Annotated in this window: 46 protein-coding genes; 28 read left to right on the forward strand and 18 right to left on the reverse strand. The window is 63.9% G+C overall.

What is annotated here, in order from left to right:
- On the reverse strand, positions 1-3,393 hold a 3,393-nt coding region (locus CAG22_RS09150), incomplete at its 3' end, for a DUF5801 repeats-in-toxin domain-containing protein (protein ID WP_371916850.1).
- Between the two features lie 285 nt (positions 3,394-3,678).
- Here CAG22_RS09150 and CAG22_RS09155 point away from each other — a divergent pair.
- Both CAG22_RS09155 and CAG22_RS09160 read left to right on the forward strand, forming a co-directional pair.
- The gene (locus CAG22_RS09155) at positions 3,679-4,779 is read left to right on the forward strand and encodes an efflux RND transporter periplasmic adaptor subunit (RefSeq protein WP_085692894.1); all 1,101 of its coding nucleotides are present in this window, start codon (positions 3,679-3,681) and stop codon (positions 4,777-4,779) included.
- A gap of 6 nt (positions 4,780-4,785) precedes the next feature.
- The gene (locus tag CAG22_RS09160; RefSeq protein WP_085705328.1) at positions 4,786-7,851 is read left to right on the forward strand and encodes an efflux RND transporter permease subunit; all 3,066 of its coding nucleotides are present in this window, start codon (positions 4,786-4,788) and stop codon (positions 7,849-7,851) included.
- A gap of 129 nt (positions 7,852-7,980) precedes the next feature.
- Here CAG22_RS09160 and CAG22_RS09165 read toward each other — a convergent pair whose 3' ends face one another.
- The 5 genes from CAG22_RS09165 to plsB all read right to left on the reverse strand — a co-directional run bounded on the left by CAG22_RS09165 (position 7,981) and on the right by plsB (position 12,921).
- Positions 7,981-8,670 carry a DUF4197 domain-containing protein gene (locus CAG22_RS09165; RefSeq protein WP_085705330.1) on the reverse strand — a complete coding sequence of 230 codons (690 nt, stop codon included), beginning with the start codon at positions 8,668-8,670 and terminating at the stop codon, positions 7,981-7,983.
- A 33-nt stretch (positions 8,671-8,703) separates the two neighbouring features.
- On the reverse strand, positions 8,704-9,102 hold the full coding sequence (locus CAG22_RS09170) for a YbaY family lipoprotein (RefSeq protein ID WP_046616128.1): 399 nt from the start codon (positions 9,100-9,102) through the stop codon (positions 8,704-8,706).
- A gap of 122 nt (positions 9,103-9,224) precedes the next feature.
- Positions 9,225-9,938, reverse strand: a complete 714-nt coding sequence (locus tag CAG22_RS09175; protein WP_085705332.1) for a hypothetical protein — start codon at positions 9,936-9,938, stop codon at positions 9,225-9,227.
- A gap of 40 nt (positions 9,939-9,978) precedes the next feature.
- Entirely contained in the window at positions 9,979-10,353 is a 375-nt protein-coding gene (locus CAG22_RS09180) for a YbaY family lipoprotein (RefSeq protein ID WP_085587661.1), read from the reverse strand.
- Positions 10,354-10,434: 81 nt separating this feature from the next.
- Positions 10,435-12,921 carry a glycerol-3-phosphate 1-O-acyltransferase PlsB gene (gene plsB, locus CAG22_RS09185; RefSeq protein ID WP_085705334.1) on the reverse strand — a complete coding sequence of 829 codons (2,487 nt, stop codon included), beginning with the start codon at positions 12,919-12,921 and terminating at the stop codon, positions 10,435-10,437.
- Positions 12,922-13,152: 231 nt separating this feature from the next.
- Here plsB and CAG22_RS09190 point away from each other — a divergent pair, with 231 nt between their 5' ends.
- The gene (locus CAG22_RS09190) at positions 13,153-13,362 is read left to right on the forward strand and encodes a cold-shock protein (protein ID WP_003252255.1); all 210 of its coding nucleotides are present in this window, start codon (positions 13,153-13,155) and stop codon (positions 13,360-13,362) included.
- Between the two features lie 122 nt (positions 13,363-13,484).
- On the opposite strand, the gene CAG22_RS09195 is transcribed toward CAG22_RS09190, so the two are convergent.
- The 4 genes from CAG22_RS09195 to CAG22_RS09210 all read right to left on the reverse strand — a co-directional run bounded on the left by CAG22_RS09195 (position 13,485) and on the right by CAG22_RS09210 (position 18,620).
- On the reverse strand, positions 13,485-13,859 hold the full coding sequence (locus CAG22_RS09195; protein WP_003257701.1) for a hypothetical protein: 375 nt from the start codon (positions 13,857-13,859) through the stop codon (positions 13,485-13,487).
- A 17-nt stretch (positions 13,860-13,876) separates the two neighbouring features.
- Entirely contained in the window at positions 13,877-14,689 is an 813-nt protein-coding gene (locus CAG22_RS09200; protein ID WP_085705336.1) for a putative RNA methyltransferase, read from the reverse strand.
- Positions 14,689-15,840, reverse strand: coding sequence for a succinyl-diaminopimelate desuccinylase (dapE, locus tag CAG22_RS09205; protein ID WP_085587666.1), 1,152 nt, complete (start codon positions 15,838-15,840; stop codon positions 14,689-14,691). The genes CAG22_RS09200 and dapE overlap by 1 nt, the downstream gene beginning before the upstream one ends.
- 188 nt (positions 15,841-16,028) lie before the next feature.
- The gene (locus tag CAG22_RS09210) at positions 16,029-18,620 is read right to left on the reverse strand and encodes a glycosyltransferase (protein WP_013971241.1); all 2,592 of its coding nucleotides are present in this window, start codon (positions 18,618-18,620) and stop codon (positions 16,029-16,031) included.
- A 119-nt stretch (positions 18,621-18,739) separates the two neighbouring features.
- Here CAG22_RS09210 and tcdA point away from each other — a divergent pair, with 119 nt between their 5' ends.
- Positions 18,740-19,549, forward strand: coding sequence for a tRNA cyclic N6-threonylcarbamoyladenosine(37) synthase TcdA (gene tcdA / locus CAG22_RS09215; RefSeq protein ID WP_167506581.1), 810 nt, complete (start codon positions 18,740-18,742; stop codon positions 19,547-19,549).
- Between the two features lie 211 nt (positions 19,550-19,760).
- Here the strand turns inward: tcdA and CAG22_RS09220 are convergent, their stop codons facing one another.
- The 4 genes from CAG22_RS09220 to CAG22_RS09235 form a co-directional block, all read right to left on the reverse strand.
- Positions 19,761-20,171 carry a SufE family protein gene (locus CAG22_RS09220; protein ID WP_085587668.1) on the reverse strand — a complete coding sequence of 137 codons (411 nt, stop codon included), beginning with the start codon at positions 20,169-20,171 and terminating at the stop codon, positions 19,761-19,763.
- A complete protein-coding gene (locus tag CAG22_RS09225) occupies positions 20,168-21,373 on the reverse strand; it encodes a cysteine desulfurase (protein WP_085587670.1) in 1,206 nt (401 codons plus the stop codon). Before CAG22_RS09225 ends, CAG22_RS09220 begins: the two co-directional genes overlap by 4 nt.
- Positions 21,374-21,493: 120 nt before the next feature.
- Entirely contained in the window at positions 21,494-22,528 is a 1,035-nt protein-coding gene (gene dapD, locus CAG22_RS09230; protein WP_025337969.1) for a 2,3,4,5-tetrahydropyridine-2,6-dicarboxylate N-succinyltransferase, read from the reverse strand.
- 31 nt (positions 22,529-22,559) lie between these two features.
- A complete protein-coding gene (locus CAG22_RS09235; protein WP_170929287.1) occupies positions 22,560-22,907 on the reverse strand; it encodes an ArsC family reductase in 348 nt (115 codons plus the stop codon).
- Positions 22,908-23,498: 591 nt separating this feature from the next.
- Here CAG22_RS09235 and CAG22_RS09240 point away from each other — a divergent pair.
- Complete coding sequence (locus CAG22_RS09240; protein WP_085705338.1) at positions 23,499-25,145, forward strand: Na+/H+ antiporter; 1,647 nt, start codon at positions 23,499-23,501, stop codon at positions 25,143-25,145.
- A gap of 115 nt (positions 25,146-25,260) precedes the next feature.
- Here CAG22_RS09240 and dapC read toward each other — a convergent pair whose 3' ends face one another.
- Genes dapC through map form a run of 3 tightly spaced genes read right to left on the reverse strand, consistent with a single transcriptional unit; the run spans position 25,261 to position 30,015 of the window.
- On the reverse strand, positions 25,261-26,457 hold the full coding sequence (gene dapC / locus CAG22_RS09245) for a succinyldiaminopimelate transaminase (protein WP_085705340.1): 1,197 nt from the start codon (positions 26,455-26,457) through the stop codon (positions 25,261-25,263).
- A gap of 30 nt (positions 26,458-26,487) precedes the next feature.
- A complete protein-coding gene (locus CAG22_RS09250; RefSeq protein WP_085587676.1) occupies positions 26,488-29,190 on the reverse strand; it encodes a [protein-PII] uridylyltransferase in 2,703 nt (900 codons plus the stop codon).
- A 42-nt stretch (positions 29,191-29,232) separates the two neighbouring features.
- The gene (map, locus tag CAG22_RS09255) at positions 29,233-30,015 is read right to left on the reverse strand and encodes a type I methionyl aminopeptidase (protein ID WP_025337973.1); all 783 of its coding nucleotides are present in this window, start codon (positions 30,013-30,015) and stop codon (positions 29,233-29,235) included.
- Positions 30,016-30,477: 462 nt separating this feature from the next.
- Here map and rpsB point away from each other — a divergent pair, with 462 nt between their 5' ends.
- The 23 genes from rpsB (at position 30,478) to ispD (ending at position 56,608) form a co-directional block, all read left to right on the forward strand.
- Positions 30,478-31,215 (forward strand): 30S ribosomal protein S2, encoded by a 738-nt coding sequence (gene rpsB / locus CAG22_RS09260; protein WP_003252287.1) that lies wholly within the window; start codon positions 30,478-30,480, stop codon positions 31,213-31,215.
- Between the two features lie 186 nt (positions 31,216-31,401).
- Positions 31,402-32,265 carry a translation elongation factor Ts gene (gene tsf, locus CAG22_RS09265; RefSeq protein ID WP_013971250.1) on the forward strand — a complete coding sequence of 288 codons (864 nt, stop codon included), beginning with the start codon at positions 31,402-31,404 and terminating at the stop codon, positions 32,263-32,265.
- 180 nt (positions 32,266-32,445) lie between these two features.
- On the forward strand, positions 32,446-33,189 hold the full coding sequence (pyrH, locus tag CAG22_RS09270; RefSeq protein WP_003252294.1) for a UMP kinase: 744 nt from the start codon (positions 32,446-32,448) through the stop codon (positions 33,187-33,189).
- A complete protein-coding gene (gene frr / locus CAG22_RS09275) occupies positions 33,186-33,743 on the forward strand; it encodes a ribosome recycling factor (RefSeq protein ID WP_025337974.1) in 558 nt (185 codons plus the stop codon). The genes pyrH and frr overlap by 4 nt, the downstream gene beginning before the upstream one ends.
- Positions 33,744-33,758: 15 nt before the next feature.
- The gene (uppS, locus tag CAG22_RS09280) at positions 33,759-34,514 is read left to right on the forward strand and encodes a polyprenyl diphosphate synthase (RefSeq protein WP_015269194.1); all 756 of its coding nucleotides are present in this window, start codon (positions 33,759-33,761) and stop codon (positions 34,512-34,514) included.
- The gene (locus CAG22_RS09285; protein WP_013971253.1) at positions 34,514-35,329 is read left to right on the forward strand and encodes a phosphatidate cytidylyltransferase; all 816 of its coding nucleotides are present in this window, start codon (positions 34,514-34,516) and stop codon (positions 35,327-35,329) included. Before uppS ends, CAG22_RS09285 begins: the two co-directional genes overlap by 1 nt.
- A complete protein-coding gene (gene ispC / locus CAG22_RS09290; protein ID WP_085587678.1) occupies positions 35,326-36,516 on the forward strand; it encodes a 1-deoxy-D-xylulose-5-phosphate reductoisomerase in 1,191 nt (396 codons plus the stop codon). Before CAG22_RS09285 ends, ispC begins: the two co-directional genes overlap by 4 nt.
- Before the next feature lie 71 nt (positions 36,517-36,587).
- Positions 36,588-37,940, forward strand: coding sequence for an RIP metalloprotease RseP (rseP, locus tag CAG22_RS09295; protein ID WP_085587702.1), 1,353 nt, complete (start codon positions 36,588-36,590; stop codon positions 37,938-37,940).
- A gap of 74 nt (positions 37,941-38,014) precedes the next feature.
- Positions 38,015-40,375, forward strand: a complete 2,361-nt coding sequence (gene bamA / locus CAG22_RS09300) for an outer membrane protein assembly factor BamA (RefSeq protein ID WP_085705342.1) — start codon at positions 38,015-38,017, stop codon at positions 40,373-40,375.
- 44 nt (positions 40,376-40,419) lie between these two features.
- A complete protein-coding gene (locus CAG22_RS09305) occupies positions 40,420-40,923 on the forward strand; it encodes an OmpH family outer membrane protein (RefSeq protein ID WP_015269197.1) in 504 nt (167 codons plus the stop codon).
- A gap of 1 nt (position 40,924) precedes the next feature.
- Complete coding sequence (gene lpxD / locus CAG22_RS09310) at positions 40,925-41,980, forward strand: UDP-3-O-(3-hydroxymyristoyl)glucosamine N-acyltransferase (protein WP_013971258.1); 1,056 nt, start codon at positions 40,925-40,927, stop codon at positions 41,978-41,980.
- A gap of 114 nt (positions 41,981-42,094) precedes the next feature.
- Positions 42,095-42,535, forward strand: coding sequence for a 3-hydroxyacyl-ACP dehydratase FabZ (fabZ, locus tag CAG22_RS09315; RefSeq protein WP_004375427.1), 441 nt, complete (start codon positions 42,095-42,097; stop codon positions 42,533-42,535).
- On the forward strand, positions 42,532-43,308 hold the full coding sequence (lpxA, locus tag CAG22_RS09320; protein WP_025337980.1) for an acyl-ACP--UDP-N-acetylglucosamine O-acyltransferase: 777 nt from the start codon (positions 42,532-42,534) through the stop codon (positions 43,306-43,308). The genes fabZ and lpxA overlap by 4 nt, the downstream gene beginning before the upstream one ends.
- A gap of 1 nt (position 43,309) precedes the next feature.
- On the forward strand, positions 43,310-44,437 hold the full coding sequence (gene lpxB / locus CAG22_RS09325; RefSeq protein ID WP_085705344.1) for a lipid-A-disaccharide synthase: 1,128 nt from the start codon (positions 43,310-43,312) through the stop codon (positions 44,435-44,437).
- 1 nt (position 44,438) lies between these two features.
- Positions 44,439-45,062: a ribonuclease HII gene (gene rnhB, locus CAG22_RS09330; RefSeq protein WP_085593290.1), complete on the forward strand. Its 624-nt coding sequence runs from the start codon at positions 44,439-44,441 to the stop codon at positions 45,060-45,062.
- A gap of 188 nt (positions 45,063-45,250) precedes the next feature.
- Positions 45,251-48,775, forward strand: a complete 3,525-nt coding sequence (gene dnaE / locus CAG22_RS09335) for a DNA polymerase III subunit alpha (protein ID WP_085705346.1) — start codon at positions 45,251-45,253, stop codon at positions 48,773-48,775.
- Between the two features lie 106 nt (positions 48,776-48,881).
- Entirely contained in the window at positions 48,882-49,829 is a 948-nt protein-coding gene (gene accA, locus CAG22_RS09340; RefSeq protein ID WP_015269200.1) for an acetyl-CoA carboxylase carboxyl transferase subunit alpha, read from the forward strand.
- 152 nt (positions 49,830-49,981) lie between these two features.
- Positions 49,982-51,265 (forward strand): tRNA lysidine(34) synthetase TilS, encoded by a 1,284-nt coding sequence (gene tilS / locus CAG22_RS09345; RefSeq protein ID WP_085705348.1) that lies wholly within the window; start codon positions 49,982-49,984, stop codon positions 51,263-51,265.
- Between the two features lie 269 nt (positions 51,266-51,534).
- The gene (locus tag CAG22_RS09350) at positions 51,535-53,163 is read left to right on the forward strand and encodes a CTP synthase (RefSeq protein ID WP_025337984.1); all 1,629 of its coding nucleotides are present in this window, start codon (positions 51,535-51,537) and stop codon (positions 53,161-53,163) included.
- Positions 53,164-53,166: 3 nt separating this feature from the next.
- Positions 53,167-54,012: a 3-deoxy-8-phosphooctulonate synthase gene (gene kdsA / locus CAG22_RS09355; protein ID WP_085705350.1), complete on the forward strand. Its 846-nt coding sequence runs from the start codon at positions 53,167-53,169 to the stop codon at positions 54,010-54,012.
- Between the two features lie 153 nt (positions 54,013-54,165).
- Positions 54,166-55,455: a phosphopyruvate hydratase gene (eno, locus tag CAG22_RS09360; RefSeq protein ID WP_015269203.1), complete on the forward strand. Its 1,290-nt coding sequence runs from the start codon at positions 54,166-54,168 to the stop codon at positions 55,453-55,455.
- Positions 55,456-55,622: 167 nt separating this feature from the next.
- Positions 55,623-55,904: a cell division protein FtsB gene (gene ftsB, locus CAG22_RS09365; protein WP_004375443.1), complete on the forward strand. Its 282-nt coding sequence runs from the start codon at positions 55,623-55,625 to the stop codon at positions 55,902-55,904.
- Positions 55,901-56,608 (forward strand): 2-C-methyl-D-erythritol 4-phosphate cytidylyltransferase, encoded by a 708-nt coding sequence (gene ispD, locus CAG22_RS09370; protein ID WP_085705352.1) that lies wholly within the window; start codon positions 55,901-55,903, stop codon positions 56,606-56,608. Before ftsB ends, ispD begins: the two co-directional genes overlap by 4 nt.
- A 130-nt stretch (positions 56,609-56,738) precedes the next feature.
- Here ispD and CAG22_RS09375 read toward each other — a convergent pair whose 3' ends face one another.
- Positions 56,739-57,635, reverse strand: coding sequence for a LysR substrate-binding domain-containing protein (locus CAG22_RS09375; RefSeq protein WP_025337988.1), 897 nt, complete (start codon positions 57,633-57,635; stop codon positions 56,739-56,741).
- Between the last annotated feature and the right edge of the window lie 36 nt (positions 57,636-57,671).

Below are 57,671 nucleotides of genomic sequence, written 5' to 3' on the forward strand. Positions count from 1 at the left end.
GGCCGTGTCGGTCAGGCCGGAAGCGCCTGCCACCACGCCCAGGGCGTAGGTGAGCGTACCGGCGCCATCGGCGCCGAAGGCCGAGGTGAAGTTGGCGGCTAAGCTCTGGGTGGCGTCCGTCGTCAGGTCCGTTTCATCGACGGTCAGGACTGGTTCCGTGCCGGTGGTGCTGATGCTCGGGCCGTCATCCTTGAACACCAGGTTCTGGCCGATGTTGAGGGTGGCCTGGGCGCTGTCGCCATCCCCGTCGGTTTTGGTCGCGGTCAAGGTCACCAGGTTGTCGGCGGTCAGGGTCTTCGAGTCATCGGGGTTGTTGGTGTCGGGGTGCACGACGGCGCGAAGCTGGTCGAGGGTGACCTCGCCGTTGCTGGCGACGCTGACGGTGAACACCAGATGGTTACCGACGGCCGAACGGCCTTCCACTATGGTGCCATTGAGCGACAGGTTGACTGCCGAGCCGGTGGCCGTGTCGGTCAGGCCGGAAGCGCCTGCCACCACGCCAAGGGCGTAGGTGAGCGTACCGGCACCATCGGCGCCGAAGGCCGAGGTGAAGTTGGCGGCGAAGCTCTGGGTGGCGTCCGTCGTCAGGTCCGTTTCATCGACGGTCAGGACTGGTTCCGTGCCGGTGGTGCTGATGCTCGGGCCGTCATCCTTGAACACCAGGTTCTGGCCGATGTTGAGGGTGGCCTGGGCGCTGTCGCCGTCCTTGTCGGTCTTGGTCGCGGTCAAGGTCACCAGATTGTCGGCGGTCAGGGTCTTCGAGTCATCGGGGTTGTTGGTGTCGGGGTGCACGATGGCGCGAAGCTGGTCGAGGGTGACTTCGCCGTTGCTGGCGACGCTGACGGTGAACACCAGGAGGTTGGTGGTGGCCGTGCGGCCTTCAACCACGGTGCCGTTGAGCGACAGGTTGACCGCCTCGCCGGTGGCCGTGTCGGTCAGGCCGGAGGCGCCTGCCACCACGCCCAGGGCGTAGGTGAGCGTACCGGCACCATCGGCGCCGAAGGCCGAGGTGAAGTTGGCGGCGAAGCTTTGCGTGGCATTGGTCGTCAGGTCCGTTTCATCGACGGTCAGGACCGGTTCAGTGCCGGTGGTACTGATGCTCGGGCCGTCATCCTTGAATACCAGGTTCTGGCCGATGTTGAGGGTAGCCTGGGCGCTGTCGCCGTCCTTGTCGGTCTTGGTCGCGGTCAAGGTCACCAGGTTGTCGGAGGTCAGGGTCTTCGAGTCATCGGGGTTGTTGGTGTCGGGATGCACGATGGCGCGGAGCTGGTCGAGGGTAACGGAACCGTTGCTGGCGACGCTGACGGTGAACACCAGAAGGTTGGTGGTGGCCGTGCGGCCTTCCACCACGGTGCCATTGAGCGACAGGTTGACCGCCTCGCCGGTGGCCGTGTCGGTCAGGCCGGAGGCACCCGCCACCACGCCCAGGGCGTAGGTGAGCGTACCGGCACCATCGGCGCCGAAGGCCGAGGTGAAGTTGGCGGCGAAGCTCTGCGTGGCGTCGGTCGCCAGGATTGTTTCATCGACAGTCAGGACCGGTTCCGTGCCGGTGGTGCTGATACTGGGGCCGTCGTCCTCGAAGCTCATCTTGGAGCCGATTTCGGCGGTTGCGGTAGAAACCTGGCGTAGCATGAAACCGCCGATATCGAAGTCGGCATGTTCATTGCCTTTGGCGTCGACGGCGGCCCCATTCTCGACGAGTACACGGTTGTGATCCTGTGTGGTGGTGTACTCGATCTTCTGGCCGGCTTTGATGCCGGTGAGGGTGGCGACGCCGGAAGCAAAGCTGATGACGATGCTCGGGTCATTCACCGACCCGTTTGAGTTCTCGATCACCTGGCCAGTGGCGATATTGATGACGCGAACGTTGGTGATCGCCACCGTGGCATCGTTGGCGTAGCCATTGACGAAATTCACGCCAGGTTCAGCGGCGGTGCTGAAGGCGCTGAGCCTGACCACGGCGCTCTTGCCGCTTTGCAACTGCACGACATCGAACGTGGCCGACCTTGCATTGAACACGGCGGTGAAGTCGACGTTAGCTTCGATATCCGCTTCGTTCTGGTCCAGGTTGGGAATGGTCACATTCTGCCGGGCGCCGGTGACGAAGCTAAAACGGACACCTTCCTGTTCCACGATCATCTGGTTGTTGGTGCCGAAGGTGGTCGGGCCGCCCGCCTGGCTGGTATTGATCGTATCGCCCGTGGTGATGTTGGCACCGCTCGACTGGTCGGCCGGGTCCTTGCCGGTGGCGATGATCGTCGGGTCGGTGATGCGCAGGATGCCGCCATCATTGACGACGGTCGGGTTCGCGGTGGTGAACATCAGGAACAGGTTCTGACCAGAGGGAGCGTTGGCCAGGCTGAATGCCAGGTCCTGGCTGGTGCCGATGAACACCTTGTTCAGCAGATTGACGGCATCGTCAGGGTTGCCCGTGTTCGGGTGCTTCAGCGGCTGGTATTCCACCGTCCAGATCTTGCCGCCGCTGACGGGCGATCCGGTTTCTTCGATATAGCCCGCGAAGATGATCGCGCCTGTCGGCCCGCCAGCGCGGCCCAGCACGATGTTGTTGTTGGTATCGGTGTAGAGCAGGATGTCGACGCCATTGAGGGTATCCAGCCCGCTGTCCAAGCCATTGAGAGGCGCGCCAGCGCTGTCGGTGAAGCTGATGTCGGTGATGCTGCCTCCCGATACCGGGGTGATGCTGAACGCATTGCTCCCGGTGTTGCCGACGGCGCCGGTATAGCCGCTCAAGGCGGCACCTGCCGGGGTACCGGCCCCCAGTGTGGTCAAGCGGGTCGAAAAGGCGGAGGGCAGGGACGCCACCAGGATGTCGTTGTCGTCGGCATCCGAGGCCGGGGTTGTTGTGGCTGTGCCGTTCTGCAACGCGGCCGTTTCGTCCAGCGTCACGCTCACACCGGTCGCGGTGATGATCGGCGCGCTGTCTGTGAACGAGGCCGTGGCCATCACGTCGTCAGCACTGCCTAACACTTGGTCGGCACCCGCGGCCGTCGCGCTGAGCAGGAAGGTGGCGCCCGCCGAGTCGTCGGGGTTGACGTACCACGAGGTGGTGATGCTGCCGTTGACCTGGCCGTCGAGATCGTCAGCGCCGCCGTCGGTCACGTACCAGGGGGTGTGACCTTCGCCGGAGCTGGTGGCGAGTACATCGTCGGGGGTGCCCCACAGCTTGTCCGCACCGGCGTCCGTGACATGGTCCACCTCGAATGCGACCGTGCTTCCCGCCGCAAAGCCGCTGGCCGTGATGGTGGCAGTGCTGCCAGGGCTATAGTCGCTCAGGTCGGTGGTAACGGTTGGTGAGGAGATGGGGGGTAGGTCGTCGCCGGAGGGGCTGCTGTGTTTGTCCGTTGGCGAGGCGTTCTTCTTGCGAATAGTCATGGCTCTCTCCCAGGCACTGCCGGTTGTCGAGGCCAGATCGCAGGCCCCAGTTACAGGCTTCAACTATGGCGAAGCGCCATGAGCCGCGCATCGGCTGATACTCCCAGGCGGGGTGGGAGTATCGGACTACATGGCACTGGCGCCGGGAGGCCGAAGACGCACGGTCCCCTGCCGTTCAGCGCGCGCCTGTCGTATTCGGCTGCAGCCTCTTCCCGGCATCCGTTGCCTGACTTAATATACTCTCCAGTACAAATATTGAATGTGCCCTCCGCGAAAGGATTCATCATGTTGCGCCATGCCTTGTCCATCGCTCTGTCCGCCGCTGCCGTGCTGTTGCTGGCGGCGTGCGGCCAGGAAGCCGCCCCACCTGCTGTGCCGCGCCCGGCGCTGGTGGTGCAGCCGCAGCCGGCCGAAGCCGCTGCCGACAGTTACCCCGGCGAAGTGCGGGCGCGCTTCGAGCCGGAACTGGCTTTCCGCATTGGCGGCAAGGTCAACAAGCGCCTGGTCGAGGAAGGGCAGCGGGTCAAGGCCGACCAGCCGCTGGCCGAGCTGGACCCGCAGGATGTGCGCCTGCAACTGGAAGCCAACCGTGCCCAGCTGGCGGCCGCCGAGGCCAACCTGTCGCTGGTGCGCGCCGAGCGCGATCGCTACCAGAAGCTGCTGGACCGGCAGATGGTCAGCCATTCCCAGTTCGATAACGCCGAAAACCTCTACCGCGCCGGCCTGGCCCGGCTGAAACAGGCCAAGGCCGAGTTCGACGTGGCTGGCAACCAGGCTGAATACGCTGTGCTGCGCGCACCCCAGGCCGGGGTGATCGCCAAGCGCCAGGTGGAAGTGGGCCAGGTGGTCGCCGCAGGGCAGACCGTGTTCACCCTGGCCGCCGATGGCGAGCGGGAAGTGGCCATCGGCCTGCCGGAGCAGCAGTTCGCCCGCTTCGCCGTGGGCCAGCCGGTGAGCGTGGAGCTGTGGTCGCACCCGCAAGAGCGCTTCCAGGGGCGTATCCGCGAGTTGTCACCGGCCGCCGACCCGCGTTCGCGCACCTTCGCTGCCCGCATCGCCTTTACCACGGCCGCCACGCCGGCGGAGCTGGGCCAGAGCGCCCGGGTGTTCATCGCCCACGAAGGGCTGATCCCGCTGGCGGTACCGCTGTCGGCAGTCACTGCGGAAAACGGCCAGGCCTACGTCTGGCGGGTCAACAAGGACAGCCGCCTGGAGCGGGCAGTGGTGCGCCTGGGGCCCTACGGCGCCGACAGCGTACCCGTGCTCGAAGGCCTCGCCCCCGGCGACTGGGTCGTCGCCGCGGGTGGCCATGTATTGCGCGAGGGCCAGGAAATACGCCCCGTGGACCGTACCAACCGCGTAGTGAACCTGACGGCCAAGGAGTAAGTCCCGATGGGTTTCAACCTTTCTGCCTGGGCGCTGCGCAACCGCCAGATCGTCCTGTTCCTGATGATCCTGCTGGCGGCCATTGGCGCCATGTCCTACACCAAGCTCGGCCAGAGCGAGGACCCGCCGTTCACTTTCAAGGCCATGGTCATCCGTACCCTGTGGCCCGGTGCCACTGCCGAGGAAGTGTCGCGCCAGGTCACCGAGCGCATCGAGAAGAAGCTGATGGAAACCGGCGAGTACGAGCGGATCGTGTCGTTCTCCCGCCCGGGCGAATCGCAGGTCACCTTCATGGCCCGCGACTCGCTGCATTCCAAGGACATCCCCGAGCTGTGGTACCAGATCCGCAAGAAGGTCGCGGACATCCGCCACACCTTGCCGCCGGAAATCCAGGGCCCGTTCTTCAATGACGAGTTCGGCACCACCTTCGGCAATATCTATGCGCTGACGGGTGAGGGCTTCGATTACGCGGTGCTCAAGGACTATGCCGACCGTATCCAGATCCAGTTGCAGCGGGTCAAGGACGTCGGCAAGGTCGAGCTGATCGGCCTGCAGGACGAGAAAATCTGGATCGAGCTGTCCAACCTCAAGCTGGCCACCCTCGGCGTGCCGCTGGAGGCCGTGCAGCAGGCCCTGCAGGAGCAGAATGCGGTCAGCACCGCCGGCTTCTTCGAAACGCCCAGCGAGCGCCTGCAACTGCGGGTGAGCGGGCGCTTCGACAGCGTCGAGCAGATTCGCCAGTTCCCCATCCGCGTGGGGGACCGCACCTTCCGTATCGGCGATGTGGCCGAGGTGCACCGCGGCTTCAACGACCCGCCCGCACCGCGCATGCGCTTCATGGGCGAGGATGCCATTGGCCTGGCGGTTTCGATGAAGGACGGCGGCGACATTCTGGTGCTGGGCAAGGCATTGGAAAGCGAGTTCGAGCGCCTGGCGCGCAGCCTGCCGGCCGGCATGGAGCTGCGCAAGGTCTCGGACCAGCCAGCGGCGGTCAAGGCTGGCGTGGGCGAGTTTGTCCAGGTGCTGGTCGAGGCGCTGGTCATCGTGCTGCTGGTGAGCTTCTTCTCGCTGGGCCTGCGCACGGGGCTGGTGGTGGCACTGGCCATCCCGTTGGTGCTGGCCATGACCTTCGCCGCCATGCACTACTTCGGCATCGGCCTGCACAAGATATCCCTTGGCGCGCTGGTGCTGGCCCTGGGCTTGCTGGTCGATGACGCGATCATTGCCGTGGAGATGATGGCGATCAAGATGGAGCAGGGCTACGACCGCCTCAAGGCGGCCAGCTACGCCTGGAGCAGCACCGCCTTCCCGATGCTCACCGGCACCCTGATCACGGCGGCGGGCTTCCTGCCCATTGCCACGGCAGCCTCCAGTACGGGCGAATACACCCGTTCGATCTTCCAGGTGGTGACCATCGCCTTGCTGACCTCCTGGGTGGCCGCCGTGGTATTCGTGCCATACCTGGGCGAGCGCCTGCTGCCGGACCTGGCCAGGCTGCATGCCGCGCGCCATGGCAAGGACGGCCACGCGCCAGACCCTTACGCCACACCGTTCTACCAGCGTGTGCGGCGTGTGGTGGAGTGGTGCGTGCGGCGGCGAAAGACGGTGATCCTGCTGACCATTGCCGCCTTTGTCGGCAGTATCCTGCTGTTCCGCTTCGTGCCCCAGCAGTTCTTCCCGGCCTCCGGGCGCCCGGAGTTGATGGTCGACCTGAAACTGGCCGAGGGTGCCTCGCTGGCCAACACCGCCGAGCGGGTCAAGCAACTGGAGGCGTTGCTCAAGCAGCAGGAGGGTATCGACAACTACGTGGCCTACGTGGGCACCGGTTCGCCGCGTTTCTACCTGCCGCTGGACCAGCAGCTGCCGGCGGCCAGCTTCGCCCAGTTCGTGGTACTGGCCAAGTCGATGGAGGACCGCGAGCGCCTGCGCAGCTGGCTGATCAGCACCATGGACCAGCAGTTCCCCGACCTGCGTGCCCGGGTCACCCGCCTGGAAAACGGTCCGCCCGTGGGTTACCCGGTGCAGTTCCGGGTGACTGGCGAGCACATCGAGAAGGCCCGTGCGCTGGCCCGCGAGGTGGCCGACAAGGTGCGCCAGAACCCGCATGTGGTCAACGTTCACCTGGACTGGGAGGAGCCGAGCAAGGCGGTGTTCCTCGAGATCGACCAGGACCGCGCCCGCGCCCTGGGCGTGAGCACCGCGCACCTGTCGAGCTTCCTGCAAAGCTCGCTGACCGGCACCACGGTCAGCCAGTACCGCGAGGACAACGAGCTGATCGAGATCCTGCTGCGCGGCACCCGGCAGGAACGCAACGAGCTGGGCAACCTCGGCAGCCTGGCATTGCCGACCGACAATGGCCAGAGCGTGGCGCTGTCGCAGGTTGCGACCCTGGAGTACGGCTTCGAGGAAGGCATCATCTGGCACCGTAACCGCTTGCCGACGGTGACCGTGCGCGCCGATATCTACGACAAGGAGCAGCCGGCGACGCTGGTGAAGCAGATCGAGCCGTCCCTGCATGACATCCGCGCCAAGCTGCCGGATGGCTATTTGCTGGAAGTGGGCGGCACGGTCGAGGACTCCGAGCGCGGGCAGAAGTCGGTGAATGCCGGCATGCCGCTGTTCGTGGTGGTGGTACTGAGCTTGCTGATGATCCAGCTGCGCAGCTTCTCGCGCACGGTGATGGTGTTCCTCACTGCGCCGCTGGGGCTGATTGGCGTGACCTTGTTCCTGCTGGTGTTCCGCCAGCCGTTCGGCTTTGTCGCCATGCTCGGCACCATTGCCCTGGCGGGGATGATCATGCGCAACTCGGTGATCCTGGTGGACCAGATCGAGCAGGACATCGCGGCGGGGCTGGAGCGCTGGCAGGCGATCATCGAAGCCACGGTGCGGCGCTTCCGCCCGATCGTGCTGACCGCACTGGCAGCGGTGCTGGCGATGATTCCGTTGTCGCGCAGTGTGTTCTACGGGCCGATGGCGGTGGCGATCATGGGCGGGTTGATCGTGGCCACGGTGCTGACCCTGCTGTTCTTGCCGGCGTTGTATGCGGCTTGGTTCAGGGTGAAGAAGAGCTGAAGGCCGCAGGGGAGGGCTTTGCCCTCCTATCGCGACACAAGGCCGCTCCCACAAAGGTCCTGCATTCGCCGATCTATGTAGGAGCGGCCTTGTGTCGCGATGGGCTGCAAAGCAACCCCCAGGGGGCCCTCAGAGGGCGCCGAAGACCTTCTTGGCCAGGCTGGTAGCCGCTTCAGCCGGGTTCTGGCGAATGCTCTGCTCCTGCTTTCCGATCATCTCGAACAGGCCATCCAGTGCCTTTTCAGTCACGTAGTTCTCGATGCTGGCGCTCTTGGCATCGACCACACCCAACGCCACGGCCTGCCCGGCAAAGTTGTTGTACTGCTGAGCCAGGCCAACCTTGTCGGTAGCCTGCTTGACGATCGGCAGGAACTTGGCGCGGATCTGCTCGCGGCTGCTCTTGTTCAGGTACTGGGTGGCCGAGTCGTCACCGCCGCTGAGGATGCCCTTGGCATCGGTCACGCTCATGTTCTTCACGGCATCTACCAGAATCGCCTGGGCCTGCGGCACGGCAGCCTCGGCGGCCTTGTTCATGCTGGTTTCCAGGGCTTCGACCTGTTCACCCTTGCCGAACATCTTCATCGCCTTGGCGGCCTTGCCCAGGTTGCCTGGCAGTTCGATGCGCACGTCCGGGTTGTTGCTGAAGCCGCCCGGGGTGCTCAGCTGCTTGACGGCCAGTTGTGCGCCTTGGGTCAGGGCATCCTTCAGGCCGCCGGTGGCGTCTTTCTGGGTCAGGTCGCCCAGCGACAGGGCCAGGGCACTGGCCGACAGCAGCAGGCCGGCGCACAGGGTGGTGAAACGCAGGGGGGTGCGGATCATGAAGCTTTCCTTGTAGACAGATGAATACGGGTATCAGCGGACTGGATCGACCTTGATCCGCACGGGCTGTGGGTCACTGCCGTCGAGCATGACGCCGTGGTGTTCGGTGTTGATGAACAGCAGCTTGCCGTCCAGCTCGATGCGCGCGCTTACCGCATAGCGGTGGCCGGGCTTGACCTGGGCCGGGTCGTAGGTGAGGTGGAACGGCAGCGGTACGTTGCCTTTGACCGGGCCGGCCTGACGGGCCAGGGTCACCGCCGGGGCGTCCATCAGCGAGACGTCCTGCAGTTCCACGCTGAGGGTGGCGGCAGGTGGCAGGGCGCTGCGCTGCAGGTAGAAGACTTCGCCATCCAGGCTGGCCTGGTTGGACGGGGTGTGGCTGGAACAGGCTGCGAGCAAGGATGCGCAACACAGCATAAAGAGCTTTTTCATGGTATCTCCGAAGTCCTTGGCGTTGGCTTGTGGCCAACCCCAGGGACTTTAGCGGATTTCTTCTGGTGGGTCCTTGATGAAGATGCGACAAAGAGGGGGGAGAGCAAGGCGAAGCGCAATATTCAACTACGACGCGGCGGCCGCAGGCTGATTGGCTCCAGTTCGGTAACGCTTGGAAGGGTCAGGCCGCGCAGCGTTCTCCCGGCGTACGGGGTCATGGTGTGTGGGTCGTAGTAGGCCACGCGCAGAAGCAAGGGTTCGTCGTCATTGACTGTGTTGCCATCCAGGTATGTGGTAAGCGTCAGGGGGGCCTGCGTCGGCCACAGGGTGGCACCGGCAATGTAGCTGGAGCTTCTGTTGCTGTAACCGTCTTCCTGGGGCCGATACAGGCCGAGTGTCATGAGCGCCTGCCGCTTTAGCAACTCTTCGGGAATCTCAATGATGTTCTTCATCTCGATGATCGCGGGCGACAGGGGTGGCTGACCTTGCTCGCCAGGCTGGGCGGGGATCCTCAGGACCATGGGAGGGTTTGGCTCAGGCTGGTCGATTTCAAGTGGCATCGACAGGTTCAAGTCATTTGGCTCTTGATTGACGCCAACGCCATAACTGGCCACCAGCGTTGGTTTGGCACCTTCCGGCAGGCTATTGCGGTCCAGCAGCAAGCTGAATGGCATTGTGGCGCCAAGTGTCTGGCATCCCCAGGTGGCCAGGATGATCTTGTTCTCATCCGTGCCCAGCTGTACGCGTACGCCAACGTGTGGTGCGCCTTCAGCTGTATGGATGCACGACGGGACCACCACGGTCCCGCAAATCTCGATGAAGTTGGCGGGGAGCATGTTGATTTTCCTCGGTTCAGTCTTGGGTACAGGTGGCCAGTCAATCAGCGAGGTCGTCGCTGAGCAGGGGACCGTTTTCGGTGGCAACCAGATCGACAGTTACCCGTTGTGTACCCGATACCGTGGCTGGTTCTATCGAGTGACGGCTGGTGTTGATGTAGCGCAGCTGGCCGTTTATCTCGATGCGCGCGGCGAGGGCATAGCTGCGGCGTGGGTCGATAAGGCTGGTATCAAAAGTCAGCGGCAGATTGATCGGCATCAGGCCGCCACAGCGCAGACGCAACTCGGCAAGGCTGATGGAGCGCGCATCTGCCTTCGAGATATCGATCAGCCTCAATTCAACCAGGCCGGATGGCGCAAGCGTGTTATCGCCTGAGGAAACGATTTCAACGTCCAGCGTCTTCATTTGAGTCATGTTGGAGCTCCTTGAGAGGGATGGGCTTGAAGTAGCGCCGTGATCCTGATCCCTCCCAAGGGCCGAGAGCAGCCTGAAAAACTACCTTTGCATAACCTCCGCAGGCTCATCTCGGTGTAATGCCACCTGGCGGATCGACAGGCGCAGTTCCGCCGACAGCACGCGCTTGGCCACGCCTTCGGCCAGCTCGCCGAGCTTGTCGTGATAACCCAGCTTGCCCTGGGCATCTGCATGCAGCACGCCTTGCCCGAGCAGGGTCTGGATGAAGTGGCGGAACAGGGTCTTGTCGAAGAACTCCGGGGCGTTCAGGCCGTGCAGGATCGACAGGCGCTGGGCCATCATCACGCACAGGTCTTCCAGTTCTTCGGCGCTGAGGCTGTTCTGGCCGCTGTTCAGCAGCAGCGAGGTGGCCATGTAGAAACGCTGCAGGGTCTGGGTGATGGTGCGGGCGAGCAGGGTCAGCAACACGAACTGCCGCGAGCTGGGTGCCGGGCGAATGTAGGTGTCGTTGTCCTGGCGCAGCAGCCCTTGCTCGACCAGTGCGGTCAGCCACTGGTCGATCACCGCATCCAGTTGCTCCGGCGTCCAGCGCAGGAACAGTTCGGCCTGCAGGTAGGGGTACAGCGCGTGCACATACTGGCCAAGCAGTTCGCGGCTCATGCGCGAACTGCTGAGGAAGAAGCTGGCCAGCAGCGCCGGCAGGGCGAAGATGTGCAGCACGTTGTTGCGGTAATAGGTCATCAGTACCGCGTTGCCTTCATCCAGATACAGGATGCGGCCCATGGCGTCCTTCTGCTCGGCCACCAGGTTCATCCCGCGCACGTGTTCGATCAGCGCCAGGCCGTCGCCGTCGGGCAGGGTGGTGTGCGGTGAGTAGGGCACCTGGCGCAGCAAGGCCAGGTACAGGTCGAGCACGCGGGTCAGGGCGCGCTCGTCCAGGGCCAGGCGGCTGGTGGACAGCAGCGCCAGGGCCACCAGGTTGACCGGGTTGATCGCGGCCGCCTCGTTGAGGTGGCGGGCCACGGTTTCGCCCAGGCGGGTGGTGGCGGCATTGAGCCAGGCCGGGCGGTACTGCGGGCCGTGGTCCTGTTCACGCCAGCCGGGTTGTTGCTGGTCGAGGAAGCCGGCCAGGCGGATCGGCTCGCCGAAGTTCACGTATACCTGGCCAAAGCGCTGCTTGAGGGCGCCGAACACCTTGAAGATATCGAAGATCGACTCTTTCTTCTTGCTGGCACCGCGCAGCTCGCCCAGGTAGGTGCGGCCTTCGAGCACGCGCTCGTAGCCGATGTACACCGGCACGAACACGATCGGCGTGCGCGACGAACGCAGGAAGCTGCGCAGGGTGATGGCCAGCATCCCGGTGCGCGGCTGCAGCATGCGCCCGGTGCGCGAGCGGCCGCCTTCGACGAAGTACTCGACCGGGAAGCCCTTGGTGTACAGGGTGTGCAGGTACTCATTGAACACCGCGGTGTACAGCGGGTTGCCCTTGAACGTGCGGCGCATGAAGAAGGCACCGCCACGGCGCAGCAGGTTACCCACCAGCGGCATGTTGAGGTTGATGCCCGCGGCCACGTGCGGCGGTGTCAGGCCGTTGCGGAACAGCAGGTACGACAGCAGCAGGTAGTCGATATGGCTGCGGTGGCACGGCACATAGATCACTTCGTGGCCGGGGGCGATGCCTTGTACCTGCTCGATGTGGTTGACCTTGATGCCGTCGTAGATCTTGTTCCAGAACCAGCTCAGCACCACTTCGAGGAAGCGGATGGCGGTGTAGGTGTAGTCCGAGGCGATTTCGTTGCCATAGCGCAGAGCCTGGGCTTCGGCCTTGGCCAGCGGCAGGTTTTCACGCTGCGCCTCATCGACGATGGCCTGGCGCACCTGGGGCGCGTGGATCAGGCCCTTGACCAGGTTGCGCCGGTGCGAGATGTCCGGGCCGATGACGGCGGTCTTGAGGTTGCGAAAGTGCACGCGCATCAGGCGCTGGGCCATGCGCACGGTGCGCTCGTGGCCTTTGTTGTGCTGTACCAGTTCGCGCAGGTGGATGGGTGCGGAGAACTGCACCCGGGTCTTGCGCCCGAGGATCAGCACGGTCAGCAGCCGGCGCAGGCGCCCGGTAACCGCCCAGCTGTCGGCGAACAGCAACTTCCACGGGCTGGATTCACTCGCCGGGGTCTGGCCCCAGAACACACTGACCGGAATGATCTGCGCATCCTCTTCGGCGTGCTGGCTGACGGCGGCGACCAGGCGCTCCAGGGTAGGCGGGGCGCCGCGCTTGTCATGGCGGCCAAGCCAGTCCGGGTCCGGGGTCAGGTAGAAGAACGCCGCCGGTTCCTGCAGCGGGCCGACCGCCACCGGCAGCACCGGGCGCGGCAGGCCTGCCTTGGTGCATTCATGGTCGAGCACGGCCAGGTCGGTGAGCGCGGGCGAGGGCAGGGCATAGAAAACCGGGCGGCTGCGGTCGAGCTTGAGGGTGAGGGAGGACTGGTTGATGGTTTCGGAGCGCACCCACAGGTACAACAGGCGACGCAGGGCGCCGAAGATCAGGCGGCGCAGGGGGGAACGGGTCATGGGGTGTGTGCCCTGGGTGTGATTTTCAGGTGGGTATCCAGCCAATTAGTCTGCCGTATCCGCGCAAGTTCAGCAAAAATCGCCGAACGGCGCGACGGTCATCAAATTTTTTTGTTCTGTGTCATATACTCGGCCTGCCACTTGCAAGATATTTGCGCAAGCGGCGTCGACACAGGGAGGGACTCTGTGTCTGCAAGGCGATCTTCACAATAAAAATCCGGAGTAGTTCAGATGTCGTCTCGTGAGACTGGGAATGTAAAGTGGTTCAACGATGCCAAGGGTTATGGCTTCATTCAGCGCGAAGGTGGTGCGGATGTATTCGTTCACTATCGGGCGATCCGCGGTGAGGGGCATCGTACCCTGGTCGAAGGACAGCGGGTGGAATACGCCTGCGTGCAGGGCCAGAAAGGCCTGCAAGCCGAGGACGTGGTAGGCCTCTGAGCCTCATGCTGTAAGGCTTGTTGTGGGAGCTGGCTTGCCGGCGATCACCGGCGAAGCCGGTGCCAGGCACCGTGTTGCCTGCATCGCCGGCAAGCCGGGCTCCCACAAAGAATGCAGTGCATTCAGGTACGCCAGGTGATTTCCTCTTCACCGTCGGCGCTGATGCGGACCCAGCGGTCGGCATCTTCTTCCCCATCTTCCTCCACCCAGCCACCTGGCGCGCAGCGCACTTCCACGCCCAGTGCGGCGAATGCGGCGCGGGCGCAGGCAACGTCATCGGCCCACGGCGTCTGGTCGCTTTCCAGGTACAGGCTGTTCCATTTCCCTACAGCCTTGGGTAACCAGGTGACCGGAATGTTACCGGCCTGGCATTTGAAGGTATGGCCTTTCTGCTTCCATTCGCTGCATGGGCCGATTGCCTGGGCGAGCCACTCGGCAATCTGCTTGTGGTCGACGTCGGCGTCCTTCAGGTAGATCTCGATATCAGGTTGGCGCATAAGGGCTCCGGGTGTGCTCAGTCTTGGCGCACGAAATAGTCATAACGCATGGAAACCGTGACCTCGAACGGCTCGGGCTGGTCGATCACCCGGGCACGCTTTTCGGCACTGGCGCGCCAGCCGTGCGGGGTCATGGCCAGCAGGTCGGCGCGGGCCTTGGGCACGGCCAGGCTCAGGCGGAACTCCAGGGTTTCGCTGTGGGCATGGGCCATGCCTTCGGGGACCAGTGCCAGGTGTTTGTCGTCGGCGTAAGGGCGTACTTCATCGTAGAGCACTTCGCGCAGCTCCATCAGGTGGCCGCTGGTAGGGCCGACCCGCATCAGGCCGCCGCCGGGGCTGAGCAGGCGCTTGGCCTCGGCCCAGTCCAGCGGGCTGAACACGCTGGCGATGAACTGGCAGCTGGCGTCGGCCAGCGGCACGCGAGCCATGCTGGCGACCATCCAGGTAACCTCGGGCGCGCGGCGACAGGCACGCTTGACCGCCTCACGGGAGATGTCCAGGGCGTAGCCGTCGGCAGCCGGCAGGGCCTGGGCGATCTGCGCGGTGTAGTAACCCTCGCCACAGCCGATGTCCAGCCAGGCACCGGGCTGGCGCTCGGCGGCCAGCTCGGCCAGGCGGCGCGCCACCGGCGCGTAGTGGCCGGCGTCGAGGAAATCGCGGCGGGCTTCGACCATGGCCTGGTTGTCACCCGGGTCACGGCTGTTCTTGTGCTGCACCGGCAGCAGGTTCAGGTAACCCTGGCGGGCGCGGTCGAAGCGGTGGCCGGCCGGGCACACCACACCGTTGTCGAGCCGGCTCAGCGGTGCCTGGCAAAGAGGGCAGGCGAGCATCAGGCGAGCAACCGGACCAGGGTCTGGTAATAGATTTCGGTCAGCAAATCGAGGTCGCTGGCCAGGATCCGCTCGTCCACCTGGTGGATGGTGGCGTTGACCGGGCCGAGCTCGACCACCTGGGTGCCCATGGTGGCGATGAAGCGGCCATCGGAAGTACCACCGCTGGTGGACGGCTGGGTGTCGCGGCCGGTGACGCCTTTGATGCTGGCCGAGACGGCGTCCAGCAGTTCGCCCGGTTCGGTGAGGAACGGCAGACCCGACAGCGCCCAGTCGATCGACCAGTCCAGTTCATGCTTGTCGAGGATCGCCGACACCCGCGCCTGCAGGCCTTCGACGGTGGACTCGGTGGAGAAGCGGAAGTTGAACAGTGCGGTCAGCTCGCCCGGGACCACGTTGGTGGCGCCGGTGCCGGAGTTGAGATTGGAGATCTGGAAGCTGGTCGGCGGGAAGAACGCATTGCCTTCGTCCCAGTGCTCGGCCGCCAGCTCCGCCAGGGCCGGCGCGGCCAGGTGGATTGGGTTGCGCGCGAGGTGCGGGTAGGCCACATGGCCCTGCTTGCCGCGCACGGTCAGCTTGGCGCCCAGCGAGCCACGGCGGCCGTTCTTGACCACGTCACCCAGCAGGGTGGTGCTGGAGGGTTCGCCGACGATGCACCAGTCCAGGCGCTCGTTGCGTGCTTTCAGGCGCTCGACCACGGCCTTGGTGCCATGGTGGGCCGGGCCTTCCTCGTCGCTGGTGATCAGGAACGCGACCTTGCCGCGGTGGTCCGGGTAGTCCTGCACGAAGCGCTCGCTGGCAATCACCATGGAGGCCAGGCTGCCTTTCATGTCGGCGGCGCCACGGCCGCAGAGCATGCCGTCGGCGTCGATCAGCGCTTCGAACGGCTCATGCTGCCATTGCTGCACCGGGCCGGTGGGTACCACATCGGTGTGGCCGGCAAAGCACAGCACCGGGCCATCCTGGCTGCCGTGGGTGGCCCAGAAATTGTCGACGTCCTCGAAGCGCATCGGCTCGAGCTGGAAGCCCACGGCGCCCAGGCGGTTCATCATCTGCGCCTGGCAGTCGGCGTCGACGGGGGTGACCGAGGGGCGGCGGATCAGGTCGCAGGCCAGTTGAAGGGTAGGCGAGAGCTCGGCAGGGGCCGTCATGGGGGACTCCGGGGCAAGGCAAGGCGGGGAAATCTGAGGGGCGTTATCTTATATCAAATGGTTTCAGGCGGCACGGCCCATTCGCGGGCACGCCCGCTCCCACAGGTACTGCACAGCTCTGAATGTCGGTGACAGACCTGTGGGAGCGGGCGTGCCCGCGAATGGGCTGCAAAGCAGCCCCGGCAATCTCAGGCTTGCTGCGCCTCGGCGGCTTTTTCCCCGGGCTTGGGCAGCGAAGACAGGAACGCCATCACCAGCGCCGCCACATAAGGCAACGACTGCACCAGCAACATTGCCACCCAGAAGCGCATGTCCGAGCTCGGCAGCCCCTGTACCAGGTAGATGCCCAGCGCTGCGCCCCACAGCAGCAACATGATGAACAGCTCTTCCCGCGCTTCGGAAATCGCCACCAGCAGCCCGTGGCTGTCGGCGTTCTTCGGTGTGCGGAAGAACGGCATGCTGCTGGTGAAGAACCCGTACAGCACCGCCTTGGCAATGGTATGCGAGAGCGCCAGCCCGGCCAGCGCCGCAGCAAAGGCATCCTTCAGGTTCACCCCTACCGCGCGACGGTAGAGGAAGATGATCTTGCCGACCTTGAAGAAGAACAGTGCCAGCGGCGGAATGGCAAAGATCATCAGCGGCGGGTCGACCCGGTGCGGCACGATGATCATCGCCGCCGACCACAGCAGCGCTCCGATGGTGAAGAAGATGTTCATGCCATCGGCGATCCACGGCAACCAGCCGGCCAGGAAGTGGTAGCGCTGGCCGCGGGTCAGCTCGCTGCCCTTGCCGCGCAGCAGGGCGCTGGCGTGGTGCTTGATGATCTGGATGGCGCCATAGGCCCAGCGGAAGCGTTGCTTCTTGAAGTCGATGAAGGTGTCGGGCATCAGGCCTTTACCGTAGCTGTTGTGGGCATAGGCGGCCGACAGGCCCTTCTCGAATACCCGCAAGCCCAGTTCGGCGTCCTCGCAGATGCACCACTCGGCCCAGCCCAGCTCTTCCAGCACGCTGCGCCGGGTCATGGTCATGGTGCCGTGCTGGATGATCGCGTCACGGTCGTTGCGGGTGACCATGCCGATGTGGAAGAAGCCCTTGTACTCGCTGTAGCAAAGCTTCTTGAAGGCGCTTTCGTGCTGGTCGCGGTAGTCCTGCGGCGACTGCACCACGGCAATCTTCGGGTCGGCGAAGTGCGGCACCATGTGCTTGAGCCAGTTGCGGTCGACGCAGTAGTCCGAGTCGATCACCGCGATCACTTCGGCGTCCTTGGCGGTGTGCGGGATCAGGTAGTTCAGTGCGCCGCCCTTGAAACCGGCCAGGGGCGCGACGTGGAAGAACCTGAAGCGCTCGCCGAGCTTCTCGCAATGGGCCTTGAGCGGCTCCCACACGGCCGGGTCCTTGGTGTTGTTGTCGATCACCAGCACTTCGTAGTCGGGGTAGTCCAGCGCGGCCAGGGCATCGAGGGTCTGTTTGACCATTTCCGGCGGCTCGTTGTAGCACGGCACATGCACCGATACCTTGGGCCGGTAGGCGCTGTCGGCCTGCACCGGCAGGAATTCGCGCCGGCGCTTGTGTATCCATACCGCCTCGGCCAGTTCGTGGGCCTCGGTCAGCAGCACGATGAACACGCCCAGCGCGCCGAGGGCCAGCAGCACGCCCACGGTCAGGCTGAACCAGGTGCTGTATTGCTGGCTGTAGTCGTAGGCGATCCATACCAGCACCGACCCGCACAGGAAGGTGATGAAGGTCAGGAAGGTGCGGCCGCGCTGGCGCAGGGCCGAACCGTCGATGAACAGCACCATCAGGGCAATCATCGCCAGCACCACCGAGGCAACCGCCAGGGCGCGCCATTGCGGGATCGCCACCACCGGGCCGTCAAAGTTGAATTTTTGCTGGCGTTCGGCGTTGTACACGCCCCAGTAGGCGCCGACCGAGCCTTCGTCACTGGCCTTCCACGGCTGGTCGTAGGCCTCGATGACGAAGTAATTGTAACCACGGCGGTTGAGGGTGTTGACCAGGGTACGCAGGTAGATGGCCTGGTCGGCCTGGGTGGCATCGGCGCCGCCGCGCATGCGGCCGTTGCTCGGCCAGCCGACTTCCGACAGCAGCAGGGGTTTGCGCGGGAACTGGTGCTTCAGTTCGCGGGCGCGGTCGAGCACGAACTCGACCGAATCCTTCATCGGCACGAACTCCCAGTACGGCAGGATGTGCGCGGCAATCAGGTCGACGTGCTTGGCCAGCTGCGGGTTTTCCTTCCAGATGTGCCACTGCTCACTGGTGGTCACCGGCACCTTGACCGCTGCGCGTACCCGGTCCAGGTACTTGATCAGGTTTTCCGGGGTGACTTCTTCGCGGAACAGTGCCTCGTTACCGACCACAACCCGCACCACGCTGCGCGAGGTGTTGGCCAGCTGGATGGCCGTGGCGATTTCGCGTTCGTTGCGCTCCAAGTCCGGGCTGATCCAGATGCCCAGCGTCACCCGCAGGCCGAATTCCTCGGCCAGGCGCGGGATATCCGCCTGGGTGCCCTCCACGGTGTAGATCCGGATGCTGTCGGTCAGTTTGCTCAACTGCTCCAGGTCCTGGCGCATCTCGTCGTCACTGGGGTACTGGCCCTTCTGCGGGCTTTCGCCCAGACGGAACGGTGAATACGAGAAACCAGAGATCTGTTCTGGCCAGGCGGGGGCGGAGACCGGGCGGTTGATCAGCGCCCAGAACCCGGTAAACAACGCGGCGATGGCCAGGACCACGACCAGGTTCAGGCCGAATTTACGTGAAGACATTGTCGTCCATATGTGTCGAAGTGATAGGACATTAAAGCAGGGTTGATAGTCTCTTTCCTAACGATGCAGGTCATGGGCCCGCTGGCATATAATGCGCGCCGGTTTTTTGGGGTATGAACATGAGCACAGAAGATCCACGCTTCGCCGGCGTTGCCCGGCTGTATGGCGACCAGGGGTTGCACCGTCTGGGCCAGGCCCATGTGGCCGTGGTCGGTATTGGCGGAGTAGGCTCGTGGGCGGCGGAAGCGCTGGCCCGCAGTGGCGTGGGCGAGATCACCCTGTTCGACCTCGACGACGTGTGCGTCAGCAACACCAACCGCCAGGCCCATGCGCTGGATGGGCAGGTGGGGCGGCCCAAGGTCGAGGTCATGGCCGAGCGCCTGCGGGCGATCAACCCGGCGTGCACGGTGCATGCAGTGGCCGACTTCGTCACCCGCGACACCATGGTCGAGTACATTACCGAGAACCTCGACTGCGTGATCGACTGCATCGACAGCGTCATGGCCAAGGCGGCGCTGATTGCCTGGTGCCGGCGGCGCAAGATCGCCATCGTCACCACGGGTGGCGCCGGTGGGCAGATCGACCCGACACAGATCCAGATCGCCGACCTGAACAAGACCTTCAACGACCCGCTGGCCTCGCGGGTGCGTTCCACCCTGCGTCGCGACTACAACTTCTCGCGCAATGTCAGCCGCAACTATGGCGTGCCATGCGTGTTCTCCAGCGAACAGCTGCGCTACCCCAAGGGCGATGGCAGCGTTTGCCTGCAGAAAAGCTTCGTGGGTGAGGGCGTGCGGTTGGACTGCGCGGGAGGCTTTGGCGCGGTGATGATGGTGACCGCGACCTTTGGCATGGTGGCGGCGAGCAAGGCGGTGGAAAAACTGGTAGCGGGGGCGCGGCGGCCTTCGGAGCGGGTCAAGCCTGAATAACTGCTTCTGGCCCACTCGGTCCTTGTAGGAGCGGCCTTGTGTCGCGAAAGGGGCGCGTAGCGGCCCCAGGTTCCCAGTTTCACCACAGAGATTGACGGGGCCGCTTTGCGGCCCTTTCGCGACACAAGGCCGCTCCTACAGGTAAACGCCAGCCAAAACGCCACGCGATACCTGTGGGAGCGGGCGAGCCCGCGAAGAGGCCAGCACCGATTCAACGGTTGGACGCCAGCTCCGCCATCCGCTGCAACACCGCATGCAGCCCATTGCTGCGCGACGGCGAAAGCTGGCGCTCCAGGCCCAGCTGAGTGAACCACTCACGCAGATCGAGCCCGGCGAGTTCTTCACTGGCCAATCCCTGCACCCGCACCAGCAACAACGCCAGCAGCCCACGCAACAGGCGTGCATCGCTGCTGGCCTTGAACCGCCACAAGCCCTCGACCTGCTCGGCCACCAGCCATACCAGGCTTTCGCAGCCATGCACCCGGTTGGCCTCGGTCTTTTCAGTGTCAGCCAGCGGTTCCAGCCGGTCGCCCCACTGCATCAACAGCCGCGCACGCTGTTCCCAGCCCTTGCCCTGCTCGAAAGCTTCCAGCGCCTGGCGCGCCTGATCCGGCAGGGTCATCGCAACAGCTCCAGGCCTTGATCCAGCGCCGCGAAGAAACGCTGCAAGTCATCGCTGTCGTTATACAGCCCCAATGACACGCGGATCGCGCCCTCCAGGCCCAGGCCCTGCAGCAGCGGCATGGCGCAGTGGTGCCCGGCACGCACGGCAATGCCTTGCTCGGTCAGCAGGTGGGCGATGTCGGCGTTATGCACGCCGTCGATGACAAAACTGGCAAGGGCCGCCTGTGGCGTGCCCAGGATGCGCACGCCATCGCGGTCCGCCAGGCCACGCAGCAGGTACTGGTGCAGGCTGGTTTCATGGGCTTCGAGCGCCTGGGCATCGAGGCTGGCCAGGTAGTCCAGGGTTGCACCCAGGCCGATCACCCCGGCGATCGGCGGCGTGCCTGCCTCGAACCCCAGCGGCGCCGGGCGGAAGCTGGCGCTGTGGTATTCGGCCAGTTGCACCATCTCGCCACCGAACTGCCAGTGGTGCAGCAGTTCCAGCGCCTGGCTGCGGCCGTACAGCACACCGACGCCTTCCGGGCCGTATAGCTTGTGGCTGGAGAACACATAGAAGTCGCAGCCAAGCTGCTGCACATCATGGCGGCCATGCACCACGCCCTGGGCACCGTCGACCACGGTCAGCGCGCCTTGGGCGCGGGCATGGGCCAGCAGCGCCGGCAACGGCTGCCAGGTACCCAGCACGTTGGACAGCTGGCTCACCGCCAGCACCCGGGTGCGCGGGCCGATCAGTTGCAGCGCCTGGTCCAGGTCGATGCGGCCATGGGCATCCAGCGGCAGCACCACCAGGCGCAGGTTGCGCCGGCGCGCCAGCTGTTGCCAGGGCAGCAGGTTGGCATGGTGCTCCAGGGCACTGACGGCAATTTCGTCACCGGCCTCGAAGCGGTGTTCCAGGCCATAGGCCAGCAGGTTCAGCGCCGAAGTGGCACCGTGGGTGAAGATGATCTGCCGCGAGTCTGCCGCATTGAGCCAGGCGGCAACCTTGTCGCGGCTGGTTTCGAAGGCCTGAGTCGCCAGTGCGCCGGGCAAGTGCTGGGCACGGTGCACGTTGGCTGCGCCATGGCCGTAGTAATGGCTCAGGGCATCGAGCAGGGCTTGCGGCTTCTGGGTGGTGGCGGCGTTGTCCAGGTAGGTCTGGTGCTGCCGTTGCAGGGCGGCGATGGCGGGAAAATCGGCACGCCAGGGGGAGGGCTGAAACATGGTCGCGGGGCCTGGAATGAAAATCGGGTCTGGCGTGGTGCCAGACCCGATCTTAACATTTCAAACGCTGAGAATCCGCTGTTCGCGAGCAAGCTAGCTCCGGCAGCGGTTGAAGGGCTCTCAGTTGTGCGCGTGCAGCGCCTCGTTCAGCTCGATGGCCGACTTGTGGGTCTTGCACTCCACCGCGCCGTTCAGCGAGTTGCGACGGAACAGCAGGTCGGTCTGGCCGGCCAGGTCGCGGGCCTTGACCACTTTGACCAGCTGGTTGTTCTCGTCCAGCAGGTTCACCTTGGTACCGGCGGTGATGTACAGGCCGGCTTCGACGGTGTTGCGGTCGCCCAGCGGAATGCCGATACCGGCGTTGGCGCCGATCAGGCAGCCTTCGCCAACCTTGATGACGATGTTGCCGCCACCGGACAGGGTGCCCATGGTCGAGCAGCCGCCGCCCAGGTCCGAGCCCTTGCCGACGAATACGCCAGCGGAAACGCGGCCTTCGATCATGCCCGGGCCTTCGGTGCCAGCGTTAAAGTTGACGAAGCCTTCGTGCATGATGGTGGTGCCTTCGCCGATGTAGGCGCCCAGGCGCACGCGGGCGGTGTCGGCGATACGCACGCCGGCCGGGACCACGTAGTCGGTCATTTTCGGGAACTTGTCCACCGAGAACACTTCCAGCAGCTCGCCCTTCAGGCGTGCTTCCAGTTGCAGTTCGGCGAGTTCGGCCAGGTCGACCGCGCCCTGGTTGGTCCAGGCCACGTTCGGCAGCAGCGGGAAGATGCCGGCCAGGCTCACGCCGTGCGGCTTGACCAGGCGGTGCGACAGCAGGTGCAGCTTGAGGTAGGCCTCTGGGGTCGAGGTCAGCGCGGCGTCTTCGGCCAGCAGGGTGGCGACCAGCGGCTTGTGGCTTTCGGCCAGGCGGGTCAGCAGGGCGGCCTGGGCGGCATCAACGCCTTTCACGGCTTCGGCCAGTTGCGCGGCCTGGGCGTTGCTGAAGGCGATGGCCTGGTTGCCACCTTGGTAACCGAGAACAGGGGCTACTGCAGCGACCAGTTCGGCGCTCGGGTTGAGCAGCGGTTGTGCGTAGAACACTTCCAGCCAGGCGCCCTGGCGGTTCTGGGAGCCGACACCGAAGGCCAGGCTGAACAGGGTATTGGACATGTGATTACCTCGTGCGAAATAGGGTAGGGGCTCAGGCCAGGGCAGCGGCGTACAGGTCGGGCTTGAAGCCGACCAGGGTACGCGCGCCAAGGTCGAGCACCGGGCGCTTGATCATCGACGGCTGGGCCAGCATCAGCTCGACGGCCTTGGCCTGGTCGAGGTCGGCCTTGCTGGCGTCGTCCAGCTTGCGGAAGGTGGTGCCGGCACGGTTGAGGATGACTTCCCAGCCGTGTTCGTCGCACCAGCGGTTCAGGCTGTCGCGGTCGATGCCTTGGGCCTTGTAGTCGTGGAATTCGTAGGTGATGGCCTGGTCTTCGAGCCAGGTACGTGCCTTTTTCATGGTGTCACAGGCTTTGATGCCGTAGAGCGTGTAGGTCATTGTGTGCATTGGGGATCACAGGCTGCCCCAATCTCTCCGTTTTCCGATTTCAGTCGCGGGATTATGCGGGAACGATCCTGTGAGCGCCACGGGTGTGCATGTCTTGGGTCTTGCAGTGTGTCGGAGACCGAGCGCCGCCCGCGCGGCGCATCGCCGGCAAGCCGGCTCCCACATCTGTTTCGGGCCAGTTATTCCTGCACCTCAGCCGCGCGAACCCTTAGTGCATGACTGAATTTTGGTGAGAAGCAGAAGCGATACCTTCAGTATCGAAGGGAACAAACAGGGCGGGCAGCGGTAATTTCACAGAAGAGACTGGCCCGAAACAGATGTGGGAGCCGGCTTGCCGGCGATGCGCCGCGCGGGCGGCGCTCGATCTCAGCAGCCCCATAGCACTCAAGGCATGCGCCTCCAAGCCGATACGACCTCGACCCTACGCCGCCATCAGCCCCAAGTATCATCATGTTACATATTCATCCGCCCCCTGCGACTATCGTGCAGCGGCCCCGAATCCCACATCGCCGCTAACATATTGTTTCAATGGCGATGTTTCGCCCTGTTGTCGTTTCTGGTTCACAAAGGAAGCTTTCCCGGATGCAGTCCGCCTACACCGTCCTCATCCTGCTGACGCTGGTCAGCGTGTCGAAGCTGGTCGGCCGCATGATTCCGCTGCCCTTGCCGCTGGTACAGATCGCCGCCGGCGCCTTGCTTGCGTGGCCGACACTGGGCCTGCATGTGGCACTGGACCCCGAGCTGTTCCTGTTCCTGTTCCTGCCGCCGTTGCTGTTCGCCGACGGCTGGCGCATTCCCAAGCGTGAGTTGTGGCGCATTCGTGGGCCGGTGGTGGCGCTGGCCGTGGGGCTGGTGCTGTTTACCGTGGTCGGGGCCGGTTACTTCATTCACTGGCTGCTGCCGAGCATCCCGCTGCCCGTGGCCTTCGCCCTGGCCGCAGTGTTGTCGCCGACCGACGCCGTGGCGGTTTCGGCCATTACCCAGGACCGCCTGCCCACCCCGCTGATGCACATGCTCCAGGGCGAGGCCCTGATGAACGATGCCTCGGGCCTGGTGACCTTCAAGTTCGCCCTGGCGGCGGCGATCACCGGGGTGTTCTCGCTGACCGACGCAAGCTTCAGCTTCGTGCTGGTCGCCCTGGGCGGCTTGGCGGTGGGCGTGGCCCTGAGCTGGCTGATCGGCCGCCTGCGTGCCTGGATGATCGCCCGCGGCTGGGACGACCCGGCCACCCACGTGGTGTTCATGTTGCTGCTGCCGTTCGCTGCCTACGTGCTGGCCGAGCGCCTGGGCGTGTCGGGCATCCTTTCGGCGGTAGCGGCCGGCATGATGCAGAGCTGGCTGGACCTGCTGCCACGGCAGACCAGCACGCGCCTGCTCAACCGCAGCGTGTGGTCGCTGCTGGAGTTCGCTTTCAACGGCCTGATCTTCCTGCTGCTGGGCCTGCAGTTACCGGACATCATCAAGGCCGTGGTCAGCCATGAACCCACCGTCTGGCCGACCCTGGCCTGGCGCTGCCTGGACGTGGTGGCGATCTTTGTGGCGCTGATCTTGCTGCGGTTCATCTGGGTCCAGAGCATCTGGCGCTCTATCGGTGTGGTACGCCGCTGGCGCGGCAAGCCGGCGCTGGTGCTGATGCCCACGGCGCGCTCCTGCTGGTTGCTGACTCTGGGTGGTGTGCGCGGTGCGGTCACCCTGGCCGGCGTGATGTCGATTCCGTTGCTGATGGGAGCAGGCAAGGCCTTCCCGGAGCGTGACCTGCTGATCTTCATTGCGGCCGGGGTGATCCTGCTGTCGTTGATCAGTGCCTGTATCGCGTTGCCGCTGTTGCTGCGCGGGGTGACCAAGAGCCCGGACGAGCGCTTGCACCAGGAGGTGCAGGAGGCCTGGCGACGCACGGCCGAGGCGGCGATCCATGCACTGGAGGCAGAGGAAGTGATCGACAGCAATGCGCCGCAGGATGCCGCGCAGGCGACCCTGGCGACCGAGTTGAAGGCGCGCTTGATGGCGGAATACCGCGATGAGCTGGACAGCTACAACGACAGTGCCGAAGCCAAGGCGCTGGCCGAGCAGATGGACCTGCTGGAGCGGCGTTTGCGCTTGCGGGCGCTGCGGGCGCAGCGGCTGGAGCTGTATGAACTGCATCGCCAGCATCAGGTGGGGGATGAAGTGGTGCGGCAGGTGTTGGGTGAGCTGGATATGAGTGAAGCGAACCTGGGGTCAGTCAGGTAGACCGCAGGGGGCCGCTTTGCGGCCCTTCGCGGGCTTGCCCGCTCCTACAGGTACTGCACCGCTTTCTCGGCTTGTGCTGTACGTGTGGGAGCGGGCATGCCCGCGAATTGGGCGGTCAGCGGTTCTGCAGAAATGCGCGAATCCGCTCCGCCGCCTCGATGCACTCGGCCAGCGGTGCAACCAGTGCCATGCGCACACGCCCGGCGCCCGGGTTCACGCCATCCACTTCGCGCGACAGGTACGACCCCGGCACCACCGTCACATGCTGGGCCTCGAACAGGTCGCGAGTGAACTCGGCATCGCCGCCGGATACCTTGGCCCACAGGTAGAAGCTGCCATCCGGGCGCTGCACGTCCAGCACCGGCTGCAGGATATCCAGCACGGCATCGTACTTGGCGCGGTACTGGTCGCGGTTCTCGCGCACATGCGCCTCGTCCTGCCAGGCAGCGATGCTTGCCAGCTGGGTTTGTACCGGCATGGCGCAGCCGTGGTAGGTACGGTACAGCAGGAACGGCTTGATGATCTCGGCGTCACCGGCGACGAAGCCCGAGCGCAGGCCCGGCAGGTTGGAGCGCTTGGACAGGCTGTGGAATACCACGCAGCGCTTGAAGTCGCTGCGGCCCAGTTCCGCACAGGCAGTCAGCAGGCCTGGTGGCGGGGCATCCTCGTCGAAGTACAGCTCGCTGTAGCACTCGTCGGCGGCAATCACGAAGTCGTGCTCGTCGGCCAGGGCAATCAGCTTCTTCAGGGTGTCCATCGGCACCAGTGCGCCGGTGGGGTTGCCCGGCGAGCACAGGAACAGGATCTGGCAACGCTTCCACACTTCAGCCGGCACGGCGTCGAAGTCGGGGTTGAAACCGTTGCTTTCCAGGCACGGCAGGTAGTGCGGGGTGGCACCGGCCAGCAGCGCTGCGCCTTCGTAGATCTGGTAGAACGGGTTGGGGCTGACCACCAGGCCGTCATCGGCGCGGTTGACCACGGCCTGGGTGAAGGCGAACAGCGCTTCACGGGTGCCGTTGACCGGCAGGATGTGGCGGTCGGCATCCAGCCAGCCGGCCGGTACGCCGAAGCGCCGCTCGCACCACTGGCCGATGGCCTGGCGCAGGGCGGGCAGGCCGATGGTGCTCGGGTACACCGCCAGCTTGTCGAGGTTGTCGGCCATGGCCTGGGCGACGAACGCCGGCGATTCGTGCTTCGGCTCACCGATCGACAGGGCGATGGCGCGCTTGTCCGCCGCAGGTGCAACGCTGCCCAGCAGGGCGCGGAGTTTCTCGAACGGGTAGGGCTGAAGCTGGGTCAAGGCATGGTTCATCGGCGCAAGGTCTCGTCAATCGTCTAGTCGTTAAAAGGTCACGCGGGTGGGGCTGGCATCGCTGGCCTGGCCGGCCTGCAGCTGCTGGACGATGGCCTCCTGCAGTCGGCTGCACAGCTGTGGGTCGGACAGCGGCTGGTTGTCGGCATCGGTGATGAAGAACACGTCTTCCACCCGCTCGCCAAGGGTGGCGATCTTGGCGTTCTGCAGCGACAGGTCGAACTCCAGGAAGATCCGCCCCAGCCGGGCCAGCAGGCCTGGGCGGTCGGGCGCGGTGATTTCGAGGATGGTCACCGGCCGCTGGGCATCGTTGAGGATGGTCACCTGTGGCGGGAAGTCGAAGTGCTTGAGCTGGCGCGGTACCCGGCGCTGGATGATGGTCGGGTAGTCCTCGGGGTTGCGCAGCGCTTCGGTCAGGCCGTCGCGAATCTGCTTGACCCGCTGCGGGTTGTCGCCGATCGAGCCGCCGTCGTTGTCCAGCACGATGTAGGTGTCGAGGGTGAACTGGCTGCTCGAGGTGATGATTCGCGCGTCATGAATGTTCAGGTTCAGCTGCGACATGGCCGCCACCGTCACGGCGAAGAAGTCGTGCTGGTCGGGGGCATAGATGAAGATCTGCGTGCCACCCTCGAACTCGCGCTGGGTGGTTTCCTTGATCAGCACCAGCGGCCCGCCATCGGCCGGCTGCTGGAGGATCGCGTCACTGTGCCAGGCCACGTCGGCAGCGGTGTGCTTGAGGAAGTAGTCATCGCCCAGCTGCGACCACAGCTGCTCGACGTCGTCCGGGTCGGTGCCTTCGCGCACCAGGATATCCAGCGCCGCCGATTGGGTCTGGCGAATCTGCTCCTCGCGGTCCAGCGGGTTTTCCAGGCCACGGCGCAGGGCGCGCTTGGTCTCGGTGTACAGCTGGCGCAGCAGGCTGGCGCGCCACGAGTTCCACAGGCTGGGGTTGGTGGCGTTGATATCGGCCACGGTCAGCACGTACAGGTAGTCCAGGCGCGTCTCGTCGCCCACGTGCAGGGCAAAATCGTTGATCACCTGTGGGTCGGACAGGTCCTTGCGCTGGGCGGTGGTCGACATCACCAGGTGGTTCTGCACCAGCCAGACAATCAGCCGGCTGTCCCAGGCCGGCAACTGGTGGCGCTCGCAGAACTTCTGCGCATCCACGGCGCCCAGCTCGGAATGGTCGCCCTGGCGGCCCTTGCCGATGTCGTGATACAGGCCAGCCAGGTAGATCAGCTCGGGCTTGGGCAGGCGGCCCATGAGCTTGCTGGCCAGCGGGAATTTCTCGGACACCGGCGTGTATTGCAGCTTGCGCAGGTGCTTGATGAGGTTGAGGGTGTGCGCATCGACCGTATAGATGTGGAACAGGTCGTGCTGCATCTGCCCGACGATCAGGCCGAACTCCGGCAGGTAGCGGCCGAGGATGCCGTAGCGGTTCATCCGCCGCAGGTTGCGGTGGATGCCGATTTCGCACTTGAACAGCTCGATGAACAGGCTGGTGTTGCGAATATCGGTGCGGAAGGTATCGTCGATCAGGTGCCGGTGCTCGCGCAGCAGCCGCACGGTATCGGCGCGTACGCCCTTGATCTCGGGGTGCTGGGCCATCAGCACGAAGATTTCCAGCATGGCGAACGGCGTGCGCTTGAACACGTTCGGCCTGGCCGCTTCTATGTAGCCGTCATGCAGGCGGAAGCGCGCGTTCAGCGGCTGGGTGGTGCCGCTGTCGTCATCTGCGAGGATGACCTCCTCGAAGTGCTGGATGATCAGGTCGCACAGCTGGCTGATGCTCATTACCACCCGGTAGTACTGCTGCATGAACTGCTCGATCGCCCGCTTGGGGTTGTCGTCGCTGTAGCCCAGCAGCGCGGCGATGCTGCGCTGGTGGTCGAACAGCAGGCGGTCCTCGGCGCGCCCGGCCAGCATGTGCAAGGCGTAGCGCACCCTCCACAGGAAGTCCTGGGACGAGGCCAGCAGCTCGTTCTCGCTTTCCAGCAGGAAACCTTCGCCGGCCAGTGCGTGCAGGTTGAGGGTGCCGTACTGGCGGCGGGCCACCCACAGCACTGTCTGGATGTCGCGCAGGCCGCCGGGTGAACCTTTCACATTGGGTTCGAGGTTGTACTCGGTGTCGTTGTACTTGTGGTGGCGGGCCTTGAGTTCGGCTCGCTTGGCCAGGAAGAAGTCCTTGCTCGGCCACATGTGCGCAGTGCTGGTCACCTCCAGCATGCGCTGGCGCAGGGCCTCGGGGCCGGCAACGGTGCGGCTTTCCATCAGGTTGGTGATGACCGTCAGGTCGGCACGGGCCTGCTCGGCGCACTCGTCGACGGTGCGCACGCTCTGGCCCACTTCCAGGCCGATGTCCCACAGCAGGGTGAGAAACCGCTCGATGGCATCGCGATACTGCTCGTGTTCGGCAGCACCCAGCAGGATCAGCAGGTCGATGTCCGAATGCGGGTGCAGCTCACCGCGCCCGTAACCACCCACCGCGACCAGGGCGATGCCGCTCTGGTCGCCCCAGTCGAACTGGTTCCAGGCCTGTTGCAGGATGTTGTCGACGAGCCAGGCGCGGGCCTCGATCAGCGGGCGGATTTCGCTGCCACTGCGGAAACGCTTGTCGAGCACCTCGCCGGCCTGGCGGATGGCTTTCTTGAAGGCGGCGATGGGGCTCGCCTTGAGGGCCAGTTCCGCCTGGAACTGGCCGCGGTCGAACAACTCGGGGTCCACCTGGGGCATCGCGTCACGTTCCTGTCGTGGGGGTGGCCTGTGGGAGTGCGGTCAGGCCGAGGTGCGCGGGATGGTGTCGTCCTTGCGCAGGGTGAAGATCTCGTAGCCGGTCGCGGTCACCACCAGGGTGTGTTCCCACTGGGCCGAGAGCTTGCGGTCCTTGGTGATGGCGGTCCAGCCGTCGCCCAGCACCTTGGTGTCGGCCTTGCCCTGGTTGATCATCGGCTCGATGGTGAAGGTCATGCCTTCCTTCAGCTCCATGCCGGTGCCGGCGCGGCCGTAGTGCAGGATCTGCGGCTCTTCGTGGAACACCTTGCCGATGCCGTGGCCGCAGAACTCGCGCACCACCGAGAAGCCGTTCTTTTCAGCGTGCTTCTGGATCACTTCGCCGATGTCGCCCAGGCGGCAGCCCGGCTTGACCAGTTCGATGGCCTTGTACATGCACTCCTGGGTGACCTTGGACAGGCGCTCGGCCCATACCGGCACGGTGCCGACGTGGAACATGCGGCTGGTGTCGCCGTGGTAGCCGTCCTTGATCACGGTGACGTCGATGTTCAGCGTGTCACCGTCCTTGAGCGGCTTGTCGTTGGGGATGCCGTGGCAGACCACATGGTTGATCGAGGTGCAGATCGACTTCGGGTAGCCCTTGTAGTTGAGCGGTGCCGGGATGGCCTGCTGGACGTTGACGATGTAGTCGTGGCACAGGCGGTCCAGCTCTTCGGTGGTGACACCGGGCTTGACGTGTTCCTCGATCATTTCCAGCACGTCGGCGGCCAGGCGGCCAGCGATGCGCATCTTCTCGATGTCTTCTGCGGTCTTGATGGTGACGGTCATTACAGGCTCTCTACAGCGCCGCATGCGGCGCGAACAAACGGGAAAGGCCGGATTCTAGCAGAGCAGGGCGCCGATCGGTCGGCATACGGATGGAGAATTGGGACTGCTGCGCAGTCCATCGCCGGCAAGCCAGCTCCCACAGGAATCGTATTACGCTTGTGGGAGCTGGCTTGCCGGCGATGGGGCGCGCAGCGGCCCCAACTGCCCTGAAAGCTGCCATCCATGAACTGGCATTCTGGCGCGAAAGCCGGGGTGCTGCAAAAACCGCTGACGGACGCAACAGTATCCGGGTTCCGTTCGGCCGCGGTCTGTGGTATAAAATGCGCCGCTTTCGGGGACGACCCCGTCAGCACTTAACCCACACACGTGTCGACACGATGACCTGGGTGCCCCGAGTTGCAGAATTCGCGGGTTGGTCATTGGGATACGTGGAGGCCCAACCCGACTTATCAAGGAACTATCATGTCCCAAGTCAACATGCGCGATATGCTGAAGGCCGGTGTGCACTTCGGCCACCAGACCCGTTACTGGAACCCGAAAATGGGCAAGTACATTTTCGGCGCGCGTAACAAGATCCACATCGTCAACCTGGAAAAAACCCTGCCAATGTTCAACGACGCTCTGTCGTTCGTAGAGCGCCTGGCCCAGGGCAAGAACAAGATCCTGTTCGTCGGCACCAAGCGTTCCGCCGGCAAGATCGTCGCCGAGCAAGCTGCTCGTTGCGGTTCGCCGTACGTTGACCACCGTTGGTTGGGCGGCATGCTGACCAACTACAAGACCATCCGCGCTTCGATCAAGCGTCTGCGCGACCTGGAAACCCAGGCCGAAGACGGCACTTTCGCCAAGCTGACCAAGAAAGAAGCCCTGATGCGCTCCCGCGACCTGGAAAAACTGGATCGCAGCCTGGGCGGCATCAAGGACATGGGCGGTCTGCCAGACGCTCTGTTCGTTATCGACGTTGATCACGAGCGCATCGCGATCACCGAAGCCAACAAGCTGGGCATCCCGGTTATCGGCGTTGTCGATACCAACAGCAGCCCGGAAGGTGTTGACTACATCATCCCAGGTAACGATGACGCCATCCGCGCTATCGAGCTGTACATGACTTCGATGGCTGACGCAGTCATCCGCGGCCGTAACAACGTTGCCGGCGGCACCGAAGTTTACGCTGAAGAAGCGGCTGCACCTGCTGCCGAGTAATTAGACGCTAGCGTCGACTTGGCACGCAAAAAGGGGGCTCTGCCCCCTTTTTGCCACCTTGAAATCCTGCTGTCAGCATCGGCCCCGCATCATGGGCTCGCTGAGATAAACACAGCGGATTTGCAGAATTGAACGCCCGTGACGAACGGGTGGAATGGTTGAAAAACTTTCCAAGAGGATTTTGAAATGGCAGCAATTACTGCAGCGCTGGTCAAAGAACTGCGCGAGCGTACCGGCGAAGGCATGATGGATTGCAAGAAGGCCCTGGAAAAGGCCGGCGGCGACATCGAAAAAGCCATTGACGACATGCGTGCCTCGGGCGCCATCAAGGCCGCCAAAAAGGCTGGCAACGTCGCTGCTGAAGGCGCTATCGCCGTCAAGACCGACGGTAAATCCGCCGTCCTGCTGGAAGTGAACTCGCAGACCGACTTCCTGGCCCTGCAAGACGACTTCAAGAACTTCGTTGCCGACAGCATCGAAGAAGCCTTCGCCCAGAAGCTGACCGACGCTGCTCCGCTGATCGCCTCGCGTGAAGCTGCTCGTGAAGCCCTGGTTGCCAAGTGCGGCGAGAACGTCAACATCCGTCGCCTGGTGCGCGTTGAAGGTGACGTTGTCGGTGCCTACCTGCACGGCAACAAGATCGGCGCTGCCGTTGTCCTGAAAGGCGGCGACGTCGATCTGGCCAAGAACATCGCCATGCACGTTGCAGCTTCGAACCCTGAGTTCCTGCTGCCGTCGGAAGTATCGGCCGAAGCCATCGAGCGCGAGAAGGGCGTCTTCCTGCAGCTGAACGCTGACAAGATCGCCGGCAAGCCGGAAAACATCGTCGAGAACATGATCAAAGGTCGTATCTCGAAGTTCCTGGCCGAAGCCTCGCTGGTCGAGCAAGCCTTCGTCATGAACCCGGAAGTCAAGGTTGGCGAGCTGGCCAAGAAAGCCGGTGCTGAAATCGTTTCCTTCACCTACTTCAAGGTAGGCGAAGGCATCGAGAAGCCAGTCGACGACTTCGCTGCTGAAGTTGCCGCTCAGGTAGCTGCTGCCAAGCAGTAAGACAGCCCCGTCTGTCGCCCCGAAGAGGCTGCCCGCTCACGCGCGCAGCCTCTTTGTCAAAACGGCGAAGGGTTTATAAAACCTGCCGCCGCTGGCACCAAAACGGTGCCACGCTACAGTTAGCAGGCTGCAAACAGCCCGCACGAATTTTCTAAAAGTACGCCGCAGGAGAGACTCGCAATGGCTCAGCAGGTGAGTGGTCGCCAACCTCGCTATAAACGCATTTTGCTCAAACTTAGCGGCGAGGCCCTGATGGGCTCGGAAGACTTCGGGATCGACCCGAAAGTGCTGGATCGCATGGCCCTCGAAGTTGGCCAGCTGGTAGGGATCGGTGTCCAGGTCGGCCTGGTGATCGGTGGTGGCAACCTGTTCCGCGGCGCCGCGCTCAGCGCAGCCGGCATGGACCGCGTCACCGGTGACCACATGGGCATGCTGGCCACCGTGATGAACGGCCTGGCCATGCGCGACGCGCTGGAGCGCTCGAACATCCCGGCCCTGGTCATGTCGGCCATTTCCATGGTCGGTGTCACCGATCATTACGATCGTCGCAAAGCTATTCGCCACCTCAACTCCGGGGATGTGGTAATTTTCTCCGCCGGTACCGGCAACCCGTTCTTCACCACCGACTCCGCGGCCTGCCTGCGCGCCATCGAAATCGATGCCGACGTGGTGCTGAAGGCGACCAAGGTCGATGGTGTGTACACTGCCGATCCATTCAAGGACCCGCATGCCGAGAAGTTCGATCACCTGACCTACGACGAGGTCCTGGATCGCAAGCTGGGTGTGATGGACCTGACCGCAATCTGCCTGTGCCGTGACCACAAGATGCCATTGCGGGTATTCAACATGAACAAGCCTGGCGCCCTGCTGAACATCGTGGTGGGTGGCGCTGAAGGTACTCTGATCGAGGAAGGCCAAGCATGATCAACGACATCAAGAAAGACGCGCAGGAGCGCATGACCAAGTCCCTCGAGGCCCTGGCCCGCAACCTGGCGGCAATCCGCACCGGTCGCGCCCACCCGAGCATCCTGGACAGCGTCAAGGTCCCGGCCTGGGGTAGCGAGATGCCGCTGAACCAGGTGGCCGCGATCACCGTCGAAGATGCCCGCACCCTGAAGATCGTCGCCCACGACAAGAACCTCAGCGCCGCCATCGAGAAGGCCATCCTCACCTCCGACCTGGGCCTGAACCCGTCCAGCGCCGGCACCACCATCCGCGTGCCGATGCCGGCCCTGACCGAGGAAACCCGCAAGGGCTACACCAAGCAGGCCAGCGGCGTTGCCGAGGATGCCAAGGTAGCCGTGCGCAACGTGCGCCGTGACGCCCTGGCCGACCTGAAGAAGCTGACCAAGGACAAGGAAATCAGCGAAGACGAAGAGCGTCGTGCCGCTGACGAAATCCAGAAACTGACCGACAAGTACGTTGCCGAAGTCGATGCCGCCTTCAAAGCCAAGGAAAAGGACCTGATGGCCGTCTAAGGCCGGGGTTTTTTAATGGAAAAGACCAAGCCAGCGGCGCCGTCCTCGGTGCCGCGTCATGTCGCGATCATCATGGATGGCAACAACCGCTGGGCGAAAAAGCGCCTGTTGCCCGGCGTTGCCGGGCACAAGGCGGGTGTCGACGCCGTTCGCGCGGTCATCGAAGTCTGTGCCGAGTCCGGGGTCGAGGTGCTGACCCTGTTCGCCTTCTCCAGTGAGAACTGGCAGCGTCCCGCCGAAGAGGTCGGTGCGCTGATGGAGCTGTTCTTCTCGGCCCTGCGCCGCGAGGCCAAGCGCCTCAACGAGAACAACATCAGCCTGCGTATCATCGGTGACCGTTCGCGTTTCCATCCCGAGCTGCAAGCCGCCATGCGCGAGGCCGAGGCGCTGACCGCCGGCAACAACCGCTTCATCCTGCAGATCGCGGCCAACTACGGTGGCCAGTGGGACATCGCCCAGGCCGCCCAGCGGCTGGCGCGGGAAGTGCAAGCCGGGCACCTGCGCCCGGAAGACATCACCCCGGGCCTGCTGCAGACCTGCCTGGCAACCGGCGAGCTGCCGCTGCCGGACCTGTGCATCCGCACTGGTGGCGAGCATCGCATCAGCAACTTCCTGTTGTGGCAGCTGGCCTACGCCGAGCTGTATTTCTCCGACCTGTACTGGCCGGACTTCAAACACGAGGCCATGCGCAACGCCCTGGCCGATTTCGCTTCGCGCCAGCGCCGCTTCGGTAAGACCAGCGAGCAGGTCGAGGCTGGAGCTCGTGCTTAATGCTTAAACAACGCATCATTACCGCGCTGATCCTGCTGCCGATCGCGCTGGGTGGCTTCTTCCTGCTCAACGGTGGGGATTTCGCCCTGTTCATCGGCTTCGTGGTGACCCTCGGCGCCTGGGAGTGGGCGCGCCTGGCCGGGCTCATGGCCCAGCCACTGCGCATTGCCTATGCCGTGGTCGTCGCCGGAGCGCTGATGTTGCTGTATATCCTTCCGGAGCTGGCGCCTTGGGTGCTGGGCGCTGCGGTGATCTGGTGGGGGTTGGCCACCTGGCTGGTGCTTACCTACCCGCGCAGCAGCGAGCTGTGGGCCAGTGCCGCCTGCCGGTTGCTGATCGGCCTGCTGGTATTGCTGCCGGCCTGGCAGGGGTTGGTGCTGCTCAAGCACTGGCCGCTGGGTAACTGGCTGATCCTGTCGGTCATGGTGTTGGTGTGGGCTGCCGATATTGGCGCGTACTTCTCCGGCCGTGCCTTCGGCAAGCGCAAGCTGGCGCCTCAGGTCAGCCCTGGCAAGAGCTGGGAAGGCGTGTATGGCGGTCTGGCGGTCAGCCTGGTGATCACCCTGGTGGTCGGTATCAGCCGCGACTGGGGCTTCGGCCAGATCCTGCTGGGCCTTCTGAGTGCCGCGCTGGTGGTCATGTCTTCGGTGGTCGGTGACCTGACCGAAAGCATGTTCAAGCGCCGTTCCGGCATCAAGGACAGCAGCAACCTGTTGCCTGGCCATGGTGGGGTGCTCGACCGCATCGACAGCCTGACTGCGGCGATCCCGATTTTCGCCGTGCTGCTGTGGGCTGCCGAATGGGGTGTTATGTGAGCCGCCCGCAGCGTATTACCGTGCTCGGGGCCACCGGCTCCATCGGCCTGAGCACGCTGGATGTCATCGCGCGCCATCCCGACCGCTACCAGGTGTTCGCCCTGAGTGGTTATTCGCGTATCGACGAATTGCAGGCCCTGTGCGTGCGCCATCGCCCGGCATTCGCCGTGGTGCCGAGCGCCGAGGCGGCCGCGCGACTGCGCGAAAGCCTGGTAGCGGCGGGCTGCGCCACCGAGGTGCTGGAAGGCGAGGCCGGGCTGTGCCAGGTGGCTTCTGCGTCGGAAGTGGACGCAGTGATGGCGGCCATCGTCGGCGCCGCCGGCCTGCGCCCCACCCTGGCGGCGGTCGAGGCGGGCAAGAAGGTGTTGCTGGCCAACAAGGAGGCGCTGGTGATGTCCGGCGCGCTGTTCATGGAGGCGGTGCGGCGCAGTGGCGCCGTGCTGCTGCCGATCGACAGCGAGCACAATGCGATCTTCCAGTGCATGCCCGGCGACTACGCGCGCGGCCTCAGTGCCGTCGGCGTACGCCGGATCCTGCTTACCGCCTCCGGTGGCCCGTTCCGCGAGACCCCCGTCGAGGCGCTGCTGGATGTCACCCCGGAACAGGCCTGCGCGCACCCCAACTGGTCCATGGGGCGCAAGATTTCCGTGGATTCGGCCAGCATGATGAACAAGGGCCTTGAACTGATCGAGGCCTGCTGGTTGTTCGATGCCGCACCGGCCAAGGTCGAGGTGGTGGTGCACCCGCAGAGCGTGATCCACTCACTTGTGGATTATGTCGACGGTTCGGTGCTGGCGCAGCTGGGTAACCCGGACATGCGTACGCCCATCGCCAACGCCCTGGCCTGGCCCGAGCGGATCGATTCCGGGGTGGCACCGCTGGACCTGTTCGCCATCGCCCGTCTGGATTTCCAGGCGCCCGACGAACAGCGCTTCCCTTGCCTGCGCCTGGCGCGGCAGGCTGCCGAGGCCGGCAACAGCGCACCGGCCGTGCTCAATGCGGCCAACGAGGTTGCGGTCGAGGCATTTCTCCAGCGGCGTATCCGCTTCCCGGAGATCGCGGGTATGATCGAACAGGTGCTCGATCAGGAGCCCGTCGTACCGCTGCCGTCGCTGGACGCGGTGTTCGCCGCCGACCAGCGTGCCCGGGAGCTTTCCCGTGAGTGGCTGAGGCGTCACGGTCGCTGATGCAGGCCCGCCACGGTTCACGAGGGGGCTGGGCATGATGCCAGCCCGCTGAACATCATTCGGAGATGGATATGACAGCGCTCTACATGATTATCGGCACCCTCGTAGCCTTGGGTGTACTGGTCACTTTCCATGAATTCGGCCACTTCTGGGTGGCACGCCGCTGCGGTGTCAAGGTGCTGCGCTTCTCGGTGGGCTTCGGCACGCCGCTGCTGCGCTGGCATGACCGCCATGGCACCGAGTTCGTGGTCGCTGCGATCCCGCTGGGTGGTTACGTCAAGATGCTCGACGAGCGCGAGGGTGACGTGCCGCCGGCGCTGATCGAGCAGTCGTTCAACCGCAAGTCCGTGCGCCAGCGCATCGCGATCGTCGCGGCGGGCCCGGTTGCCAACTTCCTGCTGGCCATCCTGTTCTTCTGGGTGCTGGCGATGCTGGGTACCCAGCAGATCCGCCCGGTGATCGGTGCGGTCGATGCCGGCAGCCTGGCAGCATCGGCAGGCCTGACCGCAGGTCAGGAAATCGTCTCCATCGACGGCAAGCCGACCAATGGTTGGTCTGCAGTCAACCTGCAACTGGTTCGCCGCCTGGGCGAGAGCGGCACCCTGCAGGTTGGCGTGCGTGAAGAGGGCGCCAGCGCCGAACGCCAGCTGCAGGTGAAGCTGGACAGCTGGCTCAAGGGCGCCGACGAGCCGGACCCGATCCAGTCCCTTGGGCTGCACCCTTGGCGCCCGGCGATCGTGCCGGTGTTGGCCGAGATCGATCCGAAGGGGCCGGCTGCCGCTGCGGGCCTTAAAACCGGTGACAAGCTGCTGGCCCTCGATGGCGTGGCAGTGAGCGAATGGCAGCAGGTGGTCGATGCCGTGCGGGCCCGCCCGCAAGCCAAGGTTGTGGTGCGTGTCGAGCGCGATGGTGCTGCGCTGGACGTCCCGGTCACCCTGGCGCGCAAGGGCGAGGGCAAGGCGGCCGGCGGCTATCTTGGCGCCGGGGTAAAAGGTGGCGAATGGCCTGCCAACATGCTCCGCGAAGTCAGCTACGGCCCGCTGGATGCGGTGGGTGAGGGCTTGTCACGCACCTGGAACATGAGCGTCCTGACCCTTGAATCGCTGAAGAAAATGCTGTTCGGGGAGCTCTCGGTAAAAAACTTGAGCGGACCGATAACCATTGCTAAAGTGGCGGGCGCTTCAGCCCAGTCCGGCGTGGGGGATTTCCTGAATTTCCTGGCCTACCTGAGCATAAGCCTGGGGGTTCTTAACCTGCTGCCCATCCCGGTTCTGGATGGGGGGCATTTGCTGTTTTACCTGGTCGAGTGGGCGCGCGGTCGTCCGCTGTCGGATCGGGTGCAAGGTTGGGGGGTCCAGATCGGTATCAGTTTGGTCATAGGGGTGATGTTGCTCGCCCTGATCAACGATCTGGGTCGACTATAAAGCTTCGCTCAATTGCGAAACCTGCCGTCTTGTTGCGGCGGGCTGTTTATTGCCAGTTGGAATAAAAGGACTTCATGAAACGTCTGCTGCTAACTGCGGTCATGTCCGCACTGATGATCGCTGAAGTTCACGCCGAGTCCTTCACCATCTCCGATATCCGCGTCAACGGCCTGCAGCGGGTTTCCGCCGGCAGTGTCTTCGGTGCCTTGCCGCTGAACGTCGGCGACCAGGCCGATGACCGCCGACTGGTGGAGTCGACCCGTTCCCTGTTCAAGACCGGCTTCTTCCAGGACATCCAGCTGAACCGCGATGGCAATGTCCTGATCATCAACGTGGTCGAGCGCCCGTCGGTGTCGAGCATCGAGATCGAAGGCAACAAGGCCATCAGCACCGAAGACCTGATGAAGGGCCTGAAGCAATCCGGCCTGGCCGAAGGCGAGATCTTCCAGCGTGCCACCCTCGAAGGTGTGCGTAACGAACTGCAGCGCCAGTACGTGGCCCAGGGCCGCTACTCGGCCGAGGTCGACGCCGAGGTGGTGCCGCAGCCGCGCAACCGTGTGGCGCTGAAGATCAAGATCAACGAAGGCACCGTCGCCGCCATCCAGCACATCAACATCGTTGGTAACAACGTGTTCGACGACGAGACCCTGGCGCAGCTGTTCGAGCTGAAGACCACCAACTGGCTGTCGTTCTTCAAGAACGACGACAAGTACGCCCGCGAAAAGCTCTCCGGTGACCTGGAGCGCCTGCGTTCCTACTACCTGGACCGCGGCTACATCAACATGGACATCGCCTCCACCCAGGTGTCCATCACGCCCGACAAGAAACACGTCTACATCACCGTCAACATCAACGAAGGCGAGAAGTACACCGTCCGTGACGTGAAGCTGTCCGGTGACCTGAAGGTGCCGGAAGACCAGGTCAAGTCGCTGCTGCTGGTGCAGCCTGGCCAGGTGTTCTCGCGCAAGGTGATGACCAGCACTTCCGAGCTGATCACCCGCCGCCTGGGTAACGAAGGCTACACCTTCGCCAACGTCAACGGCGTGCCGCAGCCGAACGATGAAGACCACACCGTCGACATCATGTTCGTGGTCGACCCGGGCAAGCGTGCCTACGTCAACCGCATCAACTACCGCGGCAACACCAAGACCGAAGACGAAGTGCTGCGTCGCGAAATGCGCCAGATGGAAGGCGGCTGGGCCTCGACCTACCTGATCGACCAGTCCAAGACCCGCCTGGAACGCCTGGGCTTCTTCAAGGAAGTTAACGTCGAGACCCCGCCGGTGCCGGGCACCGACGACCAGGTCGACGTCAACTACAGCGTCGAGGAGCAGGCTTCCGGCTCGATCACCGCCAGCGTCGGTTTCGCCCAGAGCGCCGGCCTGATCCTCGGTGGTTCGATCAGCCAGAGCAACTTCCTCGGTACCGGTAACAAGGTCTCGATCGGCCTGACCCGTTCGGAATACCAGACCCGCTACAACTTCGGCTTCGTTGACCCCTACTTCACTGCCGATGGCGTGAGCCTGGGCTACAACGCCTTCTACCGCAGCACCGACTACGACGACCTCGATGTCGACGTGGCCAGCTACGCGGTGGACAGCTACGGTGCGGGCGTCAGCCTCGGTTACCCGATCAGCGAGACCTCGCGCCTGACCTATGGCCTGAGCGTGCAGCAGGACAAGATCAAGACCGGCCGTTATACAGTTGATGAGATCTTCGACTTCCTGGAGCAGGAAGGCGATAACTTCCTGAACTTCAAGGCCTCGATCGGCTGGTCCGAGTCGACCCTGAACAAAGGTGTGCTGGCAACCCGTGGTCACTCCCAGAGCCTGACCCTGGAATCCACCATTCCGGGCAGCGACCTGTCGTTCTTCAAGCTCGACTACCGCGGCCAGCTGTTCAAGCCGATTAGCAACGACTACACCCTGCGCCTGCACACCGAGCTGGGTTATGGTGACGGTTACGGCAGCACCTCCGGCCTGCCGTTCTACGAGAACTACTTCGCGGGTGGCTTCAACTCCGTCCGTGGCTTCAAGGACAGCAGCCTGGGCCCACGCAGCACGCCGAGCCGTGGTGCAGCAGTGACTGGCAACGAAGGCACCCTCGCCGACCCGGACCAGGATCCGTTGCCGTTCGGTGGCAACGTGCTGGTGCAAGGCGGTGTCGAACTGCTGTTCCCGCTGCCGTTCGTCAAGGACCAGCGTTCGCTGCGCACCTCCGTGTTCTGGGACGTGGGTAACGTGTTCGACACCAATTGCGGCAACCAGCCGGATTGCGAGAAGGTCGGTTTCTCGGGCATGGCCAGTTCGGTCGGCCTGGGCGTGACCTGGATCACCGCACTGGGCCCGCTGAGCTTCAGCCTGGCAATGCCGGTCAAGAAGCCGGACGATGCCGACACCCAGGTGTTCCAATTCTCTCTGGGCCAGACCTTCTGAGGTCGGCCCTCGCTTAATGACAACGGTTTATCCAGGAGTGCATCGTGCGTAAGTTGACCCAACTGGCCGTAGTGGCCGCGGCGCTGGTCGCCACCCCGGCTTTCGCCGAAATGAAGGTTGCCGTCCTGAACTATCAGATGGCCCTGCTGGAGTCGGATGCCGCCAAGAAATACGCGGTGGATGCCGAGAAGAAGTTCGGCCCGCAACTGACCAAGCTGAAAAGCCTGGAAAGCAGCGCCAAGGGCATCCAGGACCGTCTGATCAAGGGCGGCGACAAGATGCAGCAGCAGGAGCGCGAGCGCCTGGAGCTCGAGTTCAAGCAGAAGGCCCGTGACTTCCAGTTCCAGTCCAAGGAACTGAACGAAGCCAAGGCCGTTGCTGACCGCGACATGCTCAAGCAGCTGAAGCCGAAGCTGGATGGCGCTGTCGAGGAAGTGATCAAGAAAGGCGGTTACGACCTGGTCCTCGAGCGTGGCGCGGTCATCGATGTCAAGCCTCAGTACGACATCACCCGCCAGGTCATCGAGCGCATGAACCAAGCCCGTTGATATGACCGTGACCATGACGCTAGGCCAGTTGGCCGAGGCCCTCGGCGCCACCCTCAAGGGGCCCGAGGCGCTGCAGATTACCGGGCTGGCCACCTTGCAGGAGGCTGGCCCAGGTCAGTTGAGCTTCCTCGCCAACCCGCAGTACCGCAAATTCCTGGATAGCAGCCAGGCGGCCGCGGTGCTGCTGAAGGCGGCGGACGCCGAAGGCTTTGCCGGCAATGCGCTGATCGTCGCCGATCCGTACCTGGCCTATGCGCGCATTTCCCATCTGTTCGACCCCAAACCCAAGGCTGTGGCGGGTATTCATCCCAGCGCCGTGGTGGCCGAGGACGCGCAGGTGGACGCCAGTGCCAGCATCGGGCCGTTCGCGGTCATCGAAAGCGGTGCGCGCATCGCGGCCAATGTCAGTGTGGGTGCACACTGCGTGGTCGGTGCCCGTTGCGTGATCGGAGAGGGCGGCTGGCTGGCCCCACGGGTCACCCTGTACCATGATGTGACCATCGGCAAGCGTGTGGTCATCCAGTCGGGTGCGGTGATCGGCGGTGAAGGCTTCGGCTTTGCCAACGAGAAGGGCGTGTGGCGCAAGATCGCCCAGATCGGTGGTGTAACCATCGGCGACGACGTGGAAATCGGTGTCAACACCGCGGTCGATCGTGGCGCGCTGTCGGATACGCGGATCGCTGATGGGGTCAAGCTCGACAACCAGATCCAGATCGCCCACAACGTGCAGATCGGTGAGCACACGGCCATGGCCGCCTGCGTCGGAATTTCCGGCAGCACGCGCATCGGCAAGCATTGCACCATTGCCGGAGGTGTCGGCATGGTGGGTCATATCGATGTCTGTGATAACGTTTTCGTGTCCGGGATGACCATGGTGACCCGTTCGATCACCGAACCGGGTGCCTATTCTTCCGGCACTGCCATGCAGCCACTGGCTGAATGGCGCAAGAGCGCCGCGCGTATCCGCCACCTGGACGACATGGCCAAGCGTCTCCAGCAGCTGGAAAAACGCGTCGATACCGTGACCTCAGGTGGCCAGCCGACATCAGAAGGCTGATACCATTCCCTGAGCAAGAGTGAACAGTCGCTAGCTGGCTCCTCTTTGGACTGCAAAAGGAGCGTGTGGTCAGCACCTGCGCTCCCTATTCTTATTACAGGCTTCCCCCCCGAAATGATGGACATCAACGAGATTCGCGAATACCTGCCTCACCGTTACCCGTTCCTGCTGGTGGACCGCGTGACGGAGCTGGACTACGAGGCCCAGAGCATTCGTGCCTACAAGAATGTCAGCATCAACGAGCCGTTCTTCAACGGCCATTTCCCGGCTCACCCGATCATGCCGGGCGTCCTGATCATCGAAGCCATGGCACAGGCCGCGGGTATCCTCGGTTTCAAGATGCTCGACGCCAAGCCGGCCGATGGCACCCTGTACTACTTCGTCGGCTCCGACAAGCTGCGTTTCCGTCAGCCGGTACTGCCGGGTGACCAGTTGGTGCTGGAAGCCAAGTTCCTCAGCCGCAAGAGCATGATCTGGAAATTCGAGTGCCGCGCCCTGGTCGACGGCAAGCCGGTTTGCTCGGCAGAAATCACCTGCGCGGAACGCTCCCTATGAATTCGATTGATCCTCGGGCCATTATCGACCCGTCGGCCAAGCTGGCCGATGGTGTCGAGGTCGGCCCCTGGTCGATCGTTGGCCCCGATGTGGAAATCGGGGAGGGCACCGTTATCGGCCCGCATGTTGTGCTCAAAGGGCCGACCCGCATCGGCAAGCACAACCGTATCTTTCAGTTTTCCTCGATCGGCGAAGACACCCCGGACCTCAAGTACAAGGGTGAGCCGACGCGCCTGGTGATCGGCGATCACAATGTGATCCGCGAAGGGGTGACCATTCACCGCGGCACCGTCCAGGACCGTGCGGAAACCACCGTGGGCGACCACAACCTGATCATGGCCTATGCCCACATCGGCCACGACAGCGTCATCGGCAACCACTGCATCCTGGTCAACAACACGGCCCTGGCCGGCCATGTACACGTGGGGGACTGGGCGATCCTGTCCGGCTACACCCTGGTGCACCAGTACTGCCATATCGGTGCCCACGCGTTTTCCGGCATGGGCACGGCGATCGGCAAGGATGTCCCGGCCTTCGTCACCGTGTTCGGCAGCCCGGCCGAAGCCCGCAGCATGAACTTCGAAGGCATGCGCCGCCGGGGTTTCAGCGACGAGGTGATCCATGTGCTGCGCCGTTGCTACAAGATCGTCTATCGCCAGGGCCTGACCGTCGAAGACGCGCTCAAGGAGCTGGACGAACTGGCTGCGAAGCACCCTGAGGTCGATCTGTTCCGTCAGTCGATCGTGAACTCCGCCCGCGGCATCACCCGCTGACATGGCCCAGCTTTGCGTAGCCTTGGTCGCAGGTGAGGCCAGCGGCGACATTCTCGGTTCCGGCTTGATGCGTGCCATCAAGGAACGCCATCCCGACGTACGGTTCATCGGCGTTGGCGGCCCCTTGATGGAAGCCGAAGGCCTGCAATCCTATTTCCCCATGGAACGCCTGGCCGTCATGGGTCTGGTCGAAGTGCTGGGGCGCCTGCGCGAGCTGCTCAAGCGCCGCAAGCTGCTGATCGAGACCCTGATCGGCGAAAAGCCCGATGTGTTCATCGGCATCGATGCCCCCGACTTCACCCTCAACATCGAACTGAAACTGCGTCAGGCCGGGATCAAGACCGTGCACTACGTCAGCCCGTCGGTCTGGGCCTGGCGGCAGAAGCGTGTGCTGAAGATTCGCGAAGGCTGCGACCTGATGCTGACGCTGTTGCCATTCGAGGCGCGGTTCTATGAAGAGCAGGGCGTACCGGTGCGCTTCGTCGGCCACCCGTTGGCCGACACCATCCCGCTCGAAGCCGACCGCCCTGCCGCACGTGCCGCGCTGGGCCTGGGCGAAGGGCCGGTAGTAGCGTTGATGCCGGGCAGCCGGGGCGGCGAAGTAGGGCGGCTGGGCGCACTGTTCCTGGATGCTGCCGAACGGCTGCGCCAGCAGGTACCGGGCGTGCGTTTCGTGCTGCCCTGCGCCAATGCCGCACGTCGCGCCCAGGTCGAGCAGATGCTCGAAGGGCGCCAGCTGCCGCTGACCCTGCTCGATGGCCAGTCGCACCAGGCCCTGGCGGCCTGTGACGCGGTGCTGATCGCCTCGGGTACCGCCACCCTCGAAGCACTGCTGTACAAGCGACCGATGGTGGTGGCCTATCGCCTCGCGCCCCTGACCTACTGGATCCTCAAGCGCCTGGTAAAGAGCCCCTACGTGTCGTTGCCGAACCTGCTGGCCCAGCGGGCGCTGGTACCCGAGTTGCTGCAGGACGACGCCACCAGCGAAGCCCTGGCCAATACCCTGGCGCCGCTGGTGGCCGATGGCAGCCAGCAGACCGAAAGTTTCGACGAAATTCACCGCACCCTGCGCCGTGACGCCTCCAACCAGGCGGCAGAGGCGGTACTGGCCTTGCTCAAGGACCGCTGACATGCAAATTGGACTGGACTTCAACCTGGTCGAAGACCTGGTCGCCGGCGTCGACGAAGTGGGCCGTGGCCCGCTGTGCGGCGCGGTGGTGACCGCGGCGGTGATCCTCGACCCGGCGCGCCCGATCCTCGGCCTGAACGACTCGAAGAAGCTCACCGAAGCCAAGCGCGAGGCGCTGTTCGACGAGATCTGCGAAAAGGCCCTGAGCTTCTGCATCGCCCGCGCCGAGGTCGAGGAAATCGACCGCCTGAACATCCTGCACGCGACCATGCTGGCCATGCAGCGCGCCGTGGAAGGCCTGCACATTACACCGAAGCTGGCCCTGATCGACGGCAACCGCTGCCCGAAACTGGCCGTACCGGCGTCGCCGGTAGTCAAGGGCGACAGCCAGGTGCCGGCCATCGCGGCGGCGTCGATCCTGGCCAAGGTGACCCGTGACCGGGAGATGAGCGCATTCGAGCTGATCTACCCGGGTTATGGCATTGGCGGGCACAAGGGCTACCCGACCCCGGTGCACCTCGAGGCGCTGGCACGGTTGGGGCCTACGCCCATTCATCGGCGTTCCTTTGCCCCGGTGCGAGCCGCGTGGGAAGCGCGTGCCGGTGTTCTCGATTCCCTGATCTGAACCCCCGGGGCCGCTTTGCGGCCCATCGCCGGCAAGCCAGCTCCCACACGGATCGTACAATCCCTGACAGCTACGCGGTCCCTGTGGGAGCTGGCTTGCCGGCGATGGGCTGCGAAGCAGCCCCAAAAAACATCCCCATTTAAGCTACAATCCCGCCCTTGTCGTTCAGCACTGCTACAGGATCTTCCATGTCGGTTCCCTTCGTTCACCTGCGCGTCCACTCCGAATTCTCGCTGGTCGACGGCCTGGTGCGGATCAAGCCGCTGGCCAAGGCGCTGGCCGGGATGAACATGCCGGCGGTGGCGATCACCGACCAGAGCAACATGTGCTCGCTGGTCAAGTTCTACAAGACCGCCATGGGCGCCGGCATCAAGCCGATCTGCGGCGCCGACCTGTGGCTGGCCGCTGCCGACCCGGAAGCACCGCTGTCGCGTATCTGCTTCCTGGCCATGAACCCCAAGGGCTACCGCAACCTCACCGAGCTGATCTCGCGCGGCTGGACCGAGGGCCAGCGCAACGGCCTGGTCATCCTCCAGCGTGAATGGATCGCCCCCGCCAGCGAGGGCCTGATCGCCCTTTCCGCAGGCAAGGAAGGCGATATCGGCATGGCCTTGCTGGCCGGCAAGGACGATGAAGCCGAGGCCCTGCTGCAAGACTGGATGGGCATGTTCCCCGAGCGCTTCTACGTCGAAGTGCAGCGCACCAACCGCGCCCGCGACGAGGAATACGTGCACGCCGCCGTGGCGTTGGCCGACAAGTTCGGCGCTCCGCTGGTGGCAACCAACGATGTGCGCTTCATCAAGCAGTCCGACTTCGACGCCCACGAAACCCGCGTATGCATCGGTGAGGGGTGGACCCTCGACGACCCGCGTCGGCCAAGGATGTACAGCGACCAGCAGTATCTGAAGTCGGCCGAGGAAATGGCCGAGCTGTTCAGCGACCTGCCCGATGCCATCGCCAACACTGTCGAGATCGCCAAGCGCTGCAACATCCAGGTGCAGCTGGGCAAGTACTTCCTGCCCGACTTCCCCACGCCCAACGGCATGGGCATCGATGACTACCTGCGGCATGTGTCCCACGAAGGCCTGGAAGAGCGCCTGGCGGTGCTGTGGCCGAAAGAGACCACACCCAATTACGAAGAGAAGCGCCAGGTCTACCTGGACCGCCTGAAGTTCGAACTGGACATCATCATCCAGATGGGCTTCCCCGGTTACTTCCTGATCGTCATGGACTTCATCAAGTGGGCCAAGAACAACGACGTACCGGTTGGCCCGGGCCGAGGATCGGGTGCCGGCTCGCTGGTGGCGTACGTGCTGAAGATCACCGACCTCGATCCGCTGGCCTACGACCTGCTGTTCGAGCGCTTCCTCAACCCTGAACGTATTTCCATGCCCGACTTCGACGTCGACTTCTGCATGGATGGCCGTGACCGGGTGATCGACTACGTGGCCGAAGCCTATGGTCGCAACGCGGTCAGCCAGATCATCACCTTCGGTACCATGGCGGCGAAGGCGGTGGTGCGAGACGTGGCGCGGGTACAGGGCAAGTCCTACGGCCTGGCCGACCGCCTGTCGAAGATGATCCCCTTCGAAGTGGGCATGACCCTGGAGAAGGCCTACGAGCAGGAAGAGATCCTGCGTGACTTCCTCAAGGGCGACGAAGACGCCCGCGAGATCTGGGACATGGCCCTGAAGCTCGAGGGCGTGACGCGCGGTACCGGCAAGCACGCCGGTGGTGTGGTCATCGCCCCGACCAAGCTCACCGACTTCTCGCCGATCGCCTGTGACGAAGAGGGTGGCGGCCTGGTAACCCAGTTCGACAAGGATGACGTCGAGGCTGCCGGCCTGGTGAAGTTCGACTTCCTCGGCCTGCGGACCCTGACCATCATCAAGTGGGCGATGGAGATCATCAACCGCGAGCAGGCCAAGAAGAACCTGCCCGACGTCAACATCGACTTCATCCCGCTGGACGACCGCAAGACCTACGAGCTGTTGCAGAAGGCCGAAACCACGGCGGTGTTCCAGCTTGAATCGCGTGGCATGAAGGAGCTGATCAAGAAGCTCAAGCCCGACTGCCTGGAAGACCTGATCGCACTGGTGGCACTGTTCCGCCCGGGCCCGCTGCAATCGGGCATGGTGGACGACTTCATCAACCGCAAGCACGGTCGCGCCGAGCTGGCTTACCCGCACTCCGACTACCAGTACGAGGGCCTGAAACCGGTACTGGCACCGACCTACGGCATCATCCTGTACCAGGAGCAGGTGATGCAGATCGCCCAGGTCATGGCTGGCTATACCCTCGGCGGCGCCGACATGCTGCGCCGTGCGATGGGTAAGAAAAAGCCCGAGGAAATGGCCAAGCAGCGCGGTGGCTTCATCGAAGGCTGCGTGGCCAACAATATCGATGCGGATCTTGCGGGTAACATTTTCGACCTGGTAGAGAAGTTCGCCGGCTACGGCTTCAACAAATCCCACTCCGCCGCCTATGGCCTGGTGTCGTACCAGACCGCCTGGCTGAAAACCCACTACCCGGCGCCATTCATGGCTGCGGTGTTGTCGGCGGATATGCACAACACCGACAAGGTGGTGGTGCTGGTCGAGGAGGTGCGCAGCATGAAGCTGCGCCTCGACGCGCCGGACGTGAACTTCTCCGACTTCAAGTTCACCGTCAACAATGACGGGCGCATCGTCTACGGCCTGGGCGCCATCAAGGGCGTCGGCGAAGGCCCGGTGGAGGCGATCGTCGAGGCCCGCGCCCAGGGTGGCCCGTTCAAGGACCTGTTCGATTTCTGTGAGCGCATCGACCTCAAGCGGGTCAACAAGCGTACCCTCGACGCGCTGATCCGCAGTGGCGCGCTGGACCGCCTGGGCCCGCACTTCCATGACGAGATCAAGGCCTACCACGCCAACATCGACATCAACCGTGCAACCTTGCTCTCGGCGCTGGGCGAGGCCATCAAGGCTGCCGAGCAGGCCGCCCACACCGCCGACAGTGGCCACGTCGACCTGTTCGGCGGCATGTTCGAAGAGGCGGATGCCGACGTCTACGCCAACCACCGCAAGGTGCGCGAACTGACCCTCAAGGAACGCCTGAAGGGCGAGAAGGACACCCTCGGCCTGTACCTCACCGGCCACCCGATCGACGAGTACGAGACCGAGATCCGCCGCTTCGCCCGCCAGCGCATCATCGACCTCAAGCCGTCACGCGAAACCCAGACCATCGCCGGCATGATCATTGCCCTGCGGGTGATGAAGAACAAGAAGGGCGACAAGATGGGCTTCGTCACCCTGGATGACCGCTCCGGGCGCATCGAGGCGTCGCTGTTTGCCGATGCCTTCATGGCGGCACAGTCCTTGCTGCAGACCGATGCGATGGTGGTGGTCGAAGGCGAGGTCAGCAACGACGATTTCTCCGGTGGCCTGCGCCTGCGGGTGAAGCAGGTGATGACCATGGAGGATGCCCGCACCAAGCTGGCCGAGAGCCTGCGCCTGAAGGTGGCACACGAAGCGCTCAAGGGCGACCGGCTGAAGTGGCTGGGCGAGCTGATTACCCGCCATCGCGGCGCTTGCCCGATCAGCCTCGAGTACACCGGCAGCGACGCCAAGGCCATGCTGCAGTTCGGCGAGCAGTGGGCGATCGACCCGGCCGATGGGCTGATTCAGGCGCTGCGTGACCAGTTCGGGCGTGAGAACGTCTTTCTGCAATATCGTTGAACCGACAAAAATTTAATCTCGACCTGAATGCGCCTGATCCCTTAAGGTAGGGCGCCAAACGGATCAACCGGCCGGCCGCCTGGCCGTAGACCCAAGACGGATGACTATGAACCCGAATTTTCTCGATTTCGAACAGCCGATTGCCGACCTGCAAGCCAAGATCGAAGGCCTGCGCCTGGTAGGCAACGACAACTCGCTGAACATCAGCGATGAAATTGCCCGTCTGCAAGACAAGAGCAACACCCTGACCGAAAGCATCTTCGGCAACCTGACCAGCTGGCAGATAGCCCGCCTGGCCCGTCATCCGCGTCGTCCTTACACCCTGGACTACCTGGAGCACATCTTCACCGAGTTCGAAGAGCTGCACGGCGACCGCCACTTCTCCGACGACGCTGCCATCGTCGGTGGTACCGCGCGCCTGGACGGCAAGCCGGTCATGGTCATCGGCCACCAGAAGGGCCGTGAAGTGCGCGAGAAGGTACGCCGCAACTTCGGCATGCCGCGCCCTGAAGGCTACCGCAAGGCCTGCCGCCTGATGGAAATGGCCGAGCGCTTCAAGATGCCGATCCTGACCTTCATCGACACCCCGGGCGCCTACCCGGGCATCGACGCCGAAGAGCGCAACCAGAGCGAGGCCATCGCCTGGAACCTGCGCGTGATGGCGCGCCTGAAAACCCCGATCATCGCCACCGTGATCGGTGAGGGTGGTTCCGGCGGTGCGCTGGCCATCGGCGTGTGCGACCAGTTGAACATGCTGCAGTACTCCACCTACTCGGTGATCTCGCCGGAAGGCTGTGCCTCGATCCTGTGGAAGACTGCCGACAAGGCAGCCGATGCAGCCGAGGCCATGGGCATCACTGCCGAGCGCCTGAAGAGCCTGAACATCGTCGACAAGGTCATCCAGGAGCCGCTGGGCGGCGCCCACCGTGACCCGGCGAAGATGTCGGAAAGCATCCGTGCCGACCTGGTACAGCAGCTGGACATGCTCGGCAAGCTCGACCATGACGCGCTGCTGGCCCGCCGTTACGATCGCCTGATGAGCTACGGTCTCTGATTTTGATTTGCCCCGGGGGCCGCTTTGCGGCCCATTCGCCGGCAAGCCAGCTCCCACATTGTCCGCATTGACGCTGATCCTTGTGGGAGCCTGGCTTGCCGGCGAAAGGGGTGCAAAGCACCCCCGGCAATCTCAAGCCATGTGAGGCCCCAATGATCAACCTCACCCCCTGGCTCAACGCCCCCACCTGGTACATCGCCTTCTCCGGCGGCCTCGATTCCACCGTCCTCCTGCACCTGCTGGCCGACTACGCCCGCAATCACGCATCCCCTCCACTGCGCGCCATCCACGTCCACCACGGCCTGCAATCCGCCGCCGATGCCTGGCCCGCCCACTGCCAAACCGTCTGCGACAATCTCGGCATCGAACTCCAGGTCATCCACGTCCAGGTCACCTCCGGCGCCAGCCTCGAGCAAGCCGCCCGCGACGCCCGCTATGCTGCCTTCAGGCAAGCCCTCGGCCCAGGCGACATCCTGTTCACCGGCCAGCACCGCGACGACCAGGCCGAAACCCTGCTGTTCCGCCTGCTGCGCGGTGCAGGCCTGCGTGGCCTGGCGGCAATGCCGGGGCAGCGGGCGCTAGGGCAGGGCAGCCTGGTCAGGCCATTGCTGGGCTGTTCCCGCCAGCAACTGCAGGACCATGCTCAGGCCAATGGGCTGGCCTGGATCGAAGATCCGTCAAACGCTGACACACAATTTGCCCGCAACTACCTGCGCAGCGAAGTGTTTCCGCTGCTTCAGCAACGTTGGCCGCAGGCCAGCCAGAACCTGGCCCGCGCCGCCGAGCACCTGGGCGAAGCCCAAGGCCTGCTGGACGAGCTGGCCCAGGACGACCTGGCGCTCGCCGGGGAGGGCGCGCCGGTGGCTTGGCCGGGGCTGGACTCCCTCGACCTGGCTACTCTGGTGGCGCTGTCGCCGGCCCGTCAGCGCAATGCCCTGCAATACTGGCTGAGCCGCCGTACCCGCCTGCCCGACACCCGGCACTGGGCCGGCTGGGCCGACCTGCGCGATGCCGCCGCCGATGCCCAGCCCGCCTGGCAGCTTGCCGATGGGCAACTGCTGCGCAGTCATGGGCGCATCTGGTGGTTGAGCGGTGACTGGCTGCAGCTGCCCGTCGGCGAACTGGCCTGGGCCGATCCCGCCAAGCCTTTGCCGTTGCCGGGTAACGGCAGTGTGCGTCTTGTTGGCGCAGCGCCGCTGCACGGCTTGCGCATTGCCTACCGTCAGGGCGGTGAAGTGCTGGACCTCCCCGGCCGCGGCCGACGCGACCTCAAGCGCCTGCTCAACGAGCTGCAGGTGCCGCTTTTCCTGCGCCCGCGCCTGCCACTGCTGTACCAGGGCGAGCGCCTGCTGGCGGTGGCCAACCTGCCCGGGCTGGTGCAGGCTGATTGCCAGCTGTCCTGGCAGTTGCCGACGAACGCGCAAGGTTTGAGCTGAAGGGTACATTCGGGTAGACTACCCTCCCTTCTTGATACAGCTTCTGTGGGTTCCGCGAAAACACAGGAGTTGCCGATTACCAAGCAGTTTTTTGCTGGGCTGATTCTGGAAATGACGAGCGAGCTCCATGCCGGGGATACCCCTGGTCTGTACAGACGCGGCAGTTTTTCGAGATGCACTGTGATTGACGCAGGTGATCGGGGGCTTCGGCCTTCCTTCGCTTTCTCCGGCGGCGCTGGCCGCCTTAACGCAGACTTCTAGGGTTTTTCATGACGCGCTACATATTCGTCACGGGCGGTGTTGTTTCTTCATTGGGGAAAGGCATTGCCTCGGCTTCCCTGGCGGCCATCCTGGAAGCGCGGGGCCTGAAGGTCACCATGCTCAAGCTGGATCCGTACATCAACGTCGATCCGGGCACCATGAGCCCGTTCCAGCACGGTGAAGTGTTCGTCACCCACGATGGCGCCGAGACCGACCTCGACCTGGGCCACTACGAGCGGTTCATCCGCACCACCATGACCCAGAACAACAACTTCACCACCGGCCGCATCTACGAGCACGTACTGCGCAAGGAGCGTCGTGGTGACTATCTGGGCGCGACCATCCAGGTCATCCCGCACATCACCGACGAAATCAAGCGTCGCATCATCAAGGGCGCCGGCGATGCCGACGTGGCCCTGGTGGAAATCGGCGGTACCGTGGGTGACATCGAGTCGCAGCCGTTCCTCGAGGCCATCCGCCAGCTGCGCGTCGAAGTGGGCTCCAAGCGCGCCATGCTGATGCACCTGACTCTGGTCCCGTACATCGCCACCGCTGGCGAGACCAAGACCAAGCCGACCCAGCACTCGGTCAAGGAGCTGCGCTCCATCGGCCTGCAGCCTGACGTGCTGATCTGCCGCTCCGACCACCCGGTTGATGCTTCGTCGCGTCGCAAGATCGCGCTGTTCACCAACGTTGAAGAGCGTGCGGTGATTTCGCTGGAAGACGTCGACACCATCTACAAGATCCCGGGCGTGCTGCACGCACAGGGCCTGGACGACTTCGTTGTCGAGCGCTTCGGCCTGCAGTGCAATGGCGCCGACCTGTCCGAGTGGGACAAGGTGGTCGATGCCAAGCTCAACCCTGAGCACGAAGTGACCATCGCCATGGTCGGCAAGTACATGGAGCTGCTGGATGCGTACAAGTCGCTGATCGAAGCGATGAGCCACGCCGGCATTACCAACCGCACCAAGGTCAACCTGCGCTACATCGACTCGGAAGACATCGAGAACCAGGGCACCAGCCTGCTCGAAGGCGCCGATGCCATCCTGGTACCGGGCGGTTTCGGCCTGCGCGGCGTGGAAGGCAAGATCACCGCGGTACAATACGCCCGTGAGAACAAGGTGCCGTACCTGGGTATCTGCCTGGGCATGCAGGTGGCCGTGATCGAATTCGCCCGTAACGTGATGGGCTGGAAAGACGCCAACTCCACCGAGTTCGACCGCAACAGCGGCCACCCGGTCGTCGGCCTGATCACCGAGTGGGCCGATGCCACCGGTGCCGTCGAAACCCGCAGCGAAGCCTCCGACCTGGGTGGCACCATGCGCCTGGGCGCACAGGACTGCCAGCTTGCCGCCGGCTCCAAGGTGCACGACTGCTACGGCAAGGACGTGATCACCGAGCGTCACCGTCACCGCTACGAAGTGAACAACAACCTGCTGCCACAACTGGTCGACGCCGGCCTGGTGGTTTCCGGCCGTTCCGAAGACGGTGCGCTGGTGGAAGTGGTCGAGTCCAAGGACCACCCATGGTTCGTCGCCTGCCAGTTCCACCCGGAATTCACCTCGACCCCGCGTGACGGCCACCCGCTGTTCAGCGGCTTCGTCAAGGCAGCCCTGGCTCAGAAGAACAAGGCCTGATCAATGACCCAGAAGATCATTCGCGTCGGTAACATCGAGATCGCCAACGACAAGCCGTTCGTCCTGTTCGGCGGCATGAACGTCCTGGAGTCCCGTGACCTGGCAATGAAGGTCTGCGAGGAATACGTGCGGGTGACCGAGAAGCTCGGTATCCCGTACGTGTTCAAGGCCAGCTTCGACAAGGCCAACCGTTCGTCGGTGACCTCGTACCGTGGCCCGGGCATGGAAGAGGGGCTGAAGATCTTCGAAGAGATCAAGCGCACCTTCAAAGTGCCGGTCATCACCGACGTGCACGAGCCTTACCAGGCCGAGCCTGTAGCCAAGGTGTGCGACATCATCCAGCTGCCGGCCTTCCTGTCGCGGCAGACCGACCTGGTGGTGGCCATGGCCAAGACCGGCGCGGTGATCAATATCAAGAAGGCCCAGTTCCTCGCACCCCAGGAAATGAAGCACATCCTGACCAAGTGCGAGGAGGCCGGTAACGACCAGTTGATCCTCTGCGAGCGTGGTTCGAGCTTCGGCTACAACAACCTGGTGGTGGACATGCTCGGCTTCGGCATCATGAAGCAGTTCGAGTACCCGGTGTTCTTCGATGTGACCCACGCCCTGCAGATGCCGGGTGGTCGCGCCGATTCCGCCGGTGGTCGCCGCGCCCAGGTCACCGACCTGGCCAAGGCCGGCATGAGCCAAGGCCTGGCCGGGTTGTTCCTCGAAGCCCACCCCGATCCGGACAACGCCAAGTGCGATGGCCCATGCGCCCTGCGCCTGGACAAACTGGAGCCGTTCCTGGCCCAGCTCAAGCAACTGGACGACCTGGTGAAAAGTTTTCCGACGGTAGAAACCGCGTAAAGCTCGATTCTCGGGTAAAGTACCGTCCGATCCACCCCTGACCAGTCGGTCAGGGGTTCCCTTCACCCGGCCTGCCCACTGCAAGTCCGCCCGGTGAACGGCAAGAATTTCCTAAGCTAAGTTGTTTTCGTCAATTCTGGAGTGCTTACAACAATGGCAAAAATCGTCGACATCAAAGGTCGTGAAGTTCTCGATTCGCGTGGCAACCCCACCGTGGAAGCCGATGTACTGCTCGACAACGGCATCATCGGTAGCGCCTGCGCGCCGTCCGGTGCTTCCACTGGCTCGCGCGAAGCGCTGGAGCTGCGTGATGGCGACAAGAGCCGTTACCTGGGCAAGGGCGTGCTGAAGGCCGTCGCCAACATCAACGGCCCGATCCGTGACCTGCTGCTGGGCAAGGACCCTGCCGACCAGAAGGCCCTGGACCGCGCCATGATCGAACTGGACGGTACCGAGAACAAGGCCAAGCTGGGCGCCAACGCCATCCTGGCCGTTTCCCTGGCTGCCGCCAAGGCCGCTGCCCAGGACCAGGACCTGCCGCTGTACGCGCACATCGCCAACCTGAACGGCACCCCGGGCCAGTACTCGATGCCGGTACCGATGATGAACATCATCAACGGTGGCGAGCACGCCGACAACAACGTCGACATCCAGGAGTTCATGGTTCAGCCAGTTGGCGCCAAGACCTTCTCCGACGGCCTGCGCATGGGTACCGAAATCTTCCACCACCTCAAAGCCGTGCTCAAGGCCCGTGGCCTGAACACCGCTGTTGGTGACGAGGGTGGTTTCGCCCCTAACTTGGCTTCCAACGAAGACGCTCTGGGCGCCATCGCCGAAGCCGTTGAGAAAGCCGGCTACAAGCTGGGCACCGACGTGACCCTGGCCCTGGACTGCGCGGCTTCCGAGTTCTACGAAGACGGCAAGTACAACCTGTCTGGCGAAGGTAAGTCGTTCGACGCCGAAGGCTTTGCCGAGTACCTGAAAGGCCTGACCGAGCGCTTCCCGATCATCTCGATCGAAGACGGCCTGGACGAGTCCGACTGGGCTGGCTGGAAGATCCTCACCGACAAGATCGGCACCAAGGTGCAGCTGGTTGGCGACGACCTGTTCGTGACCAACACCAAGATCCTCAAGGAAGGCATCGAGAAGGGCATCGGTAACTCGATCCTGATCAAGTTCAACCAGATCGGCTCGCTGACCGAAACCCTGGAAGCCATCCAGATGGCCAAGGCTGCCGGCTACACCGCGGTGATTTCGCACCGTTCCGGTGAAACCGAAGACTCGACCATTGCCGACCTGGCCGTGGGTACTGCTGCTGGCCAGATCAAGACTGGTTCGCTGTGCCGTTCCGACCGCGTTTCCAAGTACAACCAGCTGCTGCGCATCGAAGAGCAACTGGGTGCCAAAGCGGTTTACCGCGGTCGTGCCGAGTTTCGCGGCTAAGCAAGAGATGGTAAAAAGACAGCAGCCGGAGTTGTAGGAACGTTCGTACTGTTCTTTCCTACATTCCAACGGGTTTCTGTCGACGAAGCCTGGCCTCGGCCAGGCTTCGTGCTATTCGAGGCCCCGAAGTAAAAAGTACCGGCAGCCTTTTTAACCTGGATAACGTGATGCGCAGTCCCTATTGGTTGTTCCTCGTCCTGCTCCTGCTGCTGGGTGGCCTGCAGTACCGCCTGTGGGTGGGTAATGGCAGCCTGGCGCAAGTGACCGAGCTGAAGCAGCAGATTGCCGAGCAGCATGCCGAAAACGAGCGCTTGCTCGAGCGCAACCGCGTGCTCGATGCCGAAGTGCTGGAGCTGAAAAAAGGCATGGAGACCGTTGAAGAGCGGGCTCGCCACGAATTGGGGATGGTCAAAGAGGGCGAAACCCTCTTCCAGTTGCCACAGAAATGATCGAAACCTTACCGGCCTTCTGGGCCGTGATTCCTGCTGCGGGCGTAGGTGCCCGCATGGCTGCCGACCGCCCCAAGCAGTACCTGGAGCTGGCCGGGCAGACCATTCTCGAGCACAGCCTCGACTGTTTTCTTGGCCACCCGATGCTCAAGGGCGTGGTGGTCAGCATTGCCGAAGATGACCCGTACTGGCCTCGCCTGCGCTGCGCCAGCGACCCGCGCATCCAGCGCGCCACGGGTGGCCGCGAGCGTGCCGACTCGGTGCTCAATGCCTTGCTGATGCTGCATGCCCAAGGGGCGGCGGACAGCGACTGGGTGCTGGTGCATGATGCCGCGCGACCGAACCTGGCGCGCAGCGATCTGGACAAGCTGTTGTCGGAGCTGGCGGACGACCCGGTGGGTGGCCTGCTGGCGGTGCCGGCGCGCGATACCCTCAAGCGGGCCGATGCCGATGGCCGGGTGGGCGCTACCGTCGACCGCAGCACCATCTGGCAGGCCTATACGCCGCAGATGTTCCGCCTGGGGGCGTTGCATCGGGCGCTGGCCGAGTGCCTGGTGTCGGATGTGCTGGTAACCGACGAGTCCTCCGCCATCGAGTGGTCCGGCCAGGCGCCGCGGCTGGTCGAAGGGCGCAGCGACAACATCAAGGTGACCCGGCCGGAAGACCTGGAGTGGTTGCGCCAGCGTTGGGCAGGGCGCCGCTGAGGCTTTGACCAGTGCTGGTTTCTTCGCGGGAATGCCCGCTCCCACAGGTACAGCGCATACCTTCAGGTTGGCGCTGTACCTGTGGGAGCGGGCGAGCCCGCGAAGAGGCCGGCCCAGCCAACACACCTCTTCAGCCTTGCCGATACTCCGGCAACCCCGCCAACCCTTCCTTCAGGTAATCCACCAGCCGCCGTACCTTCGGCGACAGGTGCCGCTGCTGCGGATACAGCGCCCACACCGCGGTATTCGGTGGCTGGTGCGCCTCCAGCAACGACACCAGCGCACCACTGTTCAAGTGCTCCAGCACGTAATAATCCGGCAACTGGCACAACCCCATCCCCTGCAGCGCCGCGTCCAGCACCGCCTGCCCGCTGTTGCAACGCCAGTTGCCTTGGACTCGTTGGCTGATCTCGCGGCCGTCCTGCTGCAGCGCCCACAAATCCGAGCTGCCCACCAGGCAATTGTGCCGCGCCAGTTCCGACAGGCTGTGTGGCCGACCGTAACGTTCCAGGTAGGCCGGCGAAGCGCACAGGTACATGCGCCGGGGCGCCAGGCGGGTTGCCACCAGTCGTGAGTCGGCCAGCCGGCCCAGGCGGATGGCCAGGTCCATGCCTTCGTGCACCAGGTCGAGGGTATGGTTGCTCAGTTCCACATCCACCCGCAGCTGCGGGTACAGCGCCATGAACCGTGTCACCAGCGGCACGATGAAGCGCTCGCCATAGGCCACCGCGCAGGTCATGCGCAGCAACCCCTTGGGCTCGCTGGCCAGGTCGCCCATGGCGCGCAGGGCTTCCTCGCGGCCATCCTGCAGGCGCTGGCAGTGCTGCAGGAATGTCTGCCCGGCCTCGCTCAGGGTCACCCGCCGGGTACTGCGGTACAGCAGGCGCGTCTGCAGCCGTTCCTCCAGCCGGGCGATCTGCCGGCTGATGTGCGACGAGGAAACCCCCAGGCGCTCGGCGGCCGCGGTGAACTGGCCCGACTCGGCCACGGCGACGAACTCGTCGATGCCTTCCCAGCGGCTGCTCATTGATTATCCCTGTATGGCAATAATGTTTTGTCTTTG

Origin of the sequence: Pseudomonas sp. B8(2017) (assembly GCF_002113575.1) — a bacterium.
Lineage (GTDB): Bacteria > Pseudomonadota > Gammaproteobacteria > Pseudomonadales > Pseudomonadaceae > Aquipseudomonas > Aquipseudomonas putida_Z.

Excerpts from the sequence above, each read along its gene's own strand:
- CAG22_RS09175 (WP_085705332.1), bottom strand. The coding sequence starts at position 9,938 with ATGCTCCCCGCCAACTTCATCGAGATTTGCGGGACCGTGGTGGTCCCG.
- map (WP_025337973.1), bottom strand. The coding sequence starts at position 30,015 with ATGACCGTCACCATCAAGACCGCAGAAGACATCGAGAAGATGCGCATC.
- ispD (WP_085705352.1), top strand. The coding sequence starts at position 55,901 with ATGATCGAAACCTTACCGGCCTTCTGGGCCGTGATTCCTGCTGCGGGC.
- rseP (WP_085587702.1), top strand. The coding sequence starts at position 36,588 with ATGACAGCGCTCTACATGATTATCGGCACCCTCGTAGCCTTGGGTGTA.
- CAG22_RS09180 (WP_085587661.1), bottom strand. The coding sequence starts at position 10,353 with ATGACTCAAATGAAGACGCTGGACGTTGAAATCGTTTCCTCAGGCGAT.
- lpxD (WP_013971258.1), top strand. The coding sequence starts at position 40,925 with ATGACCGTGACCATGACGCTAGGCCAGTTGGCCGAGGCCCTCGGCGCC.
- ftsB (WP_004375443.1), top strand. The coding sequence starts at position 55,623 with ATGCGCAGTCCCTATTGGTTGTTCCTCGTCCTGCTCCTGCTGCTGGGT.
- dapC (WP_085705340.1), bottom strand. The coding sequence starts at position 26,457 with ATGAACCATGCCTTGACCCAGCTTCAGCCCTACCCGTTCGAGAAACTC.
- lpxA (WP_025337980.1), top strand. The coding sequence starts at position 42,532 with ATGAATTCGATTGATCCTCGGGCCATTATCGACCCGTCGGCCAAGCTG.
- CAG22_RS09195 (WP_003257701.1), bottom strand. The coding sequence starts at position 13,859 with ATGCGCCAACCTGATATCGAGATCTACCTGAAGGACGCCGACGTCGAC.
- CAG22_RS09240 (WP_085705338.1), top strand. The coding sequence starts at position 23,499 with ATGCAGTCCGCCTACACCGTCCTCATCCTGCTGACGCTGGTCAGCGTG.
- CAG22_RS09170 (WP_046616128.1), bottom strand. The coding sequence starts at position 9,102 with ATGAAAAAGCTCTTTATGCTGTGTTGCGCATCCTTGCTCGCAGCCTGT.
- CAG22_RS09225 (WP_085587670.1), bottom strand. The coding sequence starts at position 21,373 with ATGTTTCAGCCCTCCCCCTGGCGTGCCGATTTTCCCGCCATCGCCGCC.
- dapD (WP_025337969.1), bottom strand. The coding sequence starts at position 22,528 with ATGTCCAATACCCTGTTCAGCCTGGCCTTCGGTGTCGGCTCCCAGAAC.
- tilS (WP_085705348.1), top strand. The coding sequence starts at position 49,982 with ATGATCAACCTCACCCCCTGGCTCAACGCCCCCACCTGGTACATCGCC.
- plsB (WP_085705334.1), bottom strand. The coding sequence starts at position 12,921 with ATGACCCGTTCCCCCCTGCGCCGCCTGATCTTCGGCGCCCTGCGTCGC.
- dapE (WP_085587666.1), bottom strand. The coding sequence starts at position 15,840 with ATGACGGCCCCTGCCGAGCTCTCGCCTACCCTTCAACTGGCCTGCGAC.
- uppS (WP_015269194.1), top strand. The coding sequence starts at position 33,759 with ATGGAAAAGACCAAGCCAGCGGCGCCGTCCTCGGTGCCGCGTCATGTC.
- CAG22_RS09285 (WP_013971253.1), top strand. The coding sequence starts at position 34,514 with ATGCTTAAACAACGCATCATTACCGCGCTGATCCTGCTGCCGATCGCG.
- CAG22_RS09165 (WP_085705330.1), bottom strand. The coding sequence starts at position 8,670 with ATGATCCGCACCCCCCTGCGTTTCACCACCCTGTGCGCCGGCCTGCTG.
- kdsA (WP_085705350.1), top strand. The coding sequence starts at position 53,167 with ATGACCCAGAAGATCATTCGCGTCGGTAACATCGAGATCGCCAACGAC.
- CAG22_RS09190 (WP_003252255.1), top strand. The coding sequence starts at position 13,153 with ATGTCGTCTCGTGAGACTGGGAATGTAAAGTGGTTCAACGATGCCAAG.
- dnaE (WP_085705346.1), top strand. The coding sequence starts at position 45,251 with ATGTCGGTTCCCTTCGTTCACCTGCGCGTCCACTCCGAATTCTCGCTG.
- CAG22_RS09210 (WP_013971241.1), bottom strand. The coding sequence starts at position 18,620 with ATGTCTTCACGTAAATTCGGCCTGAACCTGGTCGTGGTCCTGGCCATC.
- CAG22_RS09160 (WP_085705328.1), top strand. The coding sequence starts at position 4,786 with ATGGGTTTCAACCTTTCTGCCTGGGCGCTGCGCAACCGCCAGATCGTC.
- accA (WP_015269200.1), top strand. The coding sequence starts at position 48,882 with ATGAACCCGAATTTTCTCGATTTCGAACAGCCGATTGCCGACCTGCAA.
- fabZ (WP_004375427.1), top strand. The coding sequence starts at position 42,095 with ATGATGGACATCAACGAGATTCGCGAATACCTGCCTCACCGTTACCCG.
- CAG22_RS09350 (WP_025337984.1), top strand. The coding sequence starts at position 51,535 with ATGACGCGCTACATATTCGTCACGGGCGGTGTTGTTTCTTCATTGGGG.
- CAG22_RS09235 (WP_170929287.1), bottom strand. The coding sequence starts at position 22,907 with ATGACCTACACGCTCTACGGCATCAAAGCCTGTGACACCATGAAAAAG.
- CAG22_RS09200 (WP_085705336.1), bottom strand. The coding sequence starts at position 14,689 with ATGCTCGCCTGCCCTCTTTGCCAGGCACCGCTGAGCCGGCTCGACAAC.
- eno (WP_015269203.1), top strand. The coding sequence starts at position 54,166 with ATGGCAAAAATCGTCGACATCAAAGGTCGTGAAGTTCTCGATTCGCGT.
- tsf (WP_013971250.1), top strand. The coding sequence starts at position 31,402 with ATGGCAGCAATTACTGCAGCGCTGGTCAAAGAACTGCGCGAGCGTACC.
- lpxB (WP_085705344.1), top strand. The coding sequence starts at position 43,310 with ATGGCCCAGCTTTGCGTAGCCTTGGTCGCAGGTGAGGCCAGCGGCGAC.
- CAG22_RS09155 (WP_085692894.1), top strand. The coding sequence starts at position 3,679 with ATGTTGCGCCATGCCTTGTCCATCGCTCTGTCCGCCGCTGCCGTGCTG.
- rnhB (WP_085593290.1), top strand. The coding sequence starts at position 44,439 with ATGCAAATTGGACTGGACTTCAACCTGGTCGAAGACCTGGTCGCCGGC.
- CAG22_RS09220 (WP_085587668.1), bottom strand. The coding sequence starts at position 20,171 with ATGACCCTGCCGGATCAGGCGCGCCAGGCGCTGGAAGCTTTCGAGCAG.
- frr (WP_025337974.1), top strand. The coding sequence starts at position 33,186 with ATGATCAACGACATCAAGAAAGACGCGCAGGAGCGCATGACCAAGTCC.
- rpsB (WP_003252287.1), top strand. The coding sequence starts at position 30,478 with ATGTCCCAAGTCAACATGCGCGATATGCTGAAGGCCGGTGTGCACTTC.
- tcdA (WP_167506581.1), top strand. The coding sequence starts at position 18,740 with ATGAGCACAGAAGATCCACGCTTCGCCGGCGTTGCCCGGCTGTATGGC.
- pyrH (WP_003252294.1), top strand. The coding sequence starts at position 32,446 with ATGGCTCAGCAGGTGAGTGGTCGCCAACCTCGCTATAAACGCATTTTG.
- CAG22_RS09375 (WP_025337988.1), bottom strand. The coding sequence starts at position 57,635 with ATGAGCAGCCGCTGGGAAGGCATCGACGAGTTCGTCGCCGTGGCCGAG.
- CAG22_RS09250 (WP_085587676.1), bottom strand. The coding sequence starts at position 29,190 with ATGCCCCAGGTGGACCCCGAGTTGTTCGACCGCGGCCAGTTCCAGGCG.
- bamA (WP_085705342.1), top strand. The coding sequence starts at position 38,015 with ATGAAACGTCTGCTGCTAACTGCGGTCATGTCCGCACTGATGATCGCT.